Annotated in this window: 53 protein-coding genes, 2 tRNA genes, 1 rRNA gene and 1 pseudogene; 28 read left to right on the top strand and 29 right to left on the bottom strand. The window is 65.9% G+C overall.

Annotated features, from left to right (window positions below; all coding sequences use genetic code 11):
• Positions 1-435 precede the first annotated feature (435 nt).
• Entirely contained in the window at positions 436-1959 is a 1524-nt protein-coding gene (gene mqo / locus FHW81_RS29805) for a malate dehydrogenase (quinone) (RefSeq protein ID WP_003099345.1), read from the top strand.
• Between the two features lie 51 nt (positions 1960-2010).
• On the opposite strand, the gene FHW81_RS29800 is transcribed toward mqo, so the two are convergent.
• From FHW81_RS29800 to FHW81_RS29780, 5 genes are all read right to left on the bottom strand, one after another.
• Complete coding sequence (locus FHW81_RS29800; protein WP_003094957.1) at positions 2011-2424, bottom strand: VOC family protein; 414 nt, start codon at positions 2422-2424, stop codon at positions 2011-2013.
• Between the two features lie 268 nt (positions 2425-2692).
• Positions 2693-2983: a PA4642 family protein gene (locus FHW81_RS29795; RefSeq protein ID WP_003099343.1), complete on the bottom strand. Its 291-nt coding sequence runs from the start codon at positions 2981-2983 to the stop codon at positions 2693-2695.
• Between the two features lie 82 nt (positions 2984-3065).
• Entirely contained in the window at positions 3066-3551 is a 486-nt protein-coding gene (locus tag FHW81_RS29790) for a hypothetical protein (RefSeq protein ID WP_003094962.1), read from the bottom strand.
• Between the two features lie 67 nt (positions 3552-3618).
• Positions 3619-4092 (bottom strand): WbuC family cupin fold metalloprotein, encoded by a 474-nt coding sequence (locus tag FHW81_RS29785; protein WP_003094965.1) that lies wholly within the window; start codon positions 4090-4092, stop codon positions 3619-3621.
• A gap of 1 nt (position 4093) precedes the next feature.
• Positions 4094-4651: a hypoxanthine-guanine phosphoribosyltransferase gene (locus tag FHW81_RS29780; protein WP_003099341.1), complete on the bottom strand. Its 558-nt coding sequence runs from the start codon at positions 4649-4651 to the stop codon at positions 4094-4096.
• A 167-nt stretch (positions 4652-4818) separates the two neighbouring features.
• Between FHW81_RS29780 and upp the strand changes: the two genes are divergently transcribed.
• From upp to FHW81_RS29740, 8 genes are all read left to right on the top strand, one after another.
• Entirely contained in the window at positions 4819-5457 is a 639-nt protein-coding gene (gene upp / locus FHW81_RS29775; RefSeq protein ID WP_003094968.1) for a uracil phosphoribosyltransferase, read from the top strand.
• A gap of 2 nt (positions 5458-5459) precedes the next feature.
• On the top strand, positions 5460-6743 hold the full coding sequence (locus FHW81_RS29770) for a uracil-xanthine permease family protein (RefSeq protein WP_003094970.1): 1284 nt from the start codon (positions 5460-5462) through the stop codon (positions 6741-6743).
• A 334-nt stretch (positions 6744-7077) separates the two neighbouring features.
• Positions 7078-7626, top strand: coding sequence for a Csu type fimbrial protein (locus FHW81_RS29765; RefSeq protein ID WP_003117437.1), 549 nt, complete (start codon positions 7078-7080; stop codon positions 7624-7626).
• Positions 7627-7656: 30 nt separating this feature from the next.
• A complete protein-coding gene (locus tag FHW81_RS29760) occupies positions 7657-8190 on the top strand; it encodes a Csu type fimbrial protein (RefSeq protein ID WP_003123421.1) in 534 nt (177 codons plus the stop codon).
• A complete protein-coding gene (locus FHW81_RS29755; protein ID WP_023090861.1) occupies positions 8190-8732 on the top strand; it encodes a Csu type fimbrial protein in 543 nt (180 codons plus the stop codon). The genes FHW81_RS29760 and FHW81_RS29755 overlap by 1 nt, the downstream gene beginning before the upstream one ends.
• A gap of 18 nt (positions 8733-8750) precedes the next feature.
• Positions 8751-9539: a fimbrial biogenesis chaperone gene (locus FHW81_RS29750; protein ID WP_023090862.1), complete on the top strand. Its 789-nt coding sequence runs from the start codon at positions 8751-8753 to the stop codon at positions 9537-9539.
• Between the two features lie 16 nt (positions 9540-9555).
• Positions 9556-11928 (top strand): fimbria/pilus outer membrane usher protein, encoded by a 2373-nt coding sequence (locus FHW81_RS29745; protein ID WP_023090863.1) that lies wholly within the window; start codon positions 9556-9558, stop codon positions 11926-11928.
• Positions 11925-12872 (top strand): Csu type fimbrial protein, encoded by a 948-nt coding sequence (locus tag FHW81_RS29740; protein WP_003099330.1) that lies wholly within the window; start codon positions 11925-11927, stop codon positions 12870-12872. Before FHW81_RS29745 ends, FHW81_RS29740 begins: the two co-directional genes overlap by 4 nt.
• Before the next feature lies 1 nt (position 12873).
• Here the strand turns inward: FHW81_RS29740 and FHW81_RS29735 are convergent, their stop codons facing one another.
• From FHW81_RS29735 to FHW81_RS29725, 3 genes are all read right to left on the bottom strand, one after another.
• Positions 12874-14247: a spinster family MFS transporter gene (locus FHW81_RS29735; RefSeq protein WP_003099328.1), complete on the bottom strand. Its 1374-nt coding sequence runs from the start codon at positions 14245-14247 to the stop codon at positions 12874-12876.
• 279 nt (positions 14248-14526) lie between these two features.
• Entirely contained in the window at positions 14527-15549 is a 1023-nt protein-coding gene (gene hemH, locus FHW81_RS29730) for a ferrochelatase (protein WP_023090864.1), read from the bottom strand.
• Entirely contained in the window at positions 15546-16463 is a 918-nt protein-coding gene (locus tag FHW81_RS29725; protein WP_023090865.1) for a TIGR01777 family oxidoreductase, read from the bottom strand. The genes hemH and FHW81_RS29725 overlap by 4 nt, the downstream gene beginning before the upstream one ends.
• A 413-nt stretch (positions 16464-16876) precedes the next feature.
• Here FHW81_RS29725 and FHW81_RS29720 point away from each other — a divergent pair, with 413 nt between their 5' ends.
• The 4 genes from FHW81_RS29720 to phrB all read left to right on the top strand — a co-directional run bounded on the left by FHW81_RS29720 (position 16877) and on the right by phrB (position 21320).
• Complete coding sequence (locus tag FHW81_RS29720) at positions 16877-17860, top strand: NAD(P)/FAD-dependent oxidoreductase (RefSeq protein ID WP_003094987.1); 984 nt, start codon at positions 16877-16879, stop codon at positions 17858-17860.
• A 152-nt stretch (positions 17861-18012) separates the two neighbouring features.
• A complete protein-coding gene (locus FHW81_RS29715) occupies positions 18013-18969 on the top strand; it encodes a DUF523 and DUF1722 domain-containing protein (RefSeq protein ID WP_023090866.1) in 957 nt (318 codons plus the stop codon).
• 9 nt (positions 18970-18978) lie between these two features.
• Complete coding sequence (locus FHW81_RS29710) at positions 18979-19878, top strand: MerR family transcriptional regulator (RefSeq protein ID WP_023090867.1); 900 nt, start codon at positions 18979-18981, stop codon at positions 19876-19878.
• On the top strand, positions 19875-21320 hold the full coding sequence (gene phrB / locus FHW81_RS29705) for a deoxyribodipyrimidine photo-lyase (RefSeq protein WP_003121048.1): 1446 nt from the start codon (positions 19875-19877) through the stop codon (positions 21318-21320). The genes FHW81_RS29710 and phrB overlap by 4 nt, the downstream gene beginning before the upstream one ends.
• A 125-nt stretch (positions 21321-21445) precedes the next feature.
• Here phrB and pagL read toward each other — a convergent pair whose 3' ends face one another.
• The 6 genes from pagL to hemA form a co-directional block, all read right to left on the bottom strand.
• On the bottom strand, positions 21446-21967 hold the full coding sequence (gene pagL, locus FHW81_RS29700; RefSeq protein ID WP_003099307.1) for a lipid A 3-O-deacylase: 522 nt from the start codon (positions 21965-21967) through the stop codon (positions 21446-21448).
• A 133-nt stretch (positions 21968-22100) separates the two neighbouring features.
• Positions 22101-22898, bottom strand: coding sequence for a glutamate racemase (gene murI, locus FHW81_RS29695; protein WP_003099300.1), 798 nt, complete (start codon positions 22896-22898; stop codon positions 22101-22103).
• Positions 22888-23646: a molybdopterin-synthase adenylyltransferase MoeB gene (locus FHW81_RS29690; RefSeq protein ID WP_003099296.1), complete on the bottom strand. Its 759-nt coding sequence runs from the start codon at positions 23644-23646 to the stop codon at positions 22888-22890. The genes murI and FHW81_RS29690 overlap by 11 nt, the downstream gene beginning before the upstream one ends.
• The gene (gene prmC, locus FHW81_RS29685; protein WP_003099293.1) at positions 23640-24470 is read right to left on the bottom strand and encodes a peptide chain release factor N(5)-glutamine methyltransferase; all 831 of its coding nucleotides are present in this window, start codon (positions 24468-24470) and stop codon (positions 23640-23642) included. Before prmC ends, FHW81_RS29690 begins: the two co-directional genes overlap by 7 nt.
• Before the next feature lies 1 nt (position 24471).
• Positions 24472-25554, bottom strand: a complete 1083-nt coding sequence (gene prfA, locus FHW81_RS29680) for a peptide chain release factor 1 (RefSeq protein ID WP_003099290.1) — start codon at positions 25552-25554, stop codon at positions 24472-24474.
• A 17-nt stretch (positions 25555-25571) separates the two neighbouring features.
• Positions 25572-26840, bottom strand: a complete 1269-nt coding sequence (gene hemA / locus FHW81_RS29675; protein ID WP_003095001.1) for a glutamyl-tRNA reductase — start codon at positions 26838-26840, stop codon at positions 25572-25574.
• Between the two features lie 143 nt (positions 26841-26983).
• On the opposite strand from hemA, the gene lbcA reads away from it, so the two are divergent.
• The 9 genes from lbcA to FHW81_RS29630 all read left to right on the top strand — a co-directional run bounded on the left by lbcA (position 26984) and on the right by FHW81_RS29630 (position 34090).
• On the top strand, positions 26984-28756 hold the full coding sequence (gene lbcA / locus FHW81_RS29670; RefSeq protein WP_073651912.1) for a proteolytic complex protein LbcA: 1773 nt from the start codon (positions 26984-26986) through the stop codon (positions 28754-28756).
• Positions 28757-28760: 4 nt separating this feature from the next.
• Positions 28761-29378 carry a lipoprotein insertase outer membrane protein LolB gene (gene lolB, locus FHW81_RS29665; protein WP_003095005.1) on the top strand — a complete coding sequence of 206 codons (618 nt, stop codon included), beginning with the start codon at positions 28761-28763 and terminating at the stop codon, positions 29376-29378.
• A gap of 1 nt (position 29379) precedes the next feature.
• Positions 29380-30228, top strand: coding sequence for a 4-(cytidine 5'-diphospho)-2-C-methyl-D-erythritol kinase (gene ispE, locus FHW81_RS29660; protein ID WP_003099284.1), 849 nt, complete (start codon positions 29380-29382; stop codon positions 30226-30228).
• 36 nt (positions 30229-30264) lie between these two features.
• Positions 30265-30339: transfer RNA gene (locus FHW81_RS29655), tRNA-Gln, on the top strand.
• Between the two features lie 55 nt (positions 30340-30394).
• Positions 30395-31336 (top strand): ribose-phosphate pyrophosphokinase, encoded by a 942-nt coding sequence (locus tag FHW81_RS29650; protein ID WP_003099281.1) that lies wholly within the window; start codon positions 30395-30397, stop codon positions 31334-31336.
• Positions 31337-31452: 116 nt separating this feature from the next.
• Complete coding sequence (locus FHW81_RS29645) at positions 31453-32067, top strand: 50S ribosomal protein L25/general stress protein Ctc (RefSeq protein WP_003099279.1); 615 nt, start codon at positions 31453-31455, stop codon at positions 32065-32067.
• Between the two features lie 41 nt (positions 32068-32108).
• Complete coding sequence (gene pth / locus FHW81_RS29640) at positions 32109-32693, top strand: aminoacyl-tRNA hydrolase (protein WP_003099278.1); 585 nt, start codon at positions 32109-32111, stop codon at positions 32691-32693.
• Positions 32694-32733: 40 nt separating this feature from the next.
• Positions 32734-33834, top strand: a complete 1101-nt coding sequence (gene ychF / locus FHW81_RS29635) for a redox-regulated ATPase YchF (RefSeq protein WP_003099270.1) — start codon at positions 32734-32736, stop codon at positions 33832-33834.
• Between the two features lie 179 nt (positions 33835-34013).
• Positions 34014-34090, top strand: a tRNA-Met gene (locus tag FHW81_RS29630).
• 139 nt (positions 34091-34229) lie between these two features.
• On the opposite strand, the gene FHW81_RS29625 is transcribed toward FHW81_RS29630, so the two are convergent.
• The 3 genes and pseudogenes from FHW81_RS29625 to FHW81_RS29615 form a co-directional block, all read right to left on the bottom strand.
• Positions 34230-34535: a HigA family addiction module antitoxin gene (locus FHW81_RS29625; RefSeq protein ID WP_003099268.1), complete on the bottom strand. Its 306-nt coding sequence runs from the start codon at positions 34533-34535 to the stop codon at positions 34230-34232.
• A gap of 11 nt (positions 34536-34546) precedes the next feature.
• Positions 34547-34825: a type II toxin-antitoxin system RelE/ParE family toxin gene (locus FHW81_RS29620; RefSeq protein WP_003113526.1), complete on the bottom strand. Its 279-nt coding sequence runs from the start codon at positions 34823-34825 to the stop codon at positions 34547-34549.
• A 52-nt stretch (positions 34826-34877) separates the two neighbouring features.
• Positions 34878-35003: pseudogene (locus FHW81_RS29615) on the bottom strand (phage integrase); the annotation flags it as partial.
• Positions 35004-35153: 150 nt separating this feature from the next.
• Between FHW81_RS29615 and FHW81_RS29610 the strand changes: the two are divergent.
• Positions 35154-37382 carry a TonB-dependent receptor gene (locus FHW81_RS29610; RefSeq protein ID WP_023090880.1) on the top strand — a complete coding sequence of 743 codons (2229 nt, stop codon included), beginning with the start codon at positions 35154-35156 and terminating at the stop codon, positions 37380-37382.
• 69 nt (positions 37383-37451) lie between these two features.
• Here the strand turns inward: FHW81_RS29610 and can are convergent, their stop codons facing one another.
• The 8 genes from can to FHW81_RS29570 all read right to left on the bottom strand — a co-directional run bounded on the left by can (position 37452) and on the right by FHW81_RS29570 (position 44449).
• Complete coding sequence (gene can / locus FHW81_RS29605; protein ID WP_003095021.1) at positions 37452-38099, bottom strand: carbonate dehydratase; 648 nt, start codon at positions 38097-38099, stop codon at positions 37452-37454.
• A 61-nt stretch (positions 38100-38160) separates the two neighbouring features.
• Complete coding sequence (locus tag FHW81_RS29600; protein ID WP_003113524.1) at positions 38161-39399, bottom strand: C69 family dipeptidase; 1239 nt, start codon at positions 39397-39399, stop codon at positions 38161-38163.
• A 198-nt stretch (positions 39400-39597) separates the two neighbouring features.
• Complete coding sequence (rimI, locus tag FHW81_RS29595; RefSeq protein WP_003095025.1) at positions 39598-40050, bottom strand: ribosomal protein S18-alanine N-acetyltransferase; 453 nt, start codon at positions 40048-40050, stop codon at positions 39598-39600.
• Complete coding sequence (locus tag FHW81_RS29590; RefSeq protein WP_003141633.1) at positions 40047-40748, bottom strand: hypothetical protein; 702 nt, start codon at positions 40746-40748, stop codon at positions 40047-40049. Before FHW81_RS29590 ends, rimI begins: the two co-directional genes overlap by 4 nt.
• A gap of 259 nt (positions 40749-41007) precedes the next feature.
• Entirely contained in the window at positions 41008-41544 is a 537-nt protein-coding gene (locus tag FHW81_RS29585; RefSeq protein ID WP_003141635.1) for a DUF6160 family protein, read from the bottom strand.
• 30 nt (positions 41545-41574) lie between these two features.
• A complete protein-coding gene (locus tag FHW81_RS29580) occupies positions 41575-42594 on the bottom strand; it encodes a hypothetical protein (RefSeq protein WP_003095031.1) in 1020 nt (339 codons plus the stop codon).
• 1 nt (position 42595) lies between these two features.
• Positions 42596-43642, bottom strand: a complete 1047-nt coding sequence (locus FHW81_RS29575; RefSeq protein WP_003106143.1) for a DUF6160 family protein — start codon at positions 43640-43642, stop codon at positions 42596-42598.
• Between the two features lie 204 nt (positions 43643-43846).
• Positions 43847-44449: a hypothetical protein gene (locus FHW81_RS29570; RefSeq protein ID WP_003095035.1), complete on the bottom strand. Its 603-nt coding sequence runs from the start codon at positions 44447-44449 to the stop codon at positions 43847-43849.
• Between the two features lie 284 nt (positions 44450-44733).
• On the opposite strand from FHW81_RS29570, the gene mksB reads away from it, so the two are divergent.
• The 5 genes from mksB to FHW81_RS29545 all read left to right on the top strand — a co-directional run bounded on the left by mksB (position 44734) and on the right by FHW81_RS29545 (position 52238).
• A complete protein-coding gene (mksB, locus tag FHW81_RS29565) occupies positions 44734-46032 on the top strand; it encodes an Mks condensin complex protein MksB (protein ID WP_003095037.1) in 1299 nt (432 codons plus the stop codon).
• On the top strand, positions 46022-46717 hold the full coding sequence (gene mksE / locus FHW81_RS29560; protein WP_003095041.1) for an Mks condensin complex protein MksE: 696 nt from the start codon (positions 46022-46024) through the stop codon (positions 46715-46717). Before mksB ends, mksE begins: the two co-directional genes overlap by 11 nt.
• Positions 46714-49560 carry an Mks condensin complex protein MksF gene (mksF, locus tag FHW81_RS29555; RefSeq protein WP_003111276.1) on the top strand — a complete coding sequence of 949 codons (2847 nt, stop codon included), beginning with the start codon at positions 46714-46716 and terminating at the stop codon, positions 49558-49560. Before mksE ends, mksF begins: the two co-directional genes overlap by 4 nt.
• Positions 49561-49671: 111 nt before the next feature.
• On the top strand, positions 49672-50679 hold the full coding sequence (locus FHW81_RS29550; protein ID WP_003095046.1) for an iron ABC transporter substrate-binding protein: 1008 nt from the start codon (positions 49672-49674) through the stop codon (positions 50677-50679).
• 20 nt (positions 50680-50699) lie between these two features.
• Positions 50700-52238 (top strand): ABC transporter permease, encoded by a 1539-nt coding sequence (locus FHW81_RS29545; RefSeq protein WP_031643646.1) that lies wholly within the window; start codon positions 50700-50702, stop codon positions 52236-52238.
• An 80-nt stretch (positions 52239-52318) separates the two neighbouring features.
• On the opposite strand, the gene FHW81_RS29540 is transcribed toward FHW81_RS29545, so the two are convergent.
• The 4 genes from FHW81_RS29540 to rrf all read right to left on the bottom strand — a co-directional run.
• Complete coding sequence (locus FHW81_RS29540) at positions 52319-54625, bottom strand: PqiB family protein (protein ID WP_003107435.1); 2307 nt, start codon at positions 54623-54625, stop codon at positions 52319-52321.
• Complete coding sequence (locus FHW81_RS29535; protein ID WP_003111274.1) at positions 54618-55238, bottom strand: paraquat-inducible protein A; 621 nt, start codon at positions 55236-55238, stop codon at positions 54618-54620. The genes FHW81_RS29540 and FHW81_RS29535 overlap by 8 nt, the downstream gene beginning before the upstream one ends.
• Positions 55225-55932: a paraquat-inducible protein A gene (locus tag FHW81_RS29530; RefSeq protein WP_023187661.1), complete on the bottom strand. Its 708-nt coding sequence runs from the start codon at positions 55930-55932 to the stop codon at positions 55225-55227. The genes FHW81_RS29535 and FHW81_RS29530 overlap by 14 nt, the downstream gene beginning before the upstream one ends.
• 146 nt (positions 55933-56078) lie before the next feature.
• Positions 56079-56167 (bottom strand): 5S ribosomal RNA (gene rrf / locus FHW81_RS29525); the annotation flags it as partial.

Here is a 56167-nt window from a genome sequence, read left to right as displayed (position 1 = left end):
GCACGATTCTGCGAAGGCATGCCCGCGACAGACGAGCCCTTCCGGCCCATGTCTCCAAAAGAGCGTGGATCGAAGGTATTTCACTACTTCACGAGAGTGTGGCGAGCAATGAAGAGTTTTGCGTCGGTAAGTGCGCCATTAGCGCTTGAAACAGCCCCCCGCAGACGCGACCGCAGCGGATACCTCATGACCAGAGCCTGACGGCCCGTTCCGTCGCGAATGTGCTTGCACGACCGGATGCCCGCATGGGCCAGCCAGGCTGCCAGATCGCCAGCCCCGCGCCCGGCATCCATAGGCGATGACGCCCGGCGTCCCGCCGTTGTTGCGAAGAATCGGACATGACGGCTCCCTCCGCCGCTGCCTGCCGGCCCGTACCGGCCTCGGCCCCGCCCCGTCTGTCGTCAATTTGGTGCTGAAGATTTTGGAGAAGCGTTAATGGCGCAAAACGATCACGAAACAGTCGACATGCTGCTGGTAGGCGCCGGCATCATGAGCGCGACCCTGGCGGTCCTGCTCAAGGAACTCGACCCCAACCTGAAGATGGAAGTCGTCGAACTCCAGGAGTCCGGCGCGATCGAAAGCTCCAACCCGTGGAACAACGCGGGCACCGGCCACGCCGGCCTGTGCGAGCTGAACTACACCCCGCAGTCGGCCGACGGCAGCATCGACATCAAGAAAGCCGTGGGCATCAACACCATGTTCGAGGTGTCGAAGCAGTTCTGGTCGCACCTGGTCGCCAAGGGCACCTTCGGCTCGCCGAAGACCTTCATCAACCCGGTACCGCATCTGAGCTTCGTGCGCGGCAGCGAAGGCATCGCCTACCTGAAGAAGCGCTTCGAATCGCTGACGAAGCACCACGCTTTCGAGACCATGGTCTACTCCGAGGACAAGGCCACCCTCGCCGAGTGGATGCCGCTGATGATGCCGGGTCGTCCGGCCGACGAAGCGATCGCCGCGACCCGCGTCGAGGGCGGTACCGACGTCAACTTCGGCGCCCTGACCAACCAGCTCCTGCAACACCTGGCGCAACAGCCGGGCGCGCAGATCCGCTACAACCAGAAGGTCACCCACCTGCGCCGCGCCGATAACGGCTGGCGGGTCACCGTCAAGGACACCCGCAACGGCGGCGACCGCGAGATCCAGGCACGCTTCGTCTTCCTCGGCGCCGGCGGCGGCGCCCTGCCGCTCCTGCAACTTTCCGGCATCCCGGAAGGCAAGGGCTTCGGTGGTTTCCCGGTGAGCGGCCAGTGGCTGCGCTGCGACAACCCGGAAATCGTCAAGCAGCACCAGGCCAAGGTCTACAGCCAGGCCGAGGTCGGCTCGCCGCCGATGTCCGTGCCGCACCTGGACACCCGTGTGGTGGACGGCAAGAAATCCCTGCTGTTCGGCCCCTATGCCGGTTTCTCCACCAAGTTCCTGCGCCATGGCTCGTTCCTCGACCTGCCGCTGTCGGTACGCCCGGGCAACATCCTGCCGATGCTCTCGGTGGCCCGCGACAACATGGACCTGACCCGCTACCTGATCGGCCAGGTCATGCAGTCGCCGGAACAGCGCCTGGAAGCCCTGCGCAAGTTCTACCCCGAAGCCAGGGCCGAGGACTGGCGCCTGGAAGTCGCCGGCCAGCGCGTGCAGATCATCAAGAAGGATCCGAAGAAAGGCGGCATCCTGCAGTTCGGCACCGAGCTGGTGGCCGCCCACGACGGCTCCATCGCCGCCCTGCTGGGCGCCTCGCCGGGCGCCTCGGTGACCGTCTCGATCATGCTCGGCCTGATCGAGCGCTGCTTCCCGGAGCAGGCCCGCTCGCCGGAGTGGAGCGCCAAGCTGAAGGAAATCTTCCCGGCTCGCGAGAAAGAGCTGGAAAGCGACGCCGAGCTGTACCGCAGCGTCAGCAGCCGTTGCAGCGAGGTGCTGGAACTGACCGCGAAGAACGACGTGCAGGCCCCGGTCAACGCCGAGTGAGCCGCGCGCTATGGAACAAGCCGCCTTCGGGCGGCTTTTTCATTTGTGGAGTCAGGCGCCGGCCTCGCAATTGATCATCCAGGACACCCCGAAACGGTCCACCAGGGTACCGAAACAGGGCGACCAGAAGGTCTTGCCCAACTCCAGCTCGACCCGCCCGCCGTCCTCCAGCAAGGCGTCATAGCAGCGCCGCGCCTGCTGCGGGTCGCGGGTATTCAGTGAAAGGGAAATCCCGGAGATCGGCTGCAACGCCGGCCCGTGCCCGTCCGAGGCCATGATCTGGCTGTCGCCGATCTGCAGGTTGGCGTGCATCACCTTGTCGCACCAGCCTTCGGGCACCACCACCGGACCGGGCGCCTCGTCGAAACGGAACAGGAAACTCACCCTGGCACCGATGGCGTGTTCATAGAAACGCAGGGCCTCTTCGCAACGGCCGTTGAAGCAGACGTAGGGCTGGACGTACATGGGAACCTCGGCAGGCTGTTTTTCCTGTGAGTGTAGAAAAGCAGCAGCCGACAGGCAGCCTCTCGCAGAGCGAATAACGCAGTCCTGGCCATTCGCCCTTCCCCGCCGCCCTGGCGATCCGCGACCGCGGCGGGGCCCGCGCGGCGTCTATCGACCCTTGCCACCACCAGCCGCCATTCGGACGCTGGCGTTCTCCGACGGGCGTGACTCAGCGGACCGCGCAACGAAAAAACCCGCCGAAGGGCGGGCTTTTCGCTGCATGGCCGGCTCAGGCGCCCTTGGCCGCCTGCAGCGCTTCGATGTAGGGCACGGCTTGGCGCTGGTCGGCGACCAGGGCGACGAAGTCGTTGCCCTTGGCGTCGCGCGCGTCGAGATCGTAGCCGGCCTCGCGGAAGAAGGTGAGGAAGCGCTCGAAGTCGTCGATGCGCAGACCGCGATAGGCCTTGATCAGCTTGTGCAGCGAGGGGGGGGTGTCGTCGGCCGGCTCGACGCCGAGGAACAGCTTGATCGACTCGTCACTGATCTCTTCGCCAATGATCTGTTTCTTGTCTTTGCGCATCGCTTTCTCTCAACGGCTCTGGGGCCGGGCTCGCCCGGCGCGGGATAAGGCCAGGCAGTTTACTCCCGGCGCGCGGCGAGGCTCAACGCGCGCGTACCGCGCCGGTGTGCAGGTCCGCCCAGACATGGCCGTTGGGATAGGCGAGGAACTGGCAATAGACCGTCTGGTTGCGCAGCAGGTCGAGCAACGCCGGGTACTGCGCCAACGGGTAGTTGAGCGTGAGGGTGCGGGTCCCGGCATCGTAGACCGGCTTCTTCAGGCTCTTGCCTTCGCTGTCGAACTGGATCAGCACCTGGGCCAGGGTCGCGCCCTTGCTCAGCGGTTTGCCCTTCAGGCGCAGCAGGGTCGGCGTGGTGATCGGGATCGGCTGCTGGTTGGACTGCCGCTGGTTGCCCAGCACCACGCTGTACTCGGTGATCTGGATCAGTTGCTGCTGCTCCGGCGCCTCCTGGCGCAACTGGCCGTCGTCGGGCGGCAGGAAGCGCGCGTGCATCGGGGGATTCTCGGCGGCCAGGCCGGCCAGACTGACGAACAGGAGCAGGGAGCCGCACAGGCTACGGGCGAACATCGGGACCTCCGGACAGGGCGAGCCGGCACTCTAGCATGGCTGCCGACCCGCCGCCGAAGCGAAGCGCTCAGGCGAACTGGGCGCGCATCCAGTCCCGGTAGGCCGGCGCATCGGCGCTGCCTTCGGCAGGCGCCCAACTGGCGAACTCGCCTTCGCCAAGCGGGCGGTAAGGCCCGGCCTTACATTCGAACAGGATGCTGTCCGGCTCCAGCACCACCAGGGCATGGAACACCCCGGGCGGCAGGTCGACACCGGGGCAGTCCCCAGCGGCGCTCAACTCGCGCTTGTCGAGGAGTTCCCCGTCCTCGGCGAAGACCAGCAGGCCGAGACGGCCCTTGAGCACGATCAGCGCCTCGGCCTTGCCCGCATCCAGGTGCCGGTGCGGCGGGATGTAGGTATTCGGCTGGAGGCCCACCGCCATGCGATGGCAGGGCTCCTCCATGCGGTGGAAGTTGTGATGCTGGCGACCACGCGGCGCATTACCCGCCCCGCTCGCCAGTTCGGCGAACAATTGCTGGTCGAGGTAGCGCGGTCCGGCCATCTCAGAGCCCCTTGACCGCGAAGATGCCCGCGGCGTTGCGCCAGTAGCCCTTGTAGTCCATGCCGTAGCCGAACACGTAGCGGTCGGCACAGTAGAGGCCAGTGAAGCTGGCCTTGAGGTCAGGCCGGGCCTTGCGCTCGTGTTCCTTGTCCACCAGTACGGCGGTGTGCACCGCGCGTGCGCCGGCATGCTTGCAGAAGTCGATGATCGCCGAGAGGGTGTGCCCTTCGTCGAGGATGTCGTCGATGATCAGCACATCACGGTCGATGAAGGAGATTTCCGGCTTGGCCTTCCAGAACAGTTCGCCGCCGGAGGTCTCGTTGCGGTAACGGGTCGCATGCAGATAGGACAGTTCGAGGGGGAAGTCGAGCAGCGGGAGCAGCTTGCCGGAGAAGATCAGGCCGCCGTTCATCACGCAGAAGACCACCGGGTTGGTCTCGCCGAGATCGCGGTTGATCGCCTCGGCGACGCGACCGATGGCTGCCTCGACCTCGTCGTTGTTGAACAGGCAGTCGGCTTCCGCCCTGACTTGGCGGATGTGCGCGAGATCGACGGACATGGTGCTTCTCCCTGGCTGGGCTGAGAAAAAGTCGGCAAAGGTACTCATCCGGTCGCCATCGGGCAACCCCCGGCGGTCGAGTGCGAATCAGAATAATGGTCCAGACTGTGCGGAATGCATTACGCTAGCGCAATTTTTTTGCCCGCCCCCGTTGGAGACAGTCGCCCATGCCCGTACATGAGATCCGCCACCCCCTCATCCGCCACAAACTGGGCCTGATGCGCCGCGCCGATATCAGCACCAAGAACTTCCGCGAACTGGCCCAGGAAGTCGGCGCCCTGCTGACCTACGAGGCGACCAAGGACCTGCCCCTGGAACAGTACGAAATCCCCGGATGGGCCGGCCCGGTGACGGTGGAGAAGATCTCCGGGAAGAAGATCACCGTGGTGCCGATCCTGCGCGCCGGCATCGGCATGCTCGACGGCGTGCTCAGCCTGATTCCCGGCGCCAAGGTCAGCGCGGTCGGCGTCGCCCGCAACGAAGAGACCCTGGAAGCACGCACCTACCTGGAAAAACTGGCGCCGGACATCGCCGAGCGACGCTCGCTGATCATCGACCCGATGCTCGCCACCGGTGGCTCGATGGTCGCCACCATCGACCTGCTGAAGAAGGCCGGCAGCAAGGAAATCCGCGCCATGGTGCTGGTCGCCGCCCCCGAGGGCATCGAGGCGGTACGCAAGGCCCACCCGGACGTGATCATCTATACCGCCTCGATCGACGAGAAGCTCGACGAGAACGGCTACATCATTCCGGGCCTGGGCGACGCCGGCGACAAGATCTTCGGTACCAAGCAGAAGGAAGCCTGAACATGGGCGATGCCTTCCAGGAGCCGCTCTGGCGCCAGGTGCTGTCAGGCGCGCAGATGCTGTTCGTCGCCTTCGGCGCGCTGGTGCTGATGCCGCTGATCACCGGTCTGGATCCCAACGTCGCGCTGTTCACCGCCGGCCTCGGGACCCTGCTGTTCCAATTGGTGACCGGGCGCCAGGTACCGGTGTTCCTCGCCTCCAGCTTCGCCTTCATCACCCCGATCATCCTCGCCAAGGGCCAGTTCGGCCTGGCCGCGACCATGGGCGGGGTAGTCGCCGCCGGCTTCGTCTACACCTTCATGGGCCTGGCGGTGAAGATCAAGGGCACCGGCTTCATCGATAAACTGCTGCCGCCGGTGGTGATCGGCCCGGTGATCATCTCGATCGGCCTGGCGATGGCGCCGATCGCGGCGAACATGGCGATGGGCAAGGCCGGCGACGGCAGCGAGTTGCTGCCGTACCGCACCGCGATGATGATCTCGATGCCGGCGCTGCTCACCACCCTGGTGGTGGCGGTATTCGGCAAGGGTATCTTCCGCCTGGTGCCAATCATCGCCGGCGTGCTGGTCGGCTTCGCCCTGTCGTTCGTCTTCGGCGTGGTCGACACCGCCGCGATCGTCGCCGCACCCTGGCTGGAACTGCCGAAATTCACCGCGCCGGAATTCAACTGGCAGGCGATCCTGTTCATCGTCCCGGTGGCCCTGGCCCCGGCCATCGAGCATATCGGCGGGGTCATCGCGGTGGGCGGCGTCACCGGCCAGGACTACCTGAAGAAGCCCGGCCTGCACCGCACTCTCCTCGGCGACGGCCTGGCCACCTCGGCTGCCGGCCTGTTCGGCGGACCGCCCAACACCACCTACGCGGAAGTCACCGGCGCAGTGATGCTGACCAAGAACTACAACCCGAAGATCATGACCTGGGCGGCGGTGATCGCCATCACCCTGGCCTTCGTCGGCAAGTTCGGCGCGATCCTGCAAAGCATCCCGGTACCGGTGATGGGCGGCATCCTCTGCCTGCTGTTCGGCACCATCGCCTCGGTCGGCATGAACACCCTGATCCGGCACAAGGTCGATCTCTCGGAAGCACGCAACCTGGTGATCGTCTCGGTGACCCTGGTGTTCGGCATCGGCGGCGTGCTGATCGGCAGCGGTACCGGCCCCGACGACATCGGCCTGAAGGGCATCGCCCTGTGCGCCATCGTCGCCATCGTCCTCAACCTGTTGCTGCCGGGCAACGACGGCTGGCAGAACAAGGCGCTCGACGAACAACACAAGGATTCACACTGAAAACAACGGACGGAACACTTCGCTGTTCCGTCCATTTTCCACCCGCCACGTTATTTTCAAAAGCATGTAGCCAATCGCTTACTACTTTGTAATTAAACTTCCCTGTATTTTCCAAATAATCACGTCATCTAACTGGCAGAGGCTTATTCGCGCTGCTATATAGCCAGTCAAGCATGACTGGCAGAGCCGCTCTGCGCCGCACCCGGCGCGTCGCCAGCCATGAACTTCGAGTTTGGCGGATATATAAGGCCGATCATTTAAAGTCGTGGGAACTTTATTTATCCGCCAACATCGTCCTGCGCCACCGACATTCGTTATCGACAGGAAGTTAGAGATGAATAAACGCACTCCGGCAGTCTTGTTGTTCTGTGCCTGCGCCAGCCTGCTGGGCACCGCCCAGGCCGCCGGTACGCTGATCGGCCAGGTCGGCGTGCAGATGGTCATCGGTGCCGGCTGCACCATCATCAACGGCAGCGTCAGCGGCGGTATCAACCAGTGGGGAACCCTGGACTTCGGCAGCCATTCCGACCTTACCAACGTGGTCGACGCGCAGACCGTCGGCACCAGCGGCAATATCCAGATCCAGTGCAGCACCGGCCTGACCCCGAGCCTGACGGTGAACGCAGGCCTGCACGCCAGCGGCGGCCAGCGCTACATGCAGAACACCACCACCACCAGCAGCACCATCGCCTACAACATCTATTCGGACGCCGCGCGCAGCGCGCTGATCCAGGCCAACACACCGGTGGACATTTCCTCGGTCTCCACCGGCACCGCAGTCAACATCCCCCTCTACGGCCGCGTGGTGCCCACCGGGCAAAGCACGCCCACGCCGACGGCGGGGACCTACACCGACACCCTGCTGGTCACCATCGCCTGGTAAGACGCGCCGCCAGGCGCGGCGCCGGGCAGCATGGTCCTGGGGGGACCGATGAGCTTGAACCGCTACCTCGCCGGAGGACTGCTCTGCCTGCTCGGCTGCAACCCGGCAAACGCGCAGACCGCCACCATCGTCCTGAGCGCCACGCTGCTCCCGGCCTGCGAAGCGGGTAGCGTCGGCAGCGGTGGCGCGATCACCTTCGGCACCCTCGACTTCGGCCAGTACGCCTCCCTGAACAACGCCATCAGCGCCACCAGCCAGCAAGGCGCAGGCTCCATCCGGGTCAAGTGCGTCAGCGGCCAGACCTATGCGATCACGCTCGACGGCGGGCTCTACGGCAGCGTCGCCACGCGGCGCATGGCGAACATCGCCAACACCGCCCTCACCCTGACCTACAACCTGTACAGCGACCGCCCCGGCGGCATCGTCTGGGACAACACCACCGGCGTTGCCGCCACCGGCAACGGCAACGACCAGTGGTATCCCATCTACGGCCTGGTGCCGGCACAGACCACGCCGGTCGCCGGGACCTACCGCGACACCGTCAACGTGACCATCAGCTGGTGATGCCGATGTCCAGCCGGCGTCTATTCCTGCCGCTTCTCCTGCTCCCGCTGCCGAGCCTGGTCGCGCATGCCGATCCATCGCCGATCAGCCGCGCCTTCCAGGTCCAGGCGGTGGTCGCCAACGGCTGCGCCTTCGGCACCGCCATCAGCGACAACGCCTATGACCTCGGCACCCTGAGCTTCGGCACCCTCGGCAACCTGGCCAGTCCGGTTAACGTCGCCAGCAGCTCCGGGGCCGGCTCCATCGTCCTGACCTGCACTCCGGGAATGACCGTCTCCGTCGCCCTCGACTACGGGGTCAATGGCGGCAGCAGCAGCCAGCGCTACCTGAAGCGGGTGAGCGGCAACGAGACCCTCGCCTACCAGCTCTACCAGGATGCCGCCTACTCCCAGGTCTGGGGCAACGGGGCACTCGCGCGGACCATCGCCAACTTTCCCGCCAGCACCCAGACCTACACGGTATACGCGCGCCTGTTCGCGGTCGGCAACCTGCCGTCCGCCGGCAACTACCGCGATACCGTCACCGTCACCCTTTCGTTCTGAGCCGTCATGGAGGATCACATGCCCAGTCCACACCTACCTCTCCGCCCCGGCCGCTGGCTTGCGGCGCTGCTGGCGCTGCTCCTGGGCGGCCCGGCACAGGCCGCCAGTGCGGTGCTGATCTGGCCGATCAACCCGGCCATCGAAGCCGACCAGCCGGCCACGGCGCTGTGGCTGGAGAATCGCGGCAAGCAACCGGTGACCCTGCAGGTGCGCGTGCTCGGCTGGTCCCAGGCGGATTTCCAGGACGTCTATCGCAACCAGCAGGCAGTGATTCCCAGCCCGCCCTTCGTCAAGGTCGAGCCGGGCCGCCGGCAACTGGTCCGGCTGATCCGCCAGGGCGGCCAGCCCAGCACGCCGGAGGACGCCTACCGGGTGCTGATCGACGAAGTGCCCGACGGCGACGCGGGGCAGACGCAACGAAGCCCCGGTCTCGCCCTGCAGTTCCAGATGCGCTATTCGGTACCGCTGTTCGTCAGCGCCGACGGCGTCTGGACCCAGCCGCGTAGCGATGTCGAGCGCGACCCGGCCGACGCGACCCGGCCGAAACTGGCCTGGCGGCTGGTCGAGGAACAGGGCAAGCGTTACCTGCAGGTGCGCAACGAGGGTAGCGTGCACGCCCGCCTCAGCCATGTCCGCTGGGAGGGCAACGGCCGCAGCCTGGCGCTGCTGGACGGCCTGCTCGGCTACGTGCTGCCCGGCCGGCAGATGCGCTGGCCGCTGCCGCCGGGGCTGCTGCCGGACGCCGGCATGACCCTGAAACTGCAACTGGCGGACAACGACGCGCCGATCAGCGTTCCCGGGTACTGAGGCGGACGTCGGTCCCGTGCCTCGCCCGTGTCAGCGGCGCTCTCGCCGCCACCGCTCGCTACTGATCGGCCTGGCGCTGCTCTCCCCTGTCCATGCGGCGGACTACCTGGCCGGACTGCCGCCGCCGCAACCCGCTCCGTCCGGCGGCGGCAACGCCCTCTACTACCTGGAACTGGTGATCAACGGCCGCGACAGCGGCCAGGTGGTGCCGGTCAACGCCGCCGATGGCCATTACCTGCTCGACGCCGCGGCCCTGCGCGAAGCCGGCGTGCGCCTGCCTGGCAACCCCGCCGGACAGGTCGCGGTGGACGCCCTGCCCGAGGTCCGGGCGGACTATGACAGCGCCAGCCAGCAACTGCACCTGCAAGTGCCGCCGGACTGGCTGCCGGAGCAGCGCTTCGACGATCCCGGACTGGTCGCCCGCGCCCCGGCGCGCAGCAGCCTCGGCGCGCTGTTCAACTACGACCTGTACTACTCGGACCCCGCCGACGGCGCCACGCCCTGGCTTTCCGCGCTGCTCGAGCAACGCCTGTTCGACGGCTTCGGGGTGATCTCCAACACCGGCGTCTACACCCGCTATTTCGGCGACGCCGACAACCTCGACAGCCGCTACCTGCGCTACGACACCTACTGGCTGTACAACGACGAACGCAACATGCACAGCTACCAACTGGGCGACTACGTCAACGGCGCGCTGAACTGGACCACCCCGGTACGCATGGGCGGCTTTCGCTTCGCCCGCAACTTCGGCGTACGTCCGGACCTGGTCACCTATCCGCTGCTGCGCTTCGACGGCCAGGCCGCCGTACCCAGCACCGTCGACCTGTTCATCAACGGCTACAAGGCCAGCAGCGCCGACCTGCAACCCGGTCCCTTCGCCATCAGCAACGTGCCGTACATCAACGGAGCCGGCGAAGCCACGGTGGTGACCACCGACGCCCAGGGTCGACAAGTGGTGACCAGCCTGCCGTTCTACGTATCCAACACCCTGCTGGCGCGCGGCCTGAGCGATTTCGACCTGTCCGTCGGGCGCCTGCGCGACGACTACGGCCTGCGCAACTTCTCCTATGCCGACAACGCCGCCAGCGGCATCTACCGCTACGGCGTCAGCGACCGCCTGACCCTCTCCACCCACGCCGAGGCCGCCAGCGACCTGCGCCTGCTCGGCATCGGCGGCGACATCGCCGTGGCCACCTTCGGCACCCTCAGCCTGGCGGCCAGCGGCAGCGACGGCCAGGGCGACAGCGGCCAGCAATACCTGCTCGGCTACTCCTACTATTCGCGACGGCTCGGCCTCAGCCTGCAACACATCGAGCGCAGCGCCGGCTATGGCGACCTCGGCACCCTGGACGGCGAGTACCAGTTGAGCCGGCGCACCGACCAGGCTACCGCCAGCCTGACCTTCGACGAGCAGGGCACCATCGGTACCGGCTACTTCGACATCCGCGCCCGCGACGGCAGCCGCACGCGCCTGGCCAACCTCTCCTACAGCCGCCCGATCGGCAGCCGCAGCAGCTTCTACCTGGCGCTGAACAAGGATCTCGACGGCGACGGCTACAGCGCGCTGATGCAACTGGTGATTCCCTTCGACATCAACGGCCTGCTGAACATCGGCGTCACCCGCGACAGCGACCGGCGCTACAGCGAGCGGGTGATCTGGAGCCGCTCCACGCCGAGCCAGGGCGGCCTCGGCTGGAACCTCGGCTATGGCGGCGGCGCCAGCCGCTACCAGCAGGCCGACCTGACCTGGCGCATGCAGAACGTGCAACTGCAGGGCGGCCTTTATGGCGAGACCGGCAACTACACGCGCTGGGCCGATCTCAGCGGCTCGCTGGTATGGATGGACAACGCCGTGTTCGCCAGCAACCGGATCAACGACGCCTTCGTCCTGGTCAGCACCAAGGGTTATCCACAGGTGCCGATCCGCTACGAGAACCAACTGATGGGCAGCACCGACGACAACGGCCACCTGCTGGTGCCCTGGGTCGCGGCCTACTACCCGGCGAAGTTCCAGATCGAGCCGCTGGACCTTCCGGCCAACGTCAGCGCGCCCGAAGTCGAGCAGCGCGTGGCGGTACGCCAGGGCAGCGGCCTGCTGCTGGATTTCCCGATCCGTGCCGTAGTCGCCGCCAGCATCAGCCTGGTGGACGAGCGCGGCGAACCGCTGCCGCTGGGCAGCCAGGCCGAAGAAACCGGCAGCGGCCAGCGCGCCAGCGTCGGCTGGGACGGCCAGGTCTATTTCGAAGGATTGCAAAGCGACAACCAGCTACGCGTGGTCCGCCCCGACGGCCGGGCCTGCCAGGCACGCTTCCGCCTGGACACGCGCAAACCCACCGTCAGCCAGGTCGGCCCGCTGACCTGCTCGGCCCCGATCGGAGATACGCCATGAGCCGCCACTCCACGTCCGCCTGCCTGCTCGGCTTCGCTACGCTCTGCGCCAGCCCGTTGCTGCTCGCCGCCTGCACCACCAGCTCCGGCACCGGCAATTTCGGCAGCCTGAGCTCGTTCACCGTGGCCAGCACCGCCCAGACCATCACCGGCACCACCGGCTTCAAGTGCACCGGCAGCCTGTTGTCGATCCTCAGCACCAACACCATCGACGCGACCATCGCCAGCACCGCCAATCCGCTGGGCACCACGCCGCGGCTGTACAACGCCGCCAGCGGCACCTACCTGCCCTACAGTATCTGCAAGGACAACGGCTGCGGCACCGTCTACAACGTCGGCTCGACGGTACGCTGGAGCAGCACCACCTTCCTCGGCATCCTCGGCCTGTTCAACGCCACCGACGGCAGCCTGCCGCTGTACCTGCGCACCGCCACCGGGGTGACCCTGCCGGCCGGCACCTATACCGATACCATCGGCCTGAACTGGGCCTGGCACCTGTGCGCGGCGGGCATCGGCCCAGTCTGCGTATACGACGACGGCACCGCCAGCAGCAGCGTCAACGTTACCCTGACGGTGCTCAAGGACTGCTTCATCGACAGCGCTCCGGACCTCAGCTTCGGCAGCGCCGCGCTGGTCTCGGCCTTCACCGCGGTGAACCAGAACATTGGCGTGCGCTGCACCCTGAACGCCACCTATACCATCGGCTTCGACAACGGCAACAACTTCAGCGGCGGCTGGCGGCGAATGCTCAGCGGCGCCAACGCGATCCAGTACAACCTCTACAAACCGGGAGACTCGACGGTCTGGACCACCAGCAACACCCAGGCAGGCACCGGTAGCGGCGCCGCGCAGAACGTGCCGTACCGGGCCATCGTCAACCCGGCCCAGGGCAACGTCCCCGCCGGTACCTACAGCGATACCGTGCGGGTGATCCTCACCTACTGAGTCAGGCCGGCTGCCGGGACGCCTTCCAATCCTCGCCGCCCTCGCCTTCCCGTCGCAGGCTCCAGTCCTTCAGGTGCTCCAGGCTGGCGCGATAGGGCTTGAGGCCGATCCCCAGCAGGACCACCGCACCAAGCACCGCGGCCAGGGTCACCAGCAGCAGCGAGTAGCGCAGCGCCATGTCGTCGGCGAAGACGAAATCGGTGACCAGCGCCACCGCCGTCGGGCCCACGCCGAGACCGAACAGGGTGACCACGAACAGGTAGATCGCCGAGGCCTGGCCGCGCATCGAGTTGGGCATGATCTCCTGGATCGCCGCCGGGGCCACGCCGAACGGCATGCTCAGGAAGAACACCGTCGGCGCCATCAGCGCCGCCGCCCAATTGGCGTTGTCCAGCAGCGGATAGACCAGGGTGAAGGGAATCACCGCCCAGGCGGCGAGCAGCCCGACGCGCATGTTCGCGTCGCTGCGCCCGCGCTTCGCCCAGTAGTCGGCCAGGCGCCCGCCGAAGACGATGCCGAGACAGCCGAACACCGCGACGATGCTGCCGTACACCACTCCGACATGACCGGCGTCCCAGCCGTGGGTGCGGACGAAGAAGGTCGGCACCCAGGCGCCGCTGCCGTAGCCGGCGAAGGACAGGCAGGCGAAACCGAAGTTGTGGCAGAGCACGGTCTTGCGGTTGGCCCGCAGGTAGGCGCCGACCTCGCCCAGCGGCACCGCCACGCCTGCGCCGACTCCGCGCCGGGCCGGCTCGCGGATCGCCAGCAGCAACAGGCAGAAGAGCACGCCGGCGGCGCCGAGGATGAGGAAGATCAGTTGCCACGGGCGCACCTCGCCGAACAGCGGCAGATGCACGTCACCCTGGGCCGAGGCAAACTTGATCACCAGCCCGCCGAGCAGGAAGGCCAGCCCCGAGCCCAGGTAGATGCCCATCGAGTAGACGCTGATCGCCGTCGCCCGACGCTCGCGCGGGAAGCTGTCGGCGATCAGCGAATAGGCCGCTGGCGACAGCGCCGCCTCGCCGACCCCGACGCCGACCCGGAAGGTGAGGAATTGCCAATAGCTGCGCGCCAGACCGCAGGCCGCGGTCATCGCGCTCCACACCAGCACGCCGAACAGGATCAGACCGCGCCGGCTGCGGTTGTCGGCCATGCGTCCGAGCGGGATACCGCAAAGGGTGTAGAACAGGGCGAAGGACAAGCCCATCAGCAGGCTCATTTCCGTATCGCTGATGGCCAGGTCGCGGCGGATCGGGCCGACCAGCAGGTTGAGGATCTGCCGGTCGATGAAGGACAGCACATAGGCGACCATGAGGATCGCCACCGTGGTCCAGGCCGCAAGGTTGGAGGGGTAGCCGTTATTGTTGTTATGCATGCCGAACTCCTGGACGCCGCCGAAGCGGCGGATGCGAAGGGAGGGTCGACAGGCAGGATAAGCCGGCAACATCCGGGCTTATACCCAGGGCAAGGGACTATAGAACTGCTGAATGCGGGAAGCGGGTTCCGGCGAATGACCGCCAGGTCATTCGCCGCCGCGTGCGCTCAGAGCCTGTTCAGCATCTCGCGAGCTGGGCGGGGAAGCGGAGCTGACGAGCGGCAAATGAGCACTTCAAAGCCGTCATACCGCGCCGCGCAGCGGATCATGAACAGGCTCTCAGAGCGGCCTGGCCAGGCGCCCGCTCATATCGGCCAGGGCGCCGACCCAGGCGGGATGGTCGTTGAGGCAGGGAATCAGCACCAGATCCTCGCCGCCGGCACTGATGAACTGCTCGCGGCCGCGCATGCCGATTTCCTCCAGAGTCTCGATGCAGTCGGCGACGAACGCCGGGCACATCACCAGCAGGCGCTTCACCCCGCGCTGCACCAGTTCGTCGAGCTTGGCGTCGGTATAGGGCTCGATCCACTTGGCGCGCCCCAGGCGCGACTGGAACGACACCGACCAGCGCCCCTGCTCCAGGCCGGCGCGCTCGGCGAAGGCCTCGGCGGTGCGCAGGCACTGGCTGCGGTAGCAGAGGGCGAGGGCTTCGGGGCTGACGTTGCGGCTGTTCTCGGCCAGCAGGTCGTGGGCAGGATCCTTCACCAGCTTGCGGATGTGCCGCTCGGGCAAGCCATGGAAGCTCAGCAACAGATGGTCGTGGGGCTGCTGCAGGTACGGACGCACGCTTTCCACCAGGGCATCGAGGTAGACCGGCTGGTCGTAGAACGGCGGCAGCGTGCTGACCTCCAGCTCCAGGCGATGGGCGGCGATCACCCGGCGCACCTCTTGTTCGGCGGTGGTCGTGGTGCTGTCGGCGAACTGTGGATACAGCGGCGCCAGGGTCACCCGCCGGATACCGCGGCGCGCCAGGTCGAGCAGGACCTTCTCGATGGCCGGCTGGCCGTAGCGCATCGCCAGTTCCACCGGCCCATGCGGCCAGTGCGGCTTCATCGCCTCCTGCAGGCGACGACTGAGGACGATCAGTGGCGACCCTTCGTCCCACCAGATCGAGCTGTAGGCATGCGCCGATTCAGCCGGACGCTTGATCAGGATCAGCGACACCAGCAGGCGCCGCAGCGGCCAGGGCAGGTCGACCACGTAAGGGTCCATGAGGAACTGGTCGAGATAGCGGCGAACATCCTCCACCCGGGTCGAATCCGGGGAGCCCAGGTTGAGCAACAGCAGGGCATTCTCGGTCATGCCTGATCCTTTCGTCGGGCGTCCAGGACATCGGCCAGCGCCACGTCCAGGTCGGTGAATTGAAAACGGTAGCCGGCGTCCTGCAAGCGTTGCGGCAAGGCTCGCTGGCCGCCGAGCAGCAATCCGGACATTTCTCCCAGCCCGAGGCGCAGGACGAACCCGGGGGTCGGTATCCGCGCCGGCTTGTGCAGCGCCCGGCCCAGGGCCTTGGCGAAATCGCGGTTGCGCGCCGGGTTGGGAGCGCACGCATTATAGGGACCGCTGGCATCGGGCCGCCGCAAAAGAAAATCGATCAGCTCGATTTGATCCTCGATATGAATCCACGGCATCCATTGCCGGCCGTCACCCAGCGGTCCACCCAGGCCGAGCCGGTAGAGCGGCAACAGGCGCCCGAGGAAGCCGCCCTCGGGGGCCAGCACCAGGCCGGTGCGCAGCAGCACGACACGGGTGCCGAGCTTCTCCGCCTCGCGGGCGATCTGCTCCCAGGCGAGGCATAGCTCGCTGGCGAAATCCTCGCCGGCCGCCGCCCCCTCCTCGGTCACCGGGCGCTCGCCGCTGTCGCCATACCAACCCACCGCAGAACCCGATAACAGAAGGTCCGGGCGCTGCTCGCGAGCGTCCAGCCATTCCACCAGGCGCTCGGTAAGGCGTACCCGGCTTTCCCACAGCAGCGCCTTGCGCTTGTGGCTCCAGGGTTTGTCCGCGATCGGCTCACCGGCCAGGTTGACCACCGCGTCGAGCGGCTGGTCGCCGTACTCGTCGAAACGATCGATGCCGCGCACGCCGGCGCCGCACAGCGATTCCACCTGCTGCGGCCGCCGGCTGAACACGGTCAGCCGGTGCCCGGCCTGTCGCCAGCGGGCGCACAGGCGGCGTCCCATCAGGCCGGTACCGCCGGTCAAGAGAATGTGCATGGCTGTCTCCTCGTTTTGCCTGCGTGCCCTTTCAGTCTGGACCCTGGACATCGATCTGCCCGATGACCGTGCATCCTCCCCCCATTCCGGCGTTATCCTGTGAATGGAAGATCCGTCGGCTCCGGCCGGGGAACCCTGGCGTCGTTTTCGACTCAGCCAAGGAACAGGGCTTGCATCGCATTGGTGCCTTAGTGAACGGCGCCAGCCGTCTATTCTTCAGATAACTCGGTTGATACTTCCGAACGGAACGTCTGAAGGTTCGACAGGCCAGGAAGCGAGCCGTGCGCCGCAAGCGCGCCATCGGCGCGACGCAAGGTGCGCCTCGAAGCACGCGCAACACTGTACATTAAATCAAACTTGTACAAGAAACCTGATTCGCCTGTCCAGACGCTACACAACCAGAGAGGCATGTCATGAGCGTCCCCATCGCCATCATCGGTACTGGCATCGCCGGGCTTTCCGCCGCCCACGCATTGAGATCCGCCGGCCAGACCGTACAACTGTTCGACAAGGGCCACGGCAGCGGCGGCCGCATGGCCAGCAAGCGCAGCGAGGCCGGCACGCTGGACCTCGGCGCGCAATACTTCACCGCCCGCGACCGGCGCTTCCTCGACGCCTTGCAACACTGGCGCGAGGAAGGCTGGGTGGACGAGTGGAAACCCGCTCTCTACCAATACCGCGACGGCCAACTGAGCCCCTCCCCGGACGAGCAGCCACGCTGGGTCGGCATCCCACGGATGAGTGCGATCACCCGCGCCCTGCTCACCGATCTGCAAGTGGTCTTCTCCTGCCGCATCACCGAGGTCTTCCGCGGCAAGCAGCACTGGCACCTGCAGGACGCCGAGGGACAGAACCACGGTCCGTTCAACCAGGTCCTGATCGCCATCCCCGCTCCCCAGGCCACGCCGCTGCTGGCCAGCGTGCCGAAACTGGCGGCCACCGCCGCGAGCGTGGTCATGGAGCCGACCTGGGCGGTGGCGCTAGGCTTCCGCGAGGTACTCGACACCCCGGTGCAGGGCTGCTTCGTGCACGGCAGTCCGATCGCCTGGCTGGCCTGCAATCGCAGCAAGCCGGGGCGCGACACCGCCCTCGACACCTGGGTGCTGCACGCCACCAGCCAGTGGAGCCGGCAGCACATCGACATGGCCAAGGAGGACGTGGTCGAGCACCTGCGCTGCGCCTTCGCCGAAGTGATCGGCTGCGCCGTACCGGAAGCCGCCTTCAGCATCGCCCACCGCTGGCTCTATGCACGCCCGGCGGAGGCCCACCAGTGGGGCGCCCTCGGCGATCCCGACCTGGGCATCTACGCCTGCGGCGACTGGTGCTCCAGCGGCCGCGTCGAAGGCGCCTGGCTCAGCGGCCAGGAAGCCGCGCGGCGCCTGCTGGAACATCTCTGAGGGGATCGGGCCGTCGCCTGGCGGCCCGATGTGACAAGAAAATATCTATACAAATACATTGACCTGTACAAGATAAGTTCTAGGATGTGTCGTATGACCGCCTGGCTGTCGAGCTGCGCGCGAACCTCCTTTCCCCTCGGGAGACGACACCGATGCACGAATCTCACCCTTCCCTGACGCCCCGACTCGGCATCAGCGCCTGCCTGCTCGGCGAACCGGTGCGCTTCAACGGCGGCCACAAGCGATCCGCGCTTTGCGAGGAACTGGCGCGACACGTCGAGTTCGTCTCCTTCTGCCCGGAACAGGCCATCGGCCTGGGCACGCCGCGCCCGGCGATTCGCCTGGAAGGCACTCCGGAAGCCGCCGAGGCGCGGAGCCGCGACGGCCTGGCGGTCGGCGGAGCGCTCGCCGAATATGCGCGGAGGGTGGCGCAACGGGCGGATACGCTGGACGGTTTCATCTTCATGCAACGTTCGCCGTCCTGCGGGCTGCAACGGGTCAAGGTCTATCCAGAAGGCGGCGGCGCGCCGCGCGCCGAAGGCCGTGGACGCTTCGCCGCAGCCCTTTGCGCAGCCTTGCCGGAGCTACCGGTGGAAGAAGAAGGCCGGCTGCACGATCCGGTCCTGCGGGAGAACTTCCTCACCCGCGTGTATGCCCATGCCCACTGGCAGGCCCTGCGCCAGCGCGGCCTCAGCCATTCGGCCATCGTCGCCTTCCATAGCCGCTACAAGTACCAGTTGCTGGCCCATTCGCCGGAGCACTACCGCAGCCTCGGCCGCCTGCTCGGCGATGCCGGCCACTACCAGCCGGAAGCCCTCGGCACTCGCTACTTCGGCGAGCTGATGCAGGGCTTGCGCCGCTGCGCGACCCGCGGCAGCCATGGCAACGTGTTGCTGCACCTGAGCGGCTACCTGAAACGCGACCTCGCAACCGAAGACAGGCGTGAATTGCGCGAGCTGATCGAGCAATACCGGCATGGCAGCGTGCCGCTGGTGGTACCGCTGACCCTGCTAAAGCACCACTTCCGTCGCCACCCGCATGCATACATCGCCCAGCAGGCCTACCTGCAACCGCACCCGACCGAACTCGGCCTGCGCAACGCGCTCTAGGATTTCCCGATGAACTCGCCCCACCTCGAACGCGGCGGCCTGCCGATCCGCGAAGTCACTCGTCTGACCGGCGTCCATCCGGTCACCCTGCGCGCCTGGGAGCGCCGCTATGGCCTGGTGGTGCCGCAACGCACCGGCAAGGGGCACCGGCTCTACAGCGAAGGGCAGGTCGAGCGCATCCGCCGGATACTCGTCTGGCTCGAGCGTGGCGTCGCCATCAGCCAGGTGCGCGCGCTGCTGGAGCGTCCGGAGGAAACCCCGGCGGCGGATGTCGAATCCCCCTGGGAACGCCTGCACGAACAGCTGCTGGACGCCATCGCCGCGCTGGCCGAGCGACGCCTCGACGATCTGTTCAACCAGGCCGCGTCGCTCTATCCGGTAGCGACCCTCTGCGAAAAGCTTCTGCAACCCTTGCTGCAGCACCTCGAACGACGCTGGCAGGGACAGTTCGGCGCGCGCATGGAGCGGGCCTTCTTCTTCTCCTGGTTGCGCAGCAAGCTGGGCGCCCGCCTTTATCACCAGCAACGGCTGCAACAGGGCGCGCCGCTGCTGCTGGTCAACCAGTCCGAGCTGTCGCTGGAACCGAACCTCTGGCTGTGCAGTTGGTTGCTCGGCAGCGGCGAGGTGCCGCTGCAGGTCTTCGACTGGCCGCTGCCACCGGCCGAACTGGCCCTGGCCTGCGAACGCCTGGAAGCTCGCGGCGTGTTGCTGTACGCCAGTCATCGCCTCAATCCGGAGCACCTGCCGCGCCTGCTGGCAGGGGTGAGCTGCCCGGTGGTGCTGGTCGGACCGGCCGTGGAGATCCAGCGCGAAGCCTTCGAAACCTTGGCGCTAACTGGCCTGCTGCTGGCGAGCACGCCCCTGGAAGCCCGCCGCCTGCTCGGCGAACGAGGTCTGTTGAACCCATGAACGGACTTCCGATGAACCTGATCTGGTTTCGCTGCGACCTGCGAACCACCGATAACAGCGCGCTCCTCGCCGCCGCCGATGGGCGCCCTTGCGTGGCTCTCTACCTGCTCAGCCCGGCGCAGTGGCGGGAACACGACGATGCGCCCTGCAAGGTCGACTTCTGGCTGCGCAACCTGGGCGAGCTGCAACGCCAGCTCGCCGCGCTGAACATCCCGCTGCTGGTGCGCGACTGCGGCCACTGGCGGCAAGCCCCGGAAGTCATCGGCCGGCTCTGTCGGGAACTGGGAGTCGGCGCGGTACACGTCAACCAGGAATACGGGGTGAACGAGGAACGCCGCGACCAGGCCGTCGGCCAACGCCTGCGTGAACAGGGCGTGGCCTTCCACAGCCACCTCGACCAGCTGTTCTTCGCCCCCGGCTCGGTGCTGACCCGAACTGGCGGCTATTTCCAGGTGTTCAGCCAGTTCCGCAAGGTCTGCCACGAACGGCTGTACCAGGCCCTGCCGGGTGTCCGCCCGCGTCCGCAGCCCCAGCCACCGCACGCGCTGGCCAGCGACCCGCTGCCGGATGCCGTGCCCGCCTTCCCGCGGCCGGCCGATAGCTTGCGCCGCCTCTGGCCGGCAGGCGAAGAGGTAGCGCAGGAACGCCTGCGCGACTTCGCCGACCAGCACCTGGCCGACTACCATGAACGGCGCGACTTCCCGGCGCTTCCCGGCACCAGCCAACTGTCGCCCTACCTGGCCGCCGGCGTACTCTCGCCCAGGCAATGCCTGGACGCCGCGCTGGTTGCCAACCGCGGCGAGTTCAGCGGCGGCCAGCAAGGCGCCGCGACCTGGATCAACGAGCTGCTCTGGCGCGAGTTCTACAAGCACATCCTGGTCGGCTACCCCCGGGTCTCCCGGCACCGCCCCTTCCGCGAGGAGACCGAAGCCCTGCGCTGGCGCCAGGCCCCGGCGGAACTCGAAGCCTGGCAACAGGGGCGCACCGGCATACCGATCATCGACGCGGCAATGCGCCAGTTGCTCGCCACCGGCTGGATGCACAATCGCCTGCGGATGGTGGTAGCGATGTTCCTCAGCAAGAACCTGCTGATCGACTGGCGCGAAGGCGAACGCTGGTTCATGCGCCACCTCATCGACGGTGACCTGGCGGCGAACAACGGCGGCTGGCAGTGGAGCGCATCCACCGGCACCGACGCGGTTCCCTACTTCCGCCTGTTCAATCCGCTCTCGCAGTCCGAACGCTTCGATCCACGCGGCGAGTTCATCCGCCACTGGCTGCCGGAACTGGCCGGCCTGGAGCGCAAGGCGATCCACGATCCGTCCAGCCTGGGGCTGTTCGCCGGGGTCGACTATCCACGGCCGATGGTCGACCTGAAGGCCAGCCGCGAACGGGCGCTGGCGGCTTTCCGCAACCTGCCGCCGCGCGATGGTCGCGCGTAGGGCGCGTCAGCGAGCTATCGCCTCCCGCCAAATGGCTCGCTCTTTCCATAGGGCGGTGCGGCGGGGCGGAAGAATCGCAGGCATGAAAAAGCCGGGATGAACCCGGCTTTTTTCGCCCGTGCCGACTAGATCGGGATCTTGTAGAACAGGCTGTAGGACTCGATACCGTCGTTCGGCTGTTTCAGGCCGGCGTTGGAATAGTGGATCGCCCGAACGCCGACCGACTGGCCGTTGGCGAACTTCAGGCCGGCGCCGATGCGGTCTTCGAAGTTCAGGGAGGAACCCAGGTTCTGGTCGCCGACACGGGTGCCGGAGAACGCCGCCACGCCGATACCGGCCTCGATGAATGGCTTGATCGAGTCGCCGGCGAACTCGTAGACGAATACCGGAGCGAACGACAGCGAATGCTTGCCGGCGCCTTCATCGCCACCTTCCCAATAGGTGTAGCCCGCATCCCAGTAGCCGGTCAGGCGCCCGGTGGAGGTCTGCCACCAGCTCTTGTCCCAATCCCAGCTCAGGCCCAGGCGATAGGTCATGCCCGACTGGCCGGTCGCACCGACGGCGGCCGAGACGTCCGCCGCCTGGGCGGACGCCACGTGGACGGAGGAAAGTGCGGCCAGAACGGCCAGCGGAAGTAGTTTCTTCATTGAAACGTCCTTTTCGAAAGTTGCATGAAAGCCCCCGCATTCAAGCTGCGCATTATAAGAGCGCACTTACTAAAGCAGATACTAGACCAAACGCTTTAGTTCAAAAAATCGCTGACACGTCTGCCAGGAACGACTAAACGACTAATTTTCCTACGCTTTCCGGGCTTCCCCAGAGGATCGGCAGGATCCTTTCCATCTCCTCCGGCAGCGCGCTGGTCCAGAAACGCGGCGTCGCGGCCTGGCCAGAGGCCAGTAGCGCCCGCGCCGACAATACGCGCTCCAGCTGCCGGGCGACAGCCGCTCCCGTATCGATCACCGCCATCTCCGCCGGGATCAGCTCGGCCAGCAGGGGTTTGACGAAGGGATAATGAGTACAGCCGAGGATCAGCGTATCGCAGCCCTGTTCGAGGATGGGCGCCAGCAGGCGTTCCAGCAGTGCCCGGGTTTGCGGCCCATAGAGATCGCCGGCTTCGATGCGCTCGACCAGCCCCGGGCAGGGCTGGGTGAAGACCTGTACGTCGCTGGCGAAGCGGTCGAGCAAGGCGGCGAAACGCGCGCTCTTCAGAGTTCCGGTGGTGGCCAGGACGCCGACCCGACCGTTGCGGGTGGCCGCCGCGGCCGGCTTCACCGCAGGCTCCATGGCCACCAGCGGCACCTGCGGATAACGTTCGCGCAATTCCGCCGCAGCCGCAGCCGTCGCGGTATTGCAGGCCAGTACCAGAGCCTTGGCGCCCTGCTCCAGAAGGAAATCACCGATCCGCTCGCAGCGTTCGCGGATGTACTCCGCGCTCTTCTCGCCGTAGGGCACATGGGCGTTGTCGGCGACGTAGAGCAACGATTCGGATGGCAGGCGCGCGCGAATCTCACGCAATACGCTGAGCCCGCCGACCCCGGAATCGAAAACGCCGACCGCGGCCGACTCAACCGCCATGGCGTTGCCCACAGACGGCACAGGAAGGATCGCGACGCACCCGCAATTCGCGGAAGCGCGTGCCGAGGGCGTCCACCAGCAGCAGGCGGCCCACCAGCGGTTCGCCGAAACCGGCCAGCAGCTTGAGCGCCTCCAGCGCCTGCAGGCTACCGACCAGCCCCACCAGCGGACCGATCACGCCGGCCTCGCTGCAGGTCAGCTCGGCCTCGCTGCCGTGCCCGTAGAGGCAGTGGTAGCAGGGGCTTTCGTCGCGGCGGGTATCGAATACCGAAAGCTGGCCCTCGAGACGGATCGCCGCGCCGCTGACCAGGGGCTTGCCGGCGCGCACGCAGGCGACGTTGACCGCCTCGCGGGTGGCGAAGTTGTCGGTGCAGTCGAGCACCAGGTCGACCGCCGCCACGGCGGCATCGAGGGAGTCCTTGTCCAGCGCGGCGCTATGGCTGACCAGGCGGATCTGCGGATTCAGCGCGCCCAGCCGGCGCATCGCCGACTCCACCTTGCCGACACCGACGCTGGTGCCATCGTGGATGACCTGCCGTTGCAGGTTGGTCAGGTCGACCGTATCGAAATCCGCCAGGTGCAGCTCGCCGACCCCGGCCGCGGCCAGGTACAGCGCCACCGGCGAACCCAGGCCGCCAAGACCGACGATCAGTGCGCGGCTGCGCTTCAGGCGCAGCTGGCCCTCGACGTCGACCTGCGCCAGCAGGATCTGGCGACTGTAGCGCAGCAGTTCCTCGTCGCTCAGCATACCCATTGTCCGAGAGTGATCCGCTCGTTGCCGCCGAGGTCGCGCAACGTATGTACCCCGGCGAAGCCGCGGGCGCCGAGCAGTTCGCGCACAGCCGCCCCTTGATCATAGCCGTGCTCGAGCAGCAACCAGCCTTCGTCCAGCAAATGCTGCGGCGCCTGGGCGACGATCTGGCGGATATCGTCGAGGCCATCGCTACCCGCGACCAGCGCGCTCTTCGGCTCGAAGCGCACGTCGCCCTCGCTCAGGTGCGGATCGCTGGCAGGGATATACGGCGGATTGCCGACGATCATCCGGAAGCGTCGGCCATCGAGAGCGGAGAACCAGTGGCTGCGGCGCACCTCGACGTTCTCCAGGAGCAGCCGCTGGCGATTGCGCTCGGCCAGCGCCACGGCCTCTTCCACGCGGTCCACCGCAGTCACCGTCCACAGCGGCCGTTCGCTGGCCAGGGCCAGGGCGATGGCGCCGGTGCCGGTGCCCAGGTCGAGCACGGTAGCGGTGTCCGCCGCGAGGGTCGCCAGCGCGGTTTCCACCAGCAGTTCGGTGTCCGGGCGCGGGATCAGGGTGTGTGGCGCGACCTCCAGGTCCAGGCTCCAGAAGCCCTGGTGGCCAAGTATGTAGGCCACCGGCTCGCCGTTGCGCCGACGGGCGATCCAGTCGTCGAACAGCTCGTTGGCCTCGCGCGGCACGATGCGCTCCGGCCAGGTACGCAGGAAGCTGCGCGGCTTGCCCATCGCCGCCGCCAGCAGCAACTCGGTGTCGAGCCGGGCGCTGGGCGAATCGGGCAGTTGGGAATCCTTGAGAAGGGTACAGATAGTGGTCATGTCAGTCGCCCAGGGCCGCCAGTTGATCGGCCTGGTATTCCTGCAGCAGCGGCTCGATCACCTGTTCCACCGCGCCCTCCATCACCTCGCCCAGGGAGTACAGGGTGAGGTTGATGCGATGGTCGGTGACCCGCCCTTGCGGGAAGTTGTAGGTACGGATGCGCTCCGAGCGGTCGCCCGAGCCCACCAGCAGCTTGCGCGTGCTGGCGATCGCCTGCTGCGCCGCGGCCTGCTGCTGGTCGTTGAGCTTGGCCGCCAGCCAGGCCATGGCCTTGGCGCGGTTCTTGTGCTGCGAGCGCTCTTCCTGGCACTCGACCACGATGCCGCTGGGAATGTGGGTGATGCGCACCGCCGAGTCGGTCTTGTTGACGTGCTGGCCGCCGGCACCGGAGGAACGGTAGGTGTCCACCCGCAGGTCGGCCGGGTTGATCTCGATCGCTGCCTGCTCGTCCGGCTCCGGCAGCACCGCGACGGTGCAGGCGGAAGTGTGGATCCGGCCCTGGGATTCGGTTTCCGGCACCCGCTGCACGCGGTGCGCGCCGGACTCGAACTTGAGCTTGGCGTAGACGTTGTCGCCCTCGACCCGGGCAATCACTTCCTTGTAGCCACCGTGCTCGCCCTCGTTCTCCGACAGCGTCTCGACCCGCCAGCCCTGGCGCTCGGCGTAGCGCGAATACATGCGGAACAGGTCGCCGGAGAAGATCGCCGCCTCGTCGCCACCGGTGCCGGCACGGATCTCCAGGAACACGTTGCGGCTGTCGTTGGGATCCTTCGGCAGCAGCATGCGCTGCAGGCTGTCGCCGAGGGCGGCGAGGCGGCCGCGCGCTTCGGCGACCTCCTCCTCGGCGAGGTCGCGCAACTCCGGGTCGCTGTCCTTGAGCAACGCCTGGGCACCCTCGAGGTCGGCCTGCACCTTGCGGTAGTCGCGGAACGCCAGGATCACCGGTTCGACCTCGGCGTACTCGCGGGAATAGGCGCGGAAGCGGGTCTGGTCACTGATCACCTCGGCGTCGCCGAGCAGCGCCGTCAGTTCTTCGTAGCGATCGCTGAGGACATCCAGCTTTTTCAGCAGAGAAGCTTTCATGCAGGCATAGGTACCGGTCAGTGGCGCGGCGCGCCCTCGTCGAGGGCGAACAGCTCCTGGGCCAGGGCCAGCGCGTCGATGCGGCCCTCGGCGGACATTTTCTTCATCTGCACGCTGGGCGCGTGCAGCAGTTTGTTGGTCAGGCCGCGGGCCAGCTGGGCCATCACCTCGGCGGGGTCGGCACCGTTGGCCAGTTGCCGCTGGGCCTTGCCCAGCTCCTCATCGCGCAGGCGCTCGGCCTGCTGCCGATAGGCGCGCAGCACGTCCACCGCGGCCAGTTCGCGCAGGCGCTGCATGAACTCGGCGACGCCGCTGCCGACCAGTTCCTCGGCGGCCTGGGCAGCGCCCTGGCGGCTCTTGAGATTCTCCGCCACTACTTCGTGGAGGTCGTCGACGCTATAGAGGTAGACGTCGTCCAGTTCGCCGACTTCCGGCTCGATGTCGCGCGGCACGGCGATGTCGACCATGAACATCGGCTTGTGCTTGCGCTGCTTCAGCGCGCGCTCCACGGCGCCCTTGCCGAGGATCGGCAACTGGCTGGCAGTGGAGCTGATGACGATATCGCTGTTGGCCAACTCCTCGGGTATCTCCGAAAGCAGCACCGCATGGGCGCCGAACTGCTCGGCGAGCAGGCTGGCGCGCTCCAGGGTGCGGTTGGCCACCACGATGCGCTTCACGCCTTGCTCGAACAGGTGGCGCGCGACCAGGGTGATGGTCTCGCCGGCGCCGATCAGCAGCGCCTGGCTGCGGTGCAGGTCGCTGAAGATCTGCTTGGCCAGGCTCACCGCGGCGAACGCCACGGACACCGGGTTCTCGCCGATGGCGGTATCGGTGCGGACGGTCTTCGCCGTACTGAAGGTGGCCTGGAACAGGCGGCCGAGCAGCGGACCGACGGTGCCGGCCTCGCGCGCGACGGCGTAGGCCGACTTCATCTGGCCGAGGATCTGCGGCTCGCCGAGGACCATCGAGTCGAGGCCGGAGGCCACGCGCATCATGTGGCGCACCGCGTCTTCGTCCTGGTGCACATAGGCACAGGCGCGCAACTCGTCGAGAGTCAGGCGATGGTAGTCCGCCAGCCAGGCGAGCACGTCGTCCGCGGTCGGATGGTCGATCTCCAGGTAGAGTTCGCTCCGGTTGCAGGTCGACAGGATGGCCGCCTCGCGGCTGGTGGTCAGGCGGCAGAGCTGCTGCAGCGCCTCGACCATCTGTTCCGGAGTGAAAGCCACGCGCTCGCGGACAGCCACCGAGGCGGTCTTGTGATTGATGCCGAGGGCAATGAAGGCCATGCAGGATCGCTGAGCTAATCGGGGAAACGCGCAATTCTCCTACTTCGCCAAGGGCAGGACAACCATTGCCGATGTATTGACCCCATAGACAGCTTCGTCGACGCCCGTCCCGGCCCCCTTGGGCTTGCCGGACGGCTTATGTCATGATGGCGCCACCCTCGCAGGTTCAAGGCCGGCTTTCTTCCTCTATGAACAAATCCCTTGCGCTGCTGACCGTCACGCTGCTGCTCGGCGGCTGCCAGTCACTTATCCACAAGACTCCCGATGGCACCCCGCCGGTGGAAGACACCGCGGTCGAGACCAAGGCCAAGCCGGAAAAGTACGGCTCCTTCAGCGAGGACAGCCTGTATTCGCTGCTGGTGGCCGAACTGGCCGGGCAGCGCAACCGCTTCGACATCGCCCTGAGCAACTATGTGGTGCAGGCGCAGAAAACCCGCGACCCCGGGGTTTCCGAGCGCGCCTTCCGCATCGCCGAATACCTCGGCGCCGACCAGGAAGCCCTCGACACCTCCCTGCTCTGGGCGCGCAGCGCGCCGGACAACCTCGATGCCCAACGCGCCGCCGCGATCCAGTTGGCCCGCGCCGGGCGCTACGAGGAGTCCATGGTGTACATGGAGAAGGTCCTCAACGGCCAGGGCGACACGCACTTCGACTTCCTCGCCCTGTCTGCCGCGGAGACCGACCCGGATACCCGCGCCGGCCTGCTGCAGAGCTTCGACCACCTGTTGAAGAAATACCCGAACAACGGCCAGTTGCTGTTCGGCAAGGCCCTGCTGCTGCAACAGGACGGCCGCCCGGACGAAGCCCTGACCCTGCTCGAGGACAACTCCGCAAGCCGCCACGAAGTGGCCCCCCTGCTGCTCCGCTCGCGCCTGTTGCAGAGCATGAAGCGCAGCGACGAGGCCCTGCCGCTGCTCAAGGCCGGGATCAAGGAACACCCGGACGACAAGCGCGTGCGCCTCGCCTACGCGCGCCTGCTGGTGGAGCAGAACCGCCTGGACGACGCCAAGGCCGAGTTCGCCGGACTGGTCCAGCAATTCCCCGACGACGACGACCTGCGTTTCTCCCTGGCGCTGGTCTGCCTGGAAGCCCAGGCCTGGGACGAAGCCAGGATCTACCTGGAAGAACTGGTCGAGCGCGACAGCCACGTCGACGCCGCCCACTTCAACCTCGGACGCCTCGCCGAGGAACAGAAGGACACCGCGCGTGCCCTCGACGAGTACGGCCAGGTCGGTCCGGGCAATGACTTCCTCCCGGCGCAACTGCGCCAGACCGACGTCCTGCTCAAGGCCGGTCGCGTCGACGAAGCCGCCCAGCGCCTGGACAAGGCGCGCAGCGAGCAACCCGACTACGCCATCCAGCTGTACCTGATCGAAGCCGAGGCGCTGTCCAACAACGACCAGCAGGAAAAGGCCTGGCAGGCCATCCAGGAGGGTCTGAAGCAGTACCCGGAGGACCTCAACCTGCTCTACACCCGCTCGATGCTGGCGGAGAAGCGCAACGACCTGGCGCAGATGGAAAAGGACCTGCGCTTCGTCATCGCCCGCGAGCCGGACAACGCCATGGCCCTCAACGCCCTCGGCTACACCCTGGCCGACCGCACCACCCGCTACGGCGAGGCCCGCGAGCTGATCCTCAAGGCGCACAAGCTGAACCCGGACGACCCGGCGATCCTCGACAGCATGGGCTGGATCAACTATCGCCAGGGCAAGCTGGCCGACGCCGAGCGCTACCTGCGCCAGGCGCTGCAGCGCTACCCCGACCACGAGGTCGCCGCGCACCTGGGCGAAGTCCTCTGGGCCCAGGGGCGCCAGGGCGACGCCCGGGCCATCTGGCGCGAATACCTCGACAAGCAGCCCGACAGCGACGTGCTGCGCCGCACCATCAAGCGCCTGACCGGCGCCGAGACTCCTTGAAACCATGCGTCTACGTCTTTTCCTCGCCGCCTCCGCGCTGGCCCTGCTCAGCGGCTGCGCCGGCCTGACCTCCCACGAAGCCCTGGAAGGCCAGGGCGATGCGCAGACCTGGAAAACCCACAAGCAGCAGCTCAGCGAGCTGGATGCCTGGCAGATCGACGGCAAGGTCGGCATCCGCGCCCCGCGCGACTCCGGCAGCGGCACCCTGTTCTGGCTGCAGCGCCAGGGCTACTACGACATCCGCCTGTCCGGCCCGCTCGGCCGCGGCGCAGCACGCCTGACCGGGCGTGAAGGCGCGGTGAGCCTGGAAGTCGCCGGTCAGGGCCGCTACCAGGCGGAGTCCCCGGAAGCACTGCTGGAAGAACAACTAGGCTGGCGCCTGCCGGTCTCGCACCTGCTCTGGTGGGTACGCGGCCTCCCGGCGCCGGACAGCAAGAGCCGCCTGACCCTCGACGCCGACAGTCGCCTGGCGCGCCTGGAACAGGACGGCTGGCAGATCGAATACACCCGCTACGCCGAACAGAACGGCTACTGGCTACCCGAGCGCCTGAAACTGCACGGCCAGGACCTCGACGTCACCCTGGTGATCAAGGACTGGCAGCCGCGCCAGCTCGGCCGCTGACATGAGCGTGCGCCTCAGCCTGCCAGCCCCGGCCAAGCTCAATCTGTTCCTGCATATCCTCGGCCGCCGCGACGATGGCTATCACGAGTTGCAGACACTGTTCCAATTCCTCGACCACGGCGACGAGCTGCATTTCGAAGCCCGCCAGGACGGCCAGGTACGCCTGCACACGGAAATCGCCGGGGTGCCGCACGACAGCAACCTGATCGTGCGCGCCGCGCGCGGGCTGCAGGAAGCCTCCGGCAGCCCGCAAGGCGTCGACATCTGGCTGGACAAGCGCTTGCCCATGGGGGGCGGCATCGGCGGCGGCAGCTCCGACGCCGCCACGACGCTCCTGGCCTTGAACCATCTCTGGCAACTCGGCTGGGACGAGGACCGCATCGCCGCCCTGGGCCTGCGCCTGGGCGCCGACGTGCCGGTCTTCACCCGCGGACGCGCGGCTTTCGCCGAGGGCGTGGGCGAAAAGCTCACCCCGGTGGACATCCCGGAGCCCTGGTATCTCGTCGTGGTTCCGCAAGTACTTGTCAGCACAGCAGAAATTTTTTCAGATCCACTGTTGACACGCGATTCTCCCGCCATTAAAGTGCGCACCGTTCTCGAGGGGGACAGCCGAAACGACTGTCAGCCGGTAGTCGAGAGGCGTTACCCAGAAGTTCGTAACGCTTTGATCTTGCTAAACAAATTTGTTTCAGCTAGATTAACCGGCACTGGAGGTTGTGTGTTTGGGAGCTTCCCAAACAAAGCTGAAGCTGATAAAGTCTCGGCCCTTCTTCCAGACCACCTTCAGAGGTTCGTCGCCAAAGGAAGCAACATCTCGATGTTGCACCGGAAGCTGGAAACTCTGGTCTGAGAAAGGAATGCCGAAACGGCATTCGAGCAATACCACAGGGGCGTCGCCAAGCGGTAAGGCAGCAGGTTTTGATCCTGCCATGCGTTGGTTCGAATCCAGCCGCCCCTGCCATTTTCCTCTTCTGTATTTCATCCGGATCCCTTCGGTCGACACAGGTACCTGTAGCGTGTCCAAGATGATGGTCTTCACGGGGAACGCTAACCCCGATCTTGCACGACGCGTCGTGCGTCAGCTGCACATTCCTCTTGGCGATGTTTCAGTTGGCAAATTCTCCGATGGCGAAATCAGCGTCGAAATCAACGAAAACGTCCGCGGCAAGGACGTATTCCTGATTCAGCCGACCTGCGCGCCGACCAACGACAACCTGATGGAACTGGTGGTGATGGCCGATGCCTTCCGCCGCTCCTCGGCCACTCGTATCACCGCTGTCATCCCCTACTTCGGCTATGCCCGCCAGGATCGACGTCCGCGCTCCGCCCGCGTGGCCATCAGCGCCAAGGTAGTGGCCGACATGCTGACCGTCGTCGGGGTCAACCGTGTCCTCACGGTCGACCTGCACGCGGATCAGATCCAGGGCTTCTTCGATATCCCGGTAGACAACATCTACGGTTCGCCCGTGCTGGTGGACGATATCGAAGACCAGCGCTTCGAGAACCTGATGATCGTCTCCCCGGACATCGGCGGCGTGGTGCGCGCGCGCGCCGTGGCCAAGTCCCTGGGCGTGGATCTTGCGATCATCGACAAGCGTCGTCCCAAGGCCAACCAGTCCGAAGTGATGCACATCATCGGTGACGTCGAAGGCCGTACCTGCGTACTGGTAGACGACATGGTCGATACCGCCGGCACCCTCGGTCACGCCGCCAAGGCCCTGAAAGAGCACGGCGCCGCCAAGGTCATCGCCTACTGCACCCACCCGGTGCTGTCCGGCCGTGCCATCGAGAACATCGAGAAATCCGTACTGGACGAGCTGGTGGTGACCAACACCATCCCGCTGTCCGCCGCTGCCCAGGCCTGTGGCCGCATCCGCCAGCTGGACATCGCTCCGGTCGTTGCGGAAGCCATGCGCCGGATCAGCAACGAAGAATCGATCAGCGCGATGTTCCGCTGAGGCCCAGCCTCGGCGAACGCGCCTGAACGAAAACGCCCCGCTCCGGCGGGGCCTTTGAAATCGCCCGAACGCTGGTCGCAAGCGTTCGGGCGCATTGTTATTTTTGGAGATACACAATGGTCGACTTTATTCTGAATGCCCAAGTGCGTTCCGATCTGGGGAAAGGTGCGAGCCGCCGCCTGCGTCGTAACGCCGGTCTGGTTCCTGCTGTCGTTTACGGCGGCGACAAAGAGCCCCAGTCCGTAACCCTGGAACTGCGCGAAATCGCCAAGCTCCTGGAAAACGAGGCTGCCTTCAGCCACGTGATCGCCCTGAACGTTGGCGGCGCCAAGGAAACCGTACTGATCAAGGCCCTGCAGCGCCATCCGGCGAAAGGCTTCGTGATGCACGCCGACTTCCTGCGCGTGGTCGCCGACCACAAGCTGACCGCCCACGTACCGCTGCACTTCATCAACGAAGAAGTAGCCGTTGGCGTCAAGCAAGCCGGTGGCGAGATCTCCCACACCATCTCCGAAGTCGAAGTTTCCTGCCTGCCGAAAGACCTGCCGGAATTCATCGAAGTCGACATGGCCAAGGTCGAGCTGGGCCAGATCGTTCACCTGTCGGACCTCAAGGCTCCGAAAGGCGTCGAGCTGGTACAACTGGCCCACGGCAACGATCTGGCCGTTGCCAACATCCACGCTTCCCGCGTGGTGAAGGAAGAAGGTAGCGAAGAAGGCGCCGCCGAGTAATTCATTACTCGATCGCCTTTTTATAGAGAGGGGCTCCCGTCGTGACTGCCGTACAACTGATCGTTGGCCTGGGAAACCCGGGTCCTGAATACGACCAGACCCGGCATAACGCGGGGGCCCTTTTCGTTGAGCGCCTGGCGCATGCCCAGGGCGTCAGCCTCGTGGCTGACCGCAAGTATTTCGGCCTGGTCGGCAAGTTCAGCCACCAGGGCAAGGACGTTCGTCTGTTGATCCCGACTACCTACATGAACCGCAGCGGCCAGTCCGTGGCGGCGCTGGCGGGATTCTTCCGGATCGCCCCGGACGCCATCCTGGTGGCCCACGACGAACTCGACATGCCCCCTGGCGTCGCCAAGCTCAAGACCGGCGGCGGACACGGCGGGCACAACGGGTTGCGCGATATCATCGCCCAGCTCGGCAATCAGAATTCTTTCCATCGCCTGCGGCTTGGCATCGGCCATCCGGGGCACAGCAGCCTGGTTTCCGGTTACGTGCTCGGCCGCGCACCGCGCAGCGAGCAGGAACTGCTCGACACCAGCATCGACTTCGCCCTCGGCGTGCTGCCGGAAATGCTCGCCGGGGACTGGACCCGGGCGATGCAGAAGCTGCACAGCCAGAAGGCCTGAACCACTTTTCTAGCGCCTGTCTGAGCGCGAGGGACATAGCATGGGATTCAACTGCGGCATCGTCGGCCTGCCCAACGTCGGCAAGTCCACCCTGTTCAACGCCCTGACCAAATCCGGTATCGCGGCGGAAAACTTCCCGTTCTGCACCATCGAGCCGAACAGCGGCATCGTGCCGATGCCCGACGCGCGCCTGAACGCCCTGGCCGAGATCGTCAAGCCCGAGCGCGTACTGCCGACCACCATGGAATTTGTCGACATCGCCGGCCTGGTGGCGGGCGCCTCCAAGGGTGAGGGCCTGGGCAACAAGTTCCTCGCCAACATCCGCGAGACCGACGCCATCGCCCACGTGGTGCGCTGCTTCGAAGACGACAACGTGATCCACGTGTCCAACAGCGTCGACCCCAAGCGCGACATCGAGATCATCGACCTCGAACTGATCTTCGCCGACCTCGACAGCTGCGAGAAGCAACTGCAGAAAGTCGCCCGCAACGCCAAGGGCGGCGACAAGGAAGCCCTGGCCCAGAAGGCCCTGCTGGAAAAGCTTATCCCCCACTTCACCGAGGGCAAGCCGGCGCGTTCGCTGCTGAAGAACCTCGGTGACGAGGAGAAGCGCCTGGTGCGCAGCTTCCACCTGCTGACCAGCAAGCCGGTGATGTACATCGCCAACGTCGCCGAGGACGGCTTCGAGAACAACCCGCACCTGGATGTGGTAAAGGCCATCGCCGAGGAAGAAGGCGCGGTGGTGGTGCCTGTGTGCAACAAGATCGAAGCCGAGATCGCCGAGCTGGAAGACGGCGAAGAGAAGGACATGTTCCTCGAGTCCCTCGGTCTCGAGGAACCCGGCCTGAACCGTGTGATCCGTGCCGGCTACGGCCTGCTCAACCTGCAGACCTACTTCACCGCCGGGGTGAAGGAAGTCCGCGCCTGGACCGTCCGCGTCGGCGCCACCGCCCCGCAGGCCGCCGGCGTGATCCACACCGACTTCGAGAAAGGCTTCATCCGCGCCGAAGTGGTCGCCTACGACGACTTCATCCAGTTCAAGGGCGAACAGGGCGCCAAGGAAGCCGGTAAATGGCGCCTGGAAGGCAAGGACTACATCGTCAAGGACGGCGACGTAATGCATTTCCGCTTCAACGTGTAATCCCCTTCCCGTCCCAGGAAAGCCCCGGCCAAGCGCCGGGGCTTTTTCGTTCCCGTCCCTCCCCACCGCCCGCTCTCCGGCGATCCGACCCCTTCCGTCTAAACGATTGAAAGATCAGAAAATTATCTAGCCCCAGGGGTTGACAGCCCCGCCCGAGATACGGAAAATGCGCGCCACTCGGCTACATAGCTCAGTCGGTTAGAGCGCAGCATTCATAATGCTGATGTCCCAGGTTCAAGTCCCGGTGTAGCCACCATATTTTTCAAGGGGTTAGCGCAAGCTAACCCCTTTTTGTTTTGGTCGGCAGACTACAAACCGTCTACGCCCCCCTTTACCGATTTACGGTTCGCATAAAAAAGCCCCGCATCTGCGGGGCTCTACGATCAACGTCACTGCTATCCGTGAGCAAGCAGCGGCTCAATCTCATGTTCGATCTGCTTGCCATTCGCCGCATAAGCAGTTGCTAACGAATACTCACTCTGGAGATTCATCCAGAACTGAGCGGACGTATCAAAGTAACGCCCCAGACGAATCGCCATATCTGCGGAGATACCACGCTGCTCACGAACGATATCGTTCACTGTCGGAGCGGAGACTTTCAAAGCGCGTGCTAGAGCAGCTGGAGAGATATCCAACTCCATCAGAAACTCATCGCGCAATATTTCCCCAGGATGGATGGGGCGCATACCATTGGTAGCCATGGTCCACCTCCTCAGTGGTAATCAACTATTTCGACTTCTTCGGGACCCGCATCCGTCCAGACGAAACAGACACGCCACTGGTCATTGATCCTGATGCTATGTTGGCCCGCCCGCTTTCCCTGCAACGGCTCCAACCGGTTTCCAGGTGGAGAGCGCAGGTCTCGAAGCTCCGTAGCCGCATGAAGCATTGCGAGCTTACGCGTAGCGACTGTGAGGATCGCTCCCCACCGCCTCGAAAGACCCGTCTCAAAAAGCTGACGAGTCTCGTCGCAGCGAAAGGTCAGAATCATTCATTAACCCTTAACGTTAAGCGTTAACTTCACTACAGATTACCACAGATCCTCATGTGGTCAATTTGTAGCCAGACTGAGTAATCGGAGAAAAGCGCATCGCCGATTCCAAGTGCTCCGGCGACAGATGTGCATACCGCATCATCATCGAGGAATGCCCGAGGATCCGCTGTAGGGCCACGCCATGCGCAGCGCCCCGTGTCAGGCATTTCATCTTGCTTTGGATGCCAGGCATGCCTCATTGAAACAGTTCGAATCATTTGATAATCATTATCGATTTGTTTAGCTTTGCCGCCCATCAAAACAACAGCAACTCGGAAATCTCCTCATGCCCCGCTCCATCCCTTTGCGCCCGGCTCCCCTGGCGCTTTCCCTGTCCCTCTTCGCTTCGTTTTCCGCTCCTGCGCTGGCTGCCGATCCGGTGGAGCAGCAGATGGTGGTGATCGGCTCGCGCGCGCCGACCAGCATCAGCGAGTTGCCCGGCACGGTCTGGGTGATCGAGCGCGAGCAACTGGACCAGCAGACCCAGGCCGGCGTGCCGCTGAAGGAGGCGTTGGGACAATTGATCCCGGGCCTGGATATCGGCTCCCAGGGTCGTACCAACAACGGCCAGAACCTGCGCGGACGCAGCGTACTGGTGATGATCGACGGGGTGTCGCTGAACAGTTCACGGGGCATCAGCCGGCAGTTCGACTCCATCGACCCATTCAACATCGAGCGCATCGAGGTGATGTCCGGCGCCAGCGCGGTGTACGGCGGCGGCGCCACCGGCGGGATCATCAACATCGTGACCAAGAAGGGCGTCGGCGGCGACACTCGCTTCAACACCGAGCTGGGCGCCCGCAGCGGCTTCCAGAGCCATGAGGACCACGACCTGCGCGCGGCGCAGTCGATCAGCGGCGGCAACGACCTGTTCAACGGCCGCCTGGCCATCGCCTACCAGAAGAACGGCGCGGCCTACGACGGCAGTGGCGACCAGGTACTGACGGACATCACCCAGACCGACCTGCAGTACAACAGGTCGGTGGACCTGATGGGCAGCCTTGGCTTCACTTTCGCCAATGGCCACAGCCTCGATCTCGGCCTGCAGTACTACGACTCCGGCTACGACGGCGACCGCGGCCTCGATCTTGGGCGCAACTTCGATGCCCTGCGCGGACGGGCACCCTATTCGATCAAGGGCGGCGTCGACCTCGACCGCGAGCCGGAGAGCAAGCGCCATCAGTTCAACGCCACCTACCACGCGCCGGAAGTGCTGGGTCACGACCTCTACCTGCAGGCCTACTACCGCAACGAGAAGATGGCCTTCAATCCCTTCCCTACCATCCGCTACAGCAATACCGGCGCGATCAACTACGGCACCTCCTACTACTCGGCCTCGCAGCAGGACACCGACTACTACGGGATGAAACTGGCCCTGGTGAAGACCTGGGAGCGCGCCAGCCTGACCTACGGGGTGGACCTGGACCGGGAAAAATTCACGTCCGACCAGATGCTCTTCAACCTGCCGCTCGCCGCCGCCAGCGGCGGGCTGGTAGCCAGTGAACAGGCCAAGCTGGGCCGCTACCCGGACATCGATACCGACAGCCGCGCCTTCTTCCTCCAGGGCAGTTGGAAGGCCACCGACGACCTGACCCTGAGCGTCGGCGTGCGGCGCCAGTCGATGAGCACCGACGTCAGCGACTTCGTTGCGGCGAACCAGCAGATCCTCATCGCCAACGGCCTCGGCAAGACCGCCGACGCGGTTCCGGGCGGGAGCAAGGACTACGACGTCAACCTGGTCAACGTCGGCGCCATCTACAAGCTGAACCTGCAACAACAGGTCTGGGCCAACTACAGCGAAGGCTTCGAGCTGCCGGATCCGGCCAAGTACTACGGTTTCGGACGCTACGGCGCAGCCGACGGCAATGGCCACTACCCGCTGTTGCAGGGGGTCAGCGTGAACGACTCGCCGCTGGACGGGATCAAGACCAAGCAGGTCGAGCTGGGCTGGCGGCACACCGACGGTGCCCTGGATACCCAGGTGGCGGCGTTCTATTCCTGGTCGGACAAGAGCATCAAGTACGACTCGAAGACCCTGGCGGTGCTGCAGCAGGACACCAAGAAGCGCAACTACGGCCTGGAGGGCCAGGCTACCTACTGGCTGGACGATCACTGGCAGGTCGGCGTCAACGGCCTGGCCATCCGCTCCCAGGAGAAGGTCGACGGCCGCTGGCTGAAGCAGGACGTGACCTCGGCCAGCCCGTCCAAGGCCGGCGCCTTCGTCGGCTGGAAGGACGACCAGCGCAGCCTGCGCCTGCAGGGCGTGCGCACCTTCAACCTGAACGACGAGCCGGGCAACAAGATCGACGGCTACGCGCTGTTCGACCTGCTCGGCACCCAGGCGCTGCCGGTGGGCACCCTCACCGCGGGCATCCAGAACCTGCTGGACAAGGACTACACCACGGTCTGGGGACAACGCGCGCAGGTCTACTACGGCGGGCTCGCACCAGCGGGACTGTTCGACTACAAGGGACGGGGGCGGACCTACAGCCTGACGTATAGCGTGGAGTTCTGAAGCCGTCCTCGACAGTTCCCCTGTCCCTCCAGGGAGAGGGGAACTCGTGGGAAAGAGCTTCCGCCTCTCTCAGCAGCAACCGCCCAGCGGACTCAAGCGATACTGCGGCGGCAACTGGTCGAGGCCGCTGACGGTGACGTTGAGGTTCTTCCACAGGCCATCCTTGATCCCGTAGATGCAGCCATGCACGGACAGCGACTGGCCGCGGTGCCAGGCGTTCTGGACGATGCTGGTGTGGCTGACGTTGGCCACCTGCTGGATCACGTTGAGCTCGCAGAGGCGGTCGACGCGCTCTTCCTCGGTCGGCAACTGCTCCAGGTGCTCGCGGTATTCGTAGGCGAGGTCGCGAATGCTGCGCAGCCAGCCGTCGATCAGGCCGAGCTGGTCGTTGTGCAGGGAGGCGCGCACGCCGCCGCAGCCGTAGTGGCCGGTGACCAGGATGTGCTTGACCTTGAGCACGTCGACGGCGAACTGGATCACCGACAGGCAGTTGAGGTCGGTGTGCAGCACGACGTTGGCGACGTTGCGATGGACGAACAGGTCGCCGGGCAGCATGCCGACGATTTCGTTGGCCGGCACCCGCGCGTCGGAGCAGCCGATCCAGAGGTACTCGGGGGTCTGCTGGCGGGCCAGCTTGGCGAAGAAGTCCGGGTCTTCCTGCTTGATCGCTTCGGCCCAGCGGACGTTGTTCTCGAACAGTTGCTGCAAGTCGCTCATGGCATGCCCCTCGTTTGACCGGTGCAGCACCTTACGGAAGGCGATGCCCGTTTGACAAGCGTCACAGCGCGGCGTGGCTACGCCACCAGCGCTGCTGCGCCAGCGGCTGCATGGCGACCTGATCATGCCAACAGGCGTGCCAGGCTGCGGCATCCTCTGCCAGGCGCGGCCAGTCGGGCTGTTCGAGGTCGGCGAAGAGTTCCCGTTCCAGCCAATCGCGGCCGCTGCGCAGGAGCCGGCGGAAGGCGCGGTCGGTGAGCGCGCGGCGGTGCACCGCCTCGAAGCGCCACCAGGGGGACTCCTGTACCGCCTCGCGCGGCTGGCTGAGCACGGCGGCGCCGGAGGCCGGATCGAAGGACAGCGGCTGGAACAGTCCCAGGCACGGCGCCGAAGTACCGGTGGCGGCCAGCAACGGGCCGTCGTCGCGCAAGCGGGCGACCAGACTGGCGGTGGTCTGCGAAGGCCGCCAGAAGCTGCCGGCGTGCATGCATACCTGGCGGTTGTTGTGGCGGCGGAAGTGGTCCCCGCGCGGGCCATGGTGGCGCAGCGCGGCGAACAGCGCGTGCCAGTCCGGCTCACCAGGCAGGCTGTCGAGGAAGCGCTGGTTGATCCGACAGCGCCGGTGCGCGCCGCCGACCCAGGGTAGCAGGCGGGTGTCGAAGACCCGCGCGAAGTGGAAGTCGCCGCGACCATCCCAGCAGCCCTGGCGGCGAGCCTGGTCCTCGAGGTCGCGGCTGCACAGGTCGAATTCGTGGCCAAGGGTCAGGGCGTTGGAGATGGCCCAGCGCTCGACCTTCTTCGCCGCCCACAGGTTGCCGGCGGTTTCCAGCACCCAGGCTTCGCCGGGGTCGGCGATGAGGAAGCTGTTGTCGTAGCGGATGCGCTTGTCGCGGTAGCCGGCCGGGCCGCCCTGGCCGTAACGCTGCAACAACCCGGTGATCACCTCTAGCGCCTCGCGGGCGCTGGCGCCGCGCTCCAGTCCCAGGCGCAGCAGGTCCATGCCGAGCAGCGCGGTGCCGCGCTGACGGGTCAGCTTGGTGAACACCGCTTCGTTGCCGATGGCCACGCCGTGCTCATTGACGCCCATTTCCGCGCCCCAGATCCAGCTCGGCTGGCTGATCACCAGCGCATGTCGCTGGGCGGTCTGGGGAATGTCGAGATAGGTGGTGCGCAAGCGCGCTTCCGGATCGTTGCGCACCGCCGGCAGGCGCAGCAGACGCTGCGGTTCGGCGGGCTCGCGGTCACTGTTCTTGGCGAACCAGGTCTGGCCCTGGTGGCGAAGGATCAGGGTGTCGCACATGGGGGGCTCCAGTCTGCGCATCCTGCCACCGGCCGCTGTCGACCTGACTTCGCACTCCCGCGAAGGGTTACCGCATGAAGGGACCTGCCTGCGGTATGCAGGCGAGAATCGGAATGCTGGTAAGGGTACGGCGGTGCCAGAAGGCCAGCCAGCTACTCCAAGTGATAGCTAGTTGCCGGCAGGGAAGCGGAGCAAGCCTCAGTCGAACAGGGTACAGGCCATGACCAGGGCGTCTTCGCGCCCGCCGACGGCGGGGTAGTAGTCGCGACGGCGGCCGATCTCGTTGAAACCGTAGCGTTCGTAGAGGCGGTAGGCGGCCTGGTTGGAAGCGCGCACTTCGAGGAAGCATTCGCGAGCCTGGTGGCCGGCCGCCTCGCGCATCAGGTGTTCGAGCAGGCGCAGACCGAGGCCACGCCCCTGGCTTTCGGGCTTCACCGTGATATTCAGCAGGTGCGCCTCGTCGAGGATGATCTGGATGACGCCATGGCCGACCTGCTGGCTACCCTCGAACATCAGCCAGCAATGGTAGTTCTTCAGGCCTTCGCTGAAGATGCCACGGGTCCAGGGGTGGCTGAAGGCGGCATATTCGATTTTCAGCACGGCATCGAGGTCCGCCTCGGTCATCGGGCGGAAGGAAATCGCATCGCTCATTGAATCTCGCTCGACCAGCGCTGACGGACACGGCGCATGGCGCGCCACAGCTCGCCCTTGAGGGCGGGTTCTTCCATGAGGGCTTCCAGGCCTGGCACGGCCCAGGTTGCGCCCAGACCGTCCACCTGCAGCTCGCGGAACAGGCTGCCCTCGTCGCCCTCGCCGGCGAAGCGGATCGCCGGCAGGCCGACCAACCACAGGCAGCGGCTACGCTCGCTCTCCTCCATGCGCGCGGCGACGAAGCTCTGGACGAACTCCAGGGCCGCCTGCGGCCCCTGGTCGAGGTTGCCGCGCGCCAGCAGCGGCCAGCGTACCGGTTCGCCGATCAGCCGCGGGCTGTCCGGCAGGCCGGCGGCGCGCAGCAGGTCGCGCAGCAGCAGGTAACCCGGATCGCGGCTGGCGAAGGGTTCGCCGGTGGGCAGTTCGACCAGCAGGGTGCAGGAGCCCGCCTGCAGCAGTTGCAAGGCGAAGCGCGGCGGCGGGGCCTGGACCGCCGGCGGCTCGGCCGGGGCCTCTTCGACCGGCGCGACCGGCTCGGCTTTCTTCGCCGCCGGGGCGCCCGGCTTCGGCAGGCTGATCGGGATCCCGCGGCCTTCCACGGGCGCGGCGGGAGCCACGCTCGGCGCGCTGGCCGGCGCCTCGGCTTGCGGGACGCGGGCCTGCGGCGCATCGATCGCGGCGCGCGCACGCACAGGCACCGCCGGCTCTTCCCGGGGCGGGGTCTCCAGCAACTCCGGCCGCGAGGGTGCGGCGAACGGCAACGGCTGGCGGGGCAGCCAACTGGTTATCTGCATCGCGCCCAGGAAGGCGCGGCGACGCTGTTCTTCGATCAAATCTCGGGCACCGGCAATTAGGCGATGCGCGGGGACGGTTTCGCCCCCGGCGTTCAGGCAGGCAATGATAGCGGTTCTTCGACCTCGGCGGAGCGGCTTTGTCCCGCCATGCGACGGTTCGCCCTCAACGCGGGGCGACGGTGAAGATATTGACGTTGCCCTGCAGCTTGAGGGTGCCGTCGATGCGTGCGCTGACCAGGTTGGTCTGCACCAGCCCGGGATCGGTACCGCGCGCCTTGTTGGCGCCAGCGATGGTGAAGCGCAGGTCCTGGAAGCTGGTGTCCTTCAGGCCGACGCGCAGCACCGGGCGGTTGAAGGCGGCGCCGTCGCCGCCGAAACCGTCCTTGATGGTCACCACGTCCAGGGTGACTTCGTCGAAGCTGAACTTGCCGCTGATATCGTCGATCACCAGGTAGTTGTTGCCGCTGCCGGCCGGCTGGATCGCCAGGCGCGCGCCGCAGCCGCCGGCGCAGCGCGTCTGCGAAGGATTTTCCTGGAGATTGAGCGAGGCGCTGATGCTGATCCCGGCCTGGCCGACCACGTCGTCCAGATCGCTATCGCCCAGCGAGCGCAACTCGGCCCCGGCCGAAGCGCTGAACAGCAGCGCCAGCGCCGCGAGGATGCCGATGCCGCCTGCCAGTGGATGAGTCTGCTTGGCCATGTGCTGCGTACCTCGTTTCCCGCCGCCACCTCAGAGGTTGTGCGACGTCACCTTCAGGTAGTTGAAGCTGAGCCCGGATATCTCGTTGCGGCCCATGTTGTAGCCGCCGGTCGGTACCTGCCCGTAGCCTGGCCGGGTACCACCGATGTTGAGGTTCTCGATCACCAGGCTGGTGCGCGGCGCATTGGCGTAGAAGTCAGCGGCGTTGGCCAGGGTCAGCTTGGGCAGTTCGAAAGTGAAGTTGCCGTCGGCGGTGACCGAGAACAGCAACGGCTGCGACTTCCCGTAGCCAAGCGCGACGCTGGCATAGGCGTTGGTCAGGTAGACGGTGCGCGCGGCCTGCTCGGCGGCGCTGACGCAACTGGGCGAGCCAGCACCGCAGGACATGATCTCGAAAGTCTTGGCGTAGAGGTTCAGGCGCATCTCGCCAACCAGTTGGCTGCGCGCGTTGGCGCCCCAGAAGCGCAGGTAGGAACCGTCCATCGCCAGTTCGGAGAAGTCCAGGTTGAGCACATCGGTGCGCGTGGAAGTGACGCCGAAGTCGAAGCGGATGCCGGCGTCGACCTTTTCGCTGGCCCGGCTCGAGCAGTTGCTGCCGGCACCGGCGTAACCAGCGATGCACGGCTGGCCGCCGGCGCCGCTCACCAGGCTGGGGAAAGCCAGCTCGATCACGTCCGCGGTGTCCGGCAAGGTGCTGACCACCCGCCCGTCGTCGAGCTGGGTGGTCAGCACCGAACCCTTGGCCAGATTCAGCTTGAACGGGAAATTGAGACGGCCGAGAGTCACCGGCGCCAGGGTGCTGCCCTTGTTGCTGCCAGTGGCGGCGACGTACAGCTCCTTTACCGTGATCGGCACGTTCTGCCCGGTGGCGGTGTTGGTCACGCCATTGATCGCGATGGTGGCCTTGTTGCCGTCGACCATGGCGCTGTCGAGGACGAAGCCGATGCCGGCACCCTGCACGTCCGACAGTTGCTCGTCGTCGAGCGCTGTCATCTCGGCATGGGCGAAGGGGGCGGCCAGCAGGGCCGCGAGCAGGCAGGCGCGACTCATCTCAGCAGCCCTTGTTCAGGCCGCCCAGGCAGGTGTCCTGCCGTGGAATGCCATTGAAGGCCTGACCGAAGTCGACCTTGATCGGCGCCGTTCCATCGGCGTTGCGCGACATGTTGAGGAAGGCACCGGCCAGCGCGGCGACCAGCTTGGAGGGATCCTGCTGGTCGCGCCACTGGACGTTCTGGCTCTGCATCGAGATGAAGAAGCCTTTCGACGAGTCGATGAAGTTCTGCGCGTTGTTCGGATCCACGGTGCCGATCGGGAACGACTGGTACTGGGCCAGGTTGAAGCATGTCTGGGCGCCCATCAGCTTGCAGTCGTTGGAGGTCAGGAAGGGCAGCAGGACGTTCACCAGGCTGCCGATGATGGTGCTGTCGTGCATGTCCAGGGCCGTGCCGTTCTTCAGGCCGATCATGGCAGCGCGGATCGGGTCGGGGTTGCCGGAGCTGTTCACCAGCTCTGCCTGGGCGGTGTACTGAGAGCTGCCGGTGAGAGTGATGGCGGTCTTCGCCGCCAGGCAGTCGAGGGCCAGCAGGCCGCAGGAAATGCTGCCTCCCAGTTGGCTGCCGGTGCCGTACAGGTCCACCGGCACGTTGCCGGTGAGGGTCTTGATATCGCCCGAGAGGTAGCCCTTGGCTTCGCCGAAACCGATACGGATGCCGACCATCTTGCTGCCGTCGTAGGCGAACTCGATGTAGGGATTGCTGATGAGGAACGGGTTGATCGCGCCGGTGGTGTCGTTGACCGTGCCCAGGGCGAAGTTGTCGATGGCGATGTCGGCACTGCCGGCAAGCTCGCCGCTGCGGTTGTACTGGCCCAACTGCAGCTTCTTCATGTTCAGTTGGGTCTCGATGTCGGCGCCGAAGTTGATGCGGGTGAAGTTCAGTCCGTTGGCGGCGTCGGTGGTGAGGTTGATGAAGGCCTGGCCGACCACGTCGGAAAGCTGGTCGTCGTCCAGCGACTCCATCCTCGCCTGGGCGGTGGCAGCCAGCAGACCGGCGCCGCAGAACAGCGCGCAACGCAGCAGGAAGGGCAGACGACGGGACATGGGCTCACCTCTTGTTCTTCTCGTGGCCGACGGCAGAGACACTGCGACCTGTAGTCACTATAGAAAGCCCCGGGCGAATCGGGGCCGACCCATAGTCGAGAAAAACCGGCGAACGACGCGGTCGCCGCGCTCGCTGCAGCGGATGAGCGGTCGCTCGGCCAGGATGGATGTTACCCATCGTCACACGGGGGTAACGTCAGCCTTTCACTGCTGGCGGAACAGGCCGATCAGATGGTCGGCGATGGCGCCCTTGATGGCGTTGAGGCTGAGCAGGGAGTGTGCGCTGAGGCGGGCGGGGTTGATCCGGTGCAGGTGTAGCGAGGGCATGCGCGCTTCGTACTCGCGCAGGTCGCCCTTGACCAGGATCGGCAGGAACACGTCGTCGTGAGCCTGGTAACGCTGGATCAGCAGTTTCAACCCTTCCTGGAACGGCAATTCCTTCGACGCCACCAGGCGGTGCTCGCCGGGAATCTTCAGGTAGAGCCCGCGATAGCCCATGGTCTCGCCCGGCAGGATATGGATCCCGGTGGGCTCCACCGCGGCCAGCGGGATATCGTGGAAGGTGTCGTGCCAGGCCTGCTCGCTGGGCAGGATGGTGATGCCGCCATGGTCGCTCTCGGGAATCACGAAGCTGTAGTTGCTGTAGAGCTTCTCGACATAGGCCGAGTAGATGCACAGGCGGTTCTCGAAACGTTTGAGGAAGGCGATCGCCTCGCTGCGGTTGGTGATGGCATCCAGGTCCCAGGCAAGGTCACCCTGGTTCTGCAGTTCGGCCCAGCGGGCCTCGGCGTAGGCGGCGTCGTTCAAGAGTCGGCATTCATTTGGAATAGACAGGCCAGGGGACTTCAGCAGAAAGCGTGCCAGCCCCTGGAAGCCCCATTCCCCGGACCAGGCGGGGCAGGAAAGTCCTTACGCAGTCATAAACTGCCGCTTTTCGACACCTCGGTGATAGCCAGATGCCATCCACCGATACCGGGCCCGTACCTGCGCCGCAGACGTGTCGACGGCCTGCATCGCACTCATCGGCGGCGTCTGCGTCGCCCGTGCCTTTGCAGTACAATCGGCGCTTTTTCCACGGACCGGCCCTCCCGATGATCGACCCCCGACGCGTACTGCGTGCGCTTGCCGAACACTGGGCCCTGCTCGAGCCTCTCTGCGAGCGCTTCGATGCCGGCACCCTGAGCCTGGCGGAACTGCGCAGCCAGTTGAACACCCAGTTACCGGAAAGCAACCCGGCGGAAATCACCGCCCTGCTCGACCAGTGGATCCGCCTGGATATCCTGGTCCCGGTGGCCAAGAGCCCCAACCGTTTCGAGCTGAACGCGCAGATCCACGACTTCCTCGCCTACCTGCGCCACGAGCATCGCCTTGGTCTGTGCCTGGAGATCGAGGCCTACCTGCGCCATCTGGAGCGCCTCGCCGGGTACATCCAGGACGCCTTCGAGACCCGCGACAGCCAGGACCTGGCGCGCCAGCTGCGACTGCTCGACATGCGCGTGCGCGATGTACTGAAGAAGCTCGGCAATGACGAGCAGGCACTGATCGGCGTGGCCGAGCGGGCCAAGACCAGCGACCGGCAGATTCCCCTGGCGCAGCGCTACGCGGAGGTCCTGGCGACCTGGGACGAGTACGTCGAGCCGATGATCCAGCTGGTCAGCGCCGACGGCGCCTTCGAGCAGGGCGTGCGGCGGGTCGAACAGGTCCTGCTGCGCCTGCTCGGCGAACAGCAGCGCCTCGGCCACCTGGTCGACGACGACCTGGTGCTGCGCACCCACGCGCGCATCCTCGAGATGCAGACCAACGCCCAGCTGACCTTGCGCCGCGCCCGCGAATTATTGCTGCCGCTGCGCGAGGAAGCGCGCCGGCACAACGCGGTGACCCGTGGCGCCGCCCTGGCGCTGGCGGCGATCCGGCGCAAGGGCCTGGATGCCGTGCCGCAGGCGGCGATGCCGCTGTTCACCCGGCCGCAGAGCACCTTCCTCGGCACCGCCTCGCAGGTCGAGAGCTACGTCTTCGCCCTCGCCCGCTTCGAGCCGAAGCCGGCGCAGTTCCCCAAGTCCAGCGGCACGCGCAAGAGCAACGGGCCGGCGCGACCACCGCGGACCGCGCGGGAAATGATCGAGCGCTGCCAGGCGGCGCTGCCGCTGCCGGACCTCATGCAATGGCTGCTGGCCCAGGAACCGGACGGCGCCACCGACGAGTTGCTCTACTGGTTCTCCCGGCTGTCGCGCGACGCGCGCTTCCAGCGCGAACGCCTGCAACGCCGCGAGTACGAAACCACCGAACATTGCGTCAGCCTCTGCTCCTTCGCCCTGAACCCCGCCGCCAAGGACAAGGGCCAGGCCAGGGACGCAGACACCCTTTCCGCGAGCGAAACCCATGCATCTTGATCTCTCCGAACTGACCCAGCTCGCGCCGATCTTCCGCGAGCTGTTCAAGGGCTACCACATCAGCCACCGCGACCCCGAGCTGTACACCCAGCTGTCCTCGCACCAGGACCAGTACCGCGGCCTGTTCCGCGCCATGGGCTTCGAGCTGGTCTGCGACACCCGCGGCTTCTACTACTTCGTCCCGGAGCAGGTCGGCGCCCAGGTGAACAAGACCGCCCAACGCCTGGCGCTGTTCACCTTCATCCTCGTCGAACACCTCGCCGACCAGGGCCGCGACCCGCTGTCCGTGCTGGACGGCGGCAGCATCGGCCGCGAAGAGCTGCCGCCGCTGCTGGAGAAATACCGCGACCTGTTCCTCCAGGCCGAGGTGCAGACCCAGGAAGAACTGGAAGAGAAGGTCATGCGCCGCCTGACCCAGCTCGGCTTCGCCTCCGAGGACAGCGGCGTGTACCGCTTCATGCCGCCGATGCACCGTTTCCTCGACGTCTGCCTGTCGGTGCAGCAGGACCGCAACCTGTCCGCCAGCCTGCACGCCGACCTGCCGTTGCAGACGCCGGTGCTGGTCGATGACGGCGAGATCGAACCGCTGATGGCCAGCGACGAAGAGTTGTCCGAAGAGAGCGAGGAAGACGCCCTCGCCCGCGCCATCGCCGAAGAACACGCGCAACAGGAGGCTGACGCATGAGCCAGACCCGCTACGGCATCCGCCGCTTCGCCCTGCTCAATACCGCCGGCTACAGCCTGGGTATCTTCCCGCTGGAAAACCCGCTGTCGATCTACGGCGCCAACAACCTGGGCAAGAGCGCCTCGATCAACGCCCTGCAGTTCCCGATCCTTGCCCGCCTGTCGGACATGAGCTTCGGCAAGTACAGCATGGAGCAGTCGCGGCGCTTCTACTTCGCCTCGGACACCAGCTACATCCTCCTCGAACTGATGCTGCCCCACGGTCCGCACGTGATCGGCGTGGCCGGGCGCGGCCCGGGCGGCGGCTTCGGCCACCAGTTCTTCGCCTACGCCGGCGAGCTGAGCCTGGACCACTACCAGAAGAACGGTACCTGCCTGCGCCAGCGCGAGCTGTTCGCCAACCTCGAGCGCGAAGGCATCAAGGCCTACGAGGTGAAGCCGGAAGAGCTGCGCCGCCTGCTGGTCGGCGGGCACACGTCGATCCCGCTCGACCTGACCATGATCCCGCTGCGCTCCACCAGCGAGCAGAGCCTGAAGACCTTCCGCTCGCTGTTCATCAACCTGCTGCACATGCGCGAGATCACCGCGGCCAAGCTCAAGCAGCTGTTCCTCGACGCCTTCGAGCACAGCCTGCGCTCGGGTAATGTCGACTACATCGCCGCCTGCGAGGAGGCCTTCCGCGACGTGCGGCGGATGGAGCAGGACTACCAGGCGCTGGTCGCCGCCGGCCCGCTGGTGGAAGCCCTGGCCAACGGCGTGACCCAGCGCGACGTACTGCGCGGCAAGATGCACCGCCTTTCACCGCTGCTCGACAGCCTGCTCGGCACCTGGCACGACTACGCCGGGGCGCGCCGCGAGGAACTGCTGATCCAGCACGAGCAATACCGCGCCGAGCAGGACGGCCTGCAGAACGAACAGCGTGGCGGCACCCAGGAGCTGATGCGCCTGGAGCGCGAGATCGCCGGCATCCAGCGCTGGCTCGGCGAGCTGTCGGTGCTCAAGACCCGCTTCGCCCTGGTCGACGACGCCAAGGTCCTCGAACAACAGCTGCTCGCCGCCAAGGATGCCCACGACGAACTGGCCGGCGCCCTGGCCCATTCGCGGCAGTTCTCCAGCGAAGACCTGGAAGAGCGCCTGCGCGACCTGGAAAAACGCCTGAAGAACGTCCGCCAGCAGCTCGAACACGCCGACAACAACAGCTACGCACGCCTGCGCGAGGAGTTCAGCCAGCAGGACGTGGAACGCCTGATGCGTCTGTTCAACGGCGCGCTGTTCAGCCTGCCGCTCGGCGAGAACGGGGTGAACCTGGATGACGGCGACGTCTGGGTGAAGAGCGTCGAAGCCATCCTCGACCACTTCAAGGGCGAGCATTTCGAGGCTCCCGGACTGAGCATCGACCTGTCGCACATCGAACCGCCGGCGTTGCAGGCCCTGGCCGACCGCGCCGCCCTGCGCGACCAGAAGGAACGCCTGGAGAAGGAGCTGAAGCAGCTCAAGACCCAGCAGAGCGTCGCTGCCGACCGCGCCGCGAGCAAGGCCCAGGCGGAGAAGCTGTACCAGGACGTGCTGGATGCGCAGAAGGCCCTGGAAGACTTCCGCCGCACCCAGACGCTGACCGCCGAGGAGCCCGAGAAGCTCGCCGAACTGGCCCAGCTGGAGGCGTCCCAGGACGAACTCAAGCGCTCCAGCGACGCCTTCGCCGAGCGCGTCCAGCAACTCTCCGCGCGCCTGCAACTGGTGGCCCGGCAACTGGGCGACCTGGAGGCCAAGGAGCGCACCCTGGAAGATGCCCTGCGCCGCCGCCAGCTACTGCCGGCCGACCTGCCCTTCGGCACGCCGTTCATGGAGCCGGTGGACGACTCGCTGGACAACCTGCTGCCGCTGCTCAACGACTACCAGGACACCTGGCAGGCGCTGCAGCGCATCGACGGGCAGATCGAGGCGCTGTACGCCCAGGTGCGCCTGAAGGGCGTCGCCAAGTTCGATAGCGAAGACGACACCGAGCGCCGCCTGAAGCTGTTGATCAACGCCTACGCGCATCGCCAGGACGAGGCCCTGACGCTGGCCAAGGCGCGCCGCGCGGCGGTCACCGACATCGCCCGGACCCTGCGCAACATCCGCAGCGACTACGACAACCTGGAACACCAGTTGGCCCTGTTCAACCGCGAGATCAACAAGCGCCAGGTTTCCAACCTGCAGAGCTTCCGCATCGTCCTCGCGCCGAACAAGGATGCGCTCAAGCACATCGACCAGATCATCCACAGCGCCGGCCAGTACGAGGAAGGCGAGAACCTCTCGGTGTTCGACCTGACCCAGAGCGCCGAGCAGGACGCGAAGAACGAGGAGGCCAAGGAATACCTGGCCCGCCTGGTCGCCGCCAACCACAACCAGCTGGGCCTGAAGGACCTGTTCGAACTGGCCTTCGAGATCACCAAGGTCAACGGCCAGCCGATCATGCACACCGACATCGACGGCGCCGCCTCCAACGGCACCACCATGACCATCAAGGCGCTGACCAACATGTACCTGTTGCTGCACCTGATGGACCGCGAGCAGGCCGGGCGCGTGCGCCTGCCCTACTACCTGGACGAGGCGGCGGACATCGACGAGCGCAACCAGGCCGCGCTGCTGGAGACCAGCCTGCAACTGGGCTTCGTGCCGATCCTGGCGAGCGTGAAGCCGCAGGTTTCCGCACACGTGGCGATCGACCTGGAAGGCGGTAGCGGCCCGAACGGCATCTATATCGACGAAGCCGACTGGAAATACATCCGTCGCCGGGATGCCGCCGCCAGCGGCGAAACCCGCGTAGCCAGCGAACCGGAGGAAGCCGGCGAACCGGCGTGAAGCGTCTGCCACGGCCCTGCCTGACAGGGCCGTGGACTTTTCCGATAGGCCCGAAGCTCCCACGAAGATATAATTGGTTACATTCGCATTTGTAACCCACGGGGAGAATCCATGCCTGTTCGACTTCTCAACCGTTTCCGCCACGCCGCCCTGGCGTGCCTGCTCGGTTCGCTTTCCCTCAATGCGGCGGCCGATCCCGTCACCCTTACCCTCTACAATGGCCAGCACGCCGCCACCGGTATCGCCATCGCCAAGGCCTTCCAGGACAAGACCGGCATCCAGGTGAAGATCCGCAAGGGCGGCGATGGCCAGCTCGCCAGCCAGATCACCGAGGAAGGCGCGCGCTCGCCGGCCGACGTGCTCTACACCGAGGAATCGCCACCGTTGATCCGCCTGGCCAGCGCCGGCCTGCTGGCCAAGCTGGAGCCAGAGACCCTGGCCCTGGTCGAGCCGGAGCACGCCGGCGGCAACGGCGACTGGATCGGCATCACCGCCCGCACCCGGGTACTGGCCTACAACCCGAAGAAGATCGACGAGAAGGATCTGCCGAAGAGCCTGATGGATCTTTCCGATCCGTCCTGGTCCGGCCGTTTCGGCTTCGTGCCCACCAGTGGCGCCTTCCTCGAACAGGTCGCCGCCGTGATCAAGCTCAAGGGCCAGGAGGAAGCCGAGGATTGGCTGACCGGCCTGAAGGCCTTCGGCTCGATCTACACCAACAACGTCACCGCCATGAAAGCCGTGGAGAACGGCGAGGTCGACATGGCGCTGATCAACAACTACTACTGGTACACCCTGAAGAAGGAAAAGGGCGAGTTGAACTCGCGCCTGCACTACTTCGGCAACCAGGACCCGGGCGCGCTGGTCACCGTCTCCGGCGCCGCAGTGCTCAAGTCCAGCAAGCACCCCAGGGAAGCCCAGCAGTTCGTCGCCTTCATGCTCAGCGAGGAAGGCCAGAAGGCGATCCTCAGCCAGTCCGCCGAGTACCCGATGCGCAAGGGGATGCAGGCCGATCCGGCGCTGAAGCCGTTCGCCGAACTGGACCCACCGAAACTGACCCCGGCCGATCTGGGTGAGGCCAGCGAGGCCCTCAGCCTCGAACGCGACGTTGGCCTGAATTGATCGGCGCCGCCTCCACGCCCGTGCGCCTGCGCACGGGCTCGTGCCGGCGAACGCCATTCTGGCTGCTCCTGCCGGTCCTGCTCCTCGCCCTGCTGGCCAGCCTGCCGCTGCTCTACGTCGCGGCCAAGGCCTGGGACGCCGGCTGGCACACCGCCTGGCAACTGCTCTGGCGCCCCTACGTATTCCGCTTGCTGGGCAACACCCTGTGGCTGATGTTCGGCGTGACCCTGCTCAGCGCCCTGCTCGGCCTGGCCCTGGCCTGGTGCGTGGAGCGCAGCGACCTGCCGGCACGGCGCTTCTGGAACGTGGTGCTGTGCCTGCCGTTCGCCATCCCCGCCTTCGTCAGCAGTTTCACCTGGGTTTCGCTGAGCCCGATGTATGAAGGCCTCGGCGGCGCCATCCTGGTCATGACCATGTCCAAGTATCCGCTGGTCTACCTGCCGGTAGCAGCGACCCTGCGCGGCATCGATCCTTCCCTGGAGGAGTCGGCGCGGATGCTCGGTCTGTCGCGGCGCCAGGTGTTCCTGCGAGTCACCCTGCCGCTGCTGCGCCCGACCCTGGCCGCCACCGGACTACTGGTGGCGCTGCACATGCTGGTGGAGTTCGGCGCGCTGTCGATCCTGCGCTACCAGACCTTCACCACAGCCATCTACCAGGAGTTCGAACTGGAGTTCAGCAACGCCACCGCGGCGATGCTCTCCTCGGTACTCCTGGCACTGTGCTTCCTGCTGCTCTGGCTGGAGTTGCGCATGCGCGGCCGCGGCCGCCTGGTACGCACCGGCCAGGGCAGCGCGCGGCGGGCCGAACGGGTCCGCCTGGGGCTTGGCAAGTGGCCGCTCCAGGCGCTGCTGGCGACGCTGGTGCTGGTCGGTACCGGTATCCCCCTGGTGATGCTCGGTTATTGGCTGTACGAAGGCTCCTCGGCCAGCTTCCCGCTGATGGAAATCGCCTCGACCCTGCTTTCCTCCCTGTCGCTGGCCTTCGGCGGGGCCCTGCTCAGTTGCCTGCTGGCGCTGCCGGTAAGCATCCTGGTGGTGCGCTACCCCGGCGCCCTGGCGCGCTGGACCCAGCGCCTGCCGTACCTGCTGCAAGCGTTGCCGGGACTGGTGATCGCACTCTCGCTGGTGTACTTCTCGCTGCACTACCTGCCAGCCACCTACCAGACCACCGGCTTGCTGCTGGTCGCCTATGCCCTGCTGTTCATGCCGCTGACCCAGGCACCGATCCGCGTGGCCCTGGAAAAGGCCTCGCCGCAGTTGGAGGAAGCCGCCCGCACTCTCGGCCAGACGCCCTTGATGGCCTTCCTGCGGATCACCCTGCCGATCATCTCGCCGGCCATCGGCGCCGGCTTCGTGCTGGTGTTCCTCGACACCATGAAGGAACTGACCGCCACCCTGGTGCTAGGTCCCACCGGGCTGTCGACCCTGGCCACCTCGGTCTGGGTGCACACCGCCAACCTGGAGTACGCTGCCGCCGCACCCTACGCCGCGCTGCTGATCCTGATCTCCGGCTTGCCGGTGTACCTGCTGACCACCCGGGCGCATCTCAGCACTCACTGACACCCACTTCCCAGCAGGCAGGCATGAACGAAAACGCCGCTTACCCAGGTAAGCGGCGTTTCTTTTTGCCGGTCCGACAATCAGCGGCGGGCGGTTTCCTTCAGAGGAATCTTCGGCGCCCACTCCAACCATTCGTCATTGGCCGAATCGAACAGGGCGAAGGTCTGCCCCGGCTTGGCGGGCTCGCCCATCTGCGCATTGTTCGGGGTGGCGAAGGCAATGCCGCCCTCCATCAGCGCCTCCATCGACTCGGTGCGTAGCGACAGACCCTTGAACAGGCTGGCGTCGACGCCGAAGCCGCTGGCATTCCAGAAACGGCTGCCGGTACGCACCAGCGGTACGTAGCGCGGTTCGATGAGGATGCTGATCAGCACCCGGTCGGCCTGTTCGCCCAAGGCCAGGTCGACGACCTTGCCCACCGGGATCTGCCGGTAGGTCACCAGGTTGCCCGGCTTGATCGAGCCCTTGCGCGGCGCACTGAGGGTCAGCCGCAGGCCGTTTTCCCGACCCAGCAGGTTGGGTGCTTCGGCGAGAGTCTGGAAGCGTGCCTGGCGCTCGCCCGGCGTGCTCGACGGCAGCGCCTCGATATAGGGGCCGCTGACCAGGGTTCCGAGGTTCTCGGTACGCAGCAGGCCGAGCGCCGGACGCACCACCCAGAAGCGGGTTCCGCTGCGGGCGACGCGCTCGCCGGCGGAAGTCAGGCGGGCCTTCATCAGTACCCCGGAGAGGTCCGGGTTCAGCTCGACGCTTTCGATCTTGCCGATGTCCAGGCCCTTGAAGCGGATCGGCGTGCCTTCGCGCAGGCCGTCGGCATTGTCGATGCTCAGCTGGATTTCCACGCCACGGGCCATCGCCGCCTCCTCGCTGTCGAAGAGGGTGAAGCGACGCACCTTGGTCACGGTCGGCGCCTTCGGATCGAGGGTGTCGAAGGAAATCCCGCCGGTGATCAGGGTCTGCAGCGACTCGCTCTTCACCTGCACGCCGCTGAGGTTGCCGGTCAGGGTGATCCCGCTGGAGTTCCAGAAGCGCGTCGAGGTATTCACCAGGTGCGCGTACTCCGGCTCGATGTGCACACCCACCACCACTCGCTGGCGGTCGCGCGACAGCTGGTAGCTCTGCACGCTGCCGACGCGGACCTGGCGGTAGAGGATCGGCGCGCCGATATCGATCGAGCCGAGCTTGTCGCTGGTCAGCACCAGGTGCAGGCCGGGCGCGTCGGTGTTCAGCGGCGGCGCTTTCGGGCGGATGGTGAACTCGCGACTCGGCGCGCCGCTCTTGGCGAAGCGCACGTCGATATAGTTACCTTTCACCAGGGCCTCGAGGCCGGTGATGCCGGCCAGGGAGATGCTTGGCTTGACGGTCCAGAATTCGGTGCCTTCCAGCAGCATGTCCTCGACCCGCGGATCCATCGCCAGGTCGGCAGTGGCGCTGCTGTAGTCCTTGCCCATGTCGATCGACTTGACCAGGCCGACCTGCACGCCGTTGAACATCACCGGGGTGCGCCCTGGATCGATACCACTGACGTCGTTCATCTTCAGCTTCACGCGCAGACCGGCCTGGGCCGCGTCGTAGTCGTCGTACAGGCGGAACGGCTTGCTCGGATCGGTCGGCGGGCTGTCGGTGCGGTTCTCCGGGGTAGAGAAGGCGATACCGCCGGCGACCAGGGTCAGCAGCGACTCGCTGTGCACCTTGAAGCCGGACAGGCCGCCGGAAATGGAGATGCCGCTGGCGTTCCAGAATCGCGTGTGCTTGCGCACCAGGTCCGCGTAGGCCGGCTCGATGTGCACCTTGATCTCGATGGTCCTCTGGTCATCGCCCAGCTGGAAGCTCTTCACCTGGCCGACCTGGATCTGCCGGTAGAACACCGGGCTGCCCTGCTCCAGGGAGCCCAGGCGATCGGCCTTGAGGGTCAGGTGCAGGCCGGGCAGCTTGTCGGAAAGGGGTGGCGGCTCCTTCAACGCGGTGAAGTAGCGTTCTTCCTTCTCGCCCTTCACCGGATCGACCGCGATGTAGACGCCGGAGACCAGGGTTTCCAGGCCGGTGACGCCAGCCAGGGAAACCCGCGGCTTGACCAGCCAGAAGCGGGTGTCCTTGCTCAGATATTCCTGGGCTTCCTTCTTGATCTCGATGGTCGCGACCACGCCCTTGATGTCCTTGCTGACATGCAGGTCGGTCACCTTGCCCACCGAGATGCCCTTGTACAGCACCTCGGTCTTGTTGGCCTGGATCCCGTCGCCGCTCTCGAAGCGAACCTGGATGTCCACGCCGGCCTGGTCGAAGGCACGCCACGCCAGCCAGGCACCGATGGCCAGGGCTACCAGCGGCAGCACCCAGATCGCCGACCAGTTCGAGGTCTTGTGTTTCTTCGGACTTGGCAGATCACTCATTCTCGTCATCCAGATTGGTGTTGTCCCAGATCAGCCGGGGGTCGAACGTCACGGCGGCGAGCATGGTGAGCACCACCACGCTGGCGAAGGCGGCGGCGCCGAGGTTGGCCTCGATGCTCGCCAGGTTGCCGAAATTCACCAGCGCCACGAGGATGGCGATGACGAAGATATCGAGCATCGACCAGCGCCCGATCCATTCGATGAAGCGATACATCAGGATACGCTGGCGGGCCGACATCGGCTGGTGCCGCTGCACCGAATAGAGCAGCAGGGCGATGCCCACCAGTTTGAAAGTAGGAACCAGGATACTGGCGACGAACACCACCATGGCGATGGGGAACATGTCGGCATGCACCAGTTCGACCACGCCCTCCATGATGGTGGCGGGCATTCCGCTGCCGAAGAGGTTGACCGTCATGATCGGCAGCAGGTTGGCGGGTATGTAGAGGATCGCCGCGGTGATCAGCAACGCCCAGGTGCGCGTGAGGCTGTTTGGGCGCCGGGCGTGCAGCACCGCACCGCAGCGACTGCAACGCGAATGCTCGTCCCCGTCGGCGCGATTCAACTGGTGGCACTCGCCGCACACCAGGATTCCGGCATCAAGCGCGCGCATCGTCGTCCTCGCCGCCCAGCGCTTCCCATACCTGGTGCGGCGACATGGTGACCTCCAGCCAGACCTGGGTGAACAGCAGCGCCACGAAACAGGCCAGGCCGATGCCCAGGCTGAGGTCGGCCATGTCGATCAGCTTGACGATGGAAACCAGGATACCCATGAGGTAGACCTCGAGCATCCCCCACTCGCGCAGATGGTGATAGCCGCGGTAGAGCAGCATGCCGATGTGACGGGCGATGCCGAAACGCACGCTGATCATCACCAGCAACTGGCAGAGCAACTTGACCAACGGGATCACCATGCTGCACAGGAATACCAGGATGGCGACGCCCTGCATGCCACTGTCGTAAAGACCGAGCACTCCCGTCCAGACCGTATCGCTGCGGGTCTGGCCGAGCAGGCTGAGATTCATGATCGGCAGGAAATTGGCTGGGATATAGAGAAATAGCGCCGTCAGAACCAGCGCGAAGCAACGGCGTTTCCATTGATGGCGATGCGCGGCCAACTCGAAACCGCAGCGCGGACAATTGGCTTTCTCGCCCGGTCCCAGGGGTTCCCGGCGCATCAACAGATCACACTCATGGCAAGCAACCAGTTCTTCCAGGGGAAGATCCTGCAGGCCACGGACATCGGTATCGGACATGAATGAGCTCGGCTGGATTTGTCGGCTATTGTAGACGAGCGCACAGTGCAAATCGCGTCTCCCATGCCCTCGGAAGTACGCCGCCCGGCAGCTCTCGAAGTTTTTCGATTACCGTCCGCAGCGCTGCTGGCTTGCCACTTTTCCGCGCGCAAAAGCAAAACCCCCGGTCATCGCTGACCAGGGGTTTTGGAATAGGAGCTTGACGATGACCTACTCTCACATGGGGAGACCCCACACTACCATCGGCGATGCGTCGTTTCACTTCTGAGTTCGGGAAGGGATCAGG

This window comes from Pseudomonas sp. RC10-4-2, from assembly GCF_050433085.1.
In the GTDB taxonomy this organism is placed as follows: Bacteria; Pseudomonadota; Gammaproteobacteria; order Pseudomonadales; family Pseudomonadaceae; genus Pseudomonas; species Pseudomonas aeruginosa.
Note: the sequence above shows the minus strand (reverse complement) of the source record. Positions and strands in the feature narration are given on the sequence as shown.

Bases quoted from the DNA above. Each gene is read 5' to 3' on its own strand.
- FHW81_RS29765 (WP_003117437.1), top strand. From the start codon at position 7,078: ATGAATAAACGCACTCCGGCAGTCTTGTTGTTCTGTGCCTGCGCCAGC.
- mksB (WP_003095037.1), top strand. From the start codon at position 44,734: ATGATCGACCCCCGACGCGTACTGCGTGCGCTTGCCGAACACTGGGCC.
- mksE (WP_003095041.1), top strand. From the start codon at position 46,022: ATGCATCTTGATCTCTCCGAACTGACCCAGCTCGCGCCGATCTTCCGC.
- FHW81_RS29715 (WP_023090866.1), top strand. From the start codon at position 18,013: ATGCACGAATCTCACCCTTCCCTGACGCCCCGACTCGGCATCAGCGCC.
- FHW81_RS29625 (WP_003099268.1), bottom strand. From the start codon at position 34,535: ATGGCTACCAATGGTATGCGCCCCATCCATCCTGGGGAAATATTGCGC.
- FHW81_RS29620 (WP_003113526.1), bottom strand. From the start codon at position 34,825: ATGATTCTGACCTTTCGCTGCGACGAGACTCGTCAGCTTTTTGAGACG.
- FHW81_RS29535 (WP_003111274.1), bottom strand. From the start codon at position 55,238: ATGCGCGCGCTTGATGCCGGAATCCTGGTGTGCGGCGAGTGCCACCAG.
- FHW81_RS29710 (WP_023090867.1), top strand. From the start codon at position 18,979: ATGAACTCGCCCCACCTCGAACGCGGCGGCCTGCCGATCCGCGAAGTC.
- FHW81_RS29740 (WP_003099330.1), top strand. From the start codon at position 11,925: ATGAGCCGCCACTCCACGTCCGCCTGCCTGCTCGGCTTCGCTACGCTC.
- FHW81_RS29780 (WP_003099341.1), bottom strand. From the start codon at position 4,651: ATGTCCGTCGATCTCGCGCACATCCGCCAAGTCAGGGCGGAAGCCGAC.
- FHW81_RS29540 (WP_003107435.1), bottom strand. From the start codon at position 54,625: ATGAGTGATCTGCCAAGTCCGAAGAAACACAAGACCTCGAACTGGTCG.
- prmC (WP_003099293.1), bottom strand. From the start codon at position 24,470: ATGACCACTATCTGTACCCTTCTCAAGGATTCCCAACTGCCCGATTCG.
- pagL (WP_003099307.1), bottom strand. From the start codon at position 21,967: ATGAAGAAACTACTTCCGCTGGCCGTTCTGGCCGCACTTTCCTCCGTC.
- FHW81_RS29735 (WP_003099328.1), bottom strand. From the start codon at position 14,247: ATGCATAACAACAATAACGGCTACCCCTCCAACCTTGCGGCCTGGACC.
- lolB (WP_003095005.1), top strand. From the start codon at position 28,761: ATGCGTCTACGTCTTTTCCTCGCCGCCTCCGCGCTGGCCCTGCTCAGC.
- can (WP_003095021.1), bottom strand. From the start codon at position 38,099: ATGAGCGACTTGCAGCAACTGTTCGAGAACAACGTCCGCTGGGCCGAA.
- prfA (WP_003099290.1), bottom strand. From the start codon at position 25,554: ATGAAAGCTTCTCTGCTGAAAAAGCTGGATGTCCTCAGCGATCGCTAC.
- ispE (WP_003099284.1), top strand. From the start codon at position 29,380: ATGAGCGTGCGCCTCAGCCTGCCAGCCCCGGCCAAGCTCAATCTGTTC.
- upp (WP_003094968.1), top strand. From the start codon at position 4,819: ATGCCCGTACATGAGATCCGCCACCCCCTCATCCGCCACAAACTGGGC.
- mqo (WP_003099345.1), top strand. From the start codon at position 436: ATGGCGCAAAACGATCACGAAACAGTCGACATGCTGCTGGTAGGCGCC.
- phrB (WP_003121048.1), top strand. From the start codon at position 19,875: ATGAACGGACTTCCGATGAACCTGATCTGGTTTCGCTGCGACCTGCGA.
- FHW81_RS29770 (WP_003094970.1), top strand. From the start codon at position 5,460: ATGGGCGATGCCTTCCAGGAGCCGCTCTGGCGCCAGGTGCTGTCAGGC.
- FHW81_RS29600 (WP_003113524.1), bottom strand. From the start codon at position 39,399: ATGTGCGACACCCTGATCCTTCGCCACCAGGGCCAGACCTGGTTCGCC.
- FHW81_RS29585 (WP_003141635.1), bottom strand. From the start codon at position 41,544: ATGGCCAAGCAGACTCATCCACTGGCAGGCGGCATCGGCATCCTCGCG.
- hemH (WP_023090864.1), bottom strand. From the start codon at position 15,549: ATGACCGAGAATGCCCTGCTGTTGCTCAACCTGGGCTCCCCGGATTCG.
- lbcA (WP_073651912.1), top strand. From the start codon at position 26,984: ATGATGGCGCCACCCTCGCAGGTTCAAGGCCGGCTTTCTTCCTCTATG.
- FHW81_RS29795 (WP_003099343.1), bottom strand. From the start codon at position 2,983: ATGCGCAAAGACAAGAAACAGATCATTGGCGAAGAGATCAGTGACGAG.
- FHW81_RS29720 (WP_003094987.1), top strand. From the start codon at position 16,877: ATGAGCGTCCCCATCGCCATCATCGGTACTGGCATCGCCGGGCTTTCC.
- FHW81_RS29725 (WP_023090865.1), bottom strand. From the start codon at position 16,463: ATGCACATTCTCTTGACCGGCGGTACCGGCCTGATGGGACGCCGCCTG.
- hemA (WP_003095001.1), bottom strand. From the start codon at position 26,840: ATGGCCTTCATTGCCCTCGGCATCAATCACAAGACCGCCTCGGTGGCT.
- FHW81_RS29550 (WP_003095046.1), top strand. From the start codon at position 49,672: ATGCCTGTTCGACTTCTCAACCGTTTCCGCCACGCCGCCCTGGCGTGC.
- FHW81_RS29575 (WP_003106143.1), bottom strand. From the start codon at position 43,642: ATGTCCCGTCGTCTGCCCTTCCTGCTGCGTTGCGCGCTGTTCTGCGGC.
- FHW81_RS29785 (WP_003094965.1), bottom strand. From the start codon at position 4,092: ATGGCCGGACCGCGCTACCTCGACCAGCAATTGTTCGCCGAACTGGCG.
- murI (WP_003099300.1), bottom strand. From the start codon at position 22,898: ATGGCGGTTGAGTCGGCCGCGGTCGGCGTTTTCGATTCCGGGGTCGGC.
- FHW81_RS29755 (WP_023090861.1), top strand. From the start codon at position 8,190: ATGCCGATGTCCAGCCGGCGTCTATTCCTGCCGCTTCTCCTGCTCCCG.
- FHW81_RS29800 (WP_003094957.1), bottom strand. From the start codon at position 2,424: ATGTACGTCCAGCCCTACGTCTGCTTCAACGGCCGTTGCGAAGAGGCC.
- FHW81_RS29790 (WP_003094962.1), bottom strand. From the start codon at position 3,551: ATGTTCGCCCGTAGCCTGTGCGGCTCCCTGCTCCTGTTCGTCAGTCTG.
- FHW81_RS29750 (WP_023090862.1), top strand. From the start codon at position 8,751: ATGCCCAGTCCACACCTACCTCTCCGCCCCGGCCGCTGGCTTGCGGCG.
- FHW81_RS29610 (WP_023090880.1), top strand. From the start codon at position 35,154: ATGCCCCGCTCCATCCCTTTGCGCCCGGCTCCCCTGGCGCTTTCCCTG.
- FHW81_RS29580 (WP_003095031.1), bottom strand. From the start codon at position 42,594: ATGAGTCGCGCCTGCCTGCTCGCGGCCCTGCTGGCCGCCCCCTTCGCC.
- ychF (WP_003099270.1), top strand. From the start codon at position 32,734: ATGGGATTCAACTGCGGCATCGTCGGCCTGCCCAACGTCGGCAAGTCC.
- FHW81_RS29690 (WP_003099296.1), bottom strand. From the start codon at position 23,646: ATGCTGAGCGACGAGGAACTGCTGCGCTACAGTCGCCAGATCCTGCTG.
- rimI (WP_003095025.1), bottom strand. From the start codon at position 40,050: ATGAGCGATGCGATTTCCTTCCGCCCGATGACCGAGGCGGACCTCGAT.
- mksF (WP_003111276.1), top strand. From the start codon at position 46,714: ATGAGCCAGACCCGCTACGGCATCCGCCGCTTCGCCCTGCTCAATACC.
- FHW81_RS29645 (WP_003099279.1), top strand. From the start codon at position 31,453: ATGGTCGACTTTATTCTGAATGCCCAAGTGCGTTCCGATCTGGGGAAA.
- FHW81_RS29760 (WP_003123421.1), top strand. From the start codon at position 7,657: ATGGTCCTGGGGGGACCGATGAGCTTGAACCGCTACCTCGCCGGAGGA.